We start from the raw sequence: 56186 nt of genomic DNA, 5'->3' as shown, positions 1-56186 counted from the left end.
GGGAACCGGCCTGATCGCCGGGTTGGCCATCGGCGTGGTCGGTGCCCTGATCATGCTGATCCATGCAGGCCTTCGGGCGGCGTCGCCGGATCGGGGTACGCCACCATGAGCGCGGGCTGGTCGTGCTCGACCGGCGCACGGTCGTGGCCGGGCGCTGGCGCGAGCTGCTGGTCAGTGAGCGGGAGTTCCCGCGGCGTACCAATCGGTGGAACGTGAGCGCCAACGGCAGCAGGATCGAGATCACCGACAACACGTGGTCGGACGTCACCCTCTATGACCAGCGCTGGCGGGAGCTGGACAAGCTGGTGCTCGACGACGGAGACCTGCTGCAGCGGATCCTCGCCGGGTACGCCCGGGTGGAGCTGAGTTGAAACCCTGCCCCGCTGCTCCGGGAGGCTCAGGGGGCCTCGCCGACGGGCACCTGCTGGGCCAGGTAGTTCTCGATGCCCACCCGCGCGATGGCGTCCAGCTGGCCCTCGAACCAGTCGGCGTGCCCCTCCTCGTCGCGGGCCATCTCCTCGAAGACGGCGGCGCTGGCGTGGTCGCCGAGCTCGTGGCACTCGTTGGCGGCGTCGTTGAACTGGTCGACCGCCTTGTATTCCCAGTCTCGGGAGAGTTCGAGCATCTCCTTGGGCTCCTCGCCCACCTGGAGCGGGTCGAGCTTCTGCAGGTTGGGGTGCCCGTCGAACAGCAGGATGCGCTCGATCAGCGCGTCCGCGTCCTTCATCTCGCCGATGGACAGCTCATAGAAGACCTTGCCCAGCTTGCCGAATCCGCGATTGTCGAGGATGCGCGCGGTCAGGAAATAGGAGTTGATCGCGGTGAGTTCGGTGGTCAGCGCTGCGTTCAGCAGCTCTACTACGCGGGGGCTACGCGGCTTCATCGGTCTCCTCGAGGCTGTGGTCCTGGGGGCCACAATAGCGCTCGAGGATCGCCCGGATGGACTCGTGACAGCCGCCGCAGCCGGTACCGGCCTCGGTCATCATCCCGACCTGCTCCACCGTCTGCGCACCACGGTGACAGCTGGCCGCTACCTCGCGGTCGCTCACCACTTCACAGTGACAGACGATCATGCAGGTAAGGCTAACCTGACCGACTCGGACTTGTGAACCCCTCGCTACAGATTGTTTCGTTTCCCACGCCCCCATCCCCCCCAACTTTGTCAGTGTCATGCCCCGCGTGAGGGCTCGCGCACCCACGCCCCCGGGGCTCCGGACCGGGTAAAACCGCTAAAGGGATTGGGGCGGGCGCCGCGGGGAGAGCGGGAGGAAGTCCGCATGACAACTGACAAAGTGCGTCCAAGGGGTGAGCCACACTTGGCGGGCGAATGCCCCCGCCCTATATTCGCATTGCCTATCGACCAATAGGGATGAGGAATATCCATGACAGCGGCTTCAGTGACGAACCCCCCGCAGACCGACGTGCGCGTACGCAAGGTGTCGGAGAGTCTCGGCGCGCTCGTCGAGGGCGTAGGCCTCAGCGGGGACCTGCCCGAGCCGACCGTGGCCGCCATCCGCGCCGCCCTGCTCGAGCACCGGGTGCTGTTCTTCCGGGGGCAGCAGCTCGACGACGAGAGCCACCGCGCCTTCACCGGTCGGCTCGGCCAGCTCACCCGGTCGCACCCGACCGTCGGCGGCCTCGACGATCACGGGGCCCTCACTCTGGACGCCCGCGACAGCAAGGCGAACGCGTGGCACACCGACATCACCTTCCTCGACCGGGTGCCCGCGATCAGTGTGCTCCGCCCGCTGGTACTTCCGCCCTACGGTGGGACGACCACCTGGGCAAATGCGGTGGAGGCGTACAAGCGTCTGAACCCGGGTCTGCAGGCGATGGCCGATCGACTCTGGGCGGTGCACACCAACCAGCACGACTATGCCCAGTTCCGCGGCCAGGTCGCCGACCCGCCCACCGACGCGCGCAGCCGGGCGTACCAGGACACGTTCAACTCCAGCCGGTTCGAGACCGAGCACCCGGTGGTGCACGTGCACCCCGAGACCGGCGAGCGCAGCCTGCTGCTCGGCGCGTTCGCCAGCCACCTGCTCGGGGTCTCCCGGGTCGACTCCGATGCGCTGATCGCGCTGCTGCAACGGCACGTGTCCCGGCTGGAGAACACCGTGCGCTGGGACTGGTCGCCCGGTGACGTGGCGATCTGGGACAACCGCGCCACCCAGCACTACGGGGTCGCCGACTATGGGGACGCCGACCGGGTGCTGCGCCGGATGACGGTGGCCGGAGAGGTGCCGGTCAGCGTCGACGGCCGCCGATCCGTGCCGCGCGTGGGCAGCTCTGCCGCCTTCGTCAACGCTGCGTGATACTTGTCCCAGTCGACCCAGCCCGATCCAGGAGCCCGAACCATGACCCTGCACCGCCGATCCTTCCTCGCCGTGGCCGCTGCCGCCGGAGCCGGGGCGCTGGCCGCCTGCGCCGGACCCGGATCGACCGCGCCCAAGGGCGGCGGCCAGCCCGCCGCCACCGGCAAGCCCGAGGGCAAGGTGTCGTTCGCACACTGGCGGGCCGAGGACCGGGCCACCTTCGACCAGCTCGGCAACGCGTTCGCCGCCGCCACCCCCGGCGTAACGGTCGCTCAGGACATCACCCCGTCCAACGACTATCAGTCCCAGGCGCTGAATCGCTTGCGTGGCAGCAAAATCGGCGACGTGTTCCCCACCTTCCGCGGCGCCCAGTTCGAGCAGTTCGTCAAGGCGGGGGTGTACGCCGACCTGACCGGGCAGGACGTGGTGCAGAACTACGAGCCCGCGCTGATCGAGGCCGGCCGCAAGGACGGCAAGCAGTGGGGCCTGCCCTATCAGGTTGTCTTCCCGATGCCGGTGGTCAACCTCGAGGCGCTGCAGAAGGCCGGGCTCAGCGAGGCCCCCGGTGACTGGGACGGATTCCTTTCCATGTTGGAGAAGCTGAAGGGCGCCGGCTTCACCCCGATTGCCTGGCCCGGCGCCGACATCGGCAACGCCGGCCAGCTGTTCAACTCGATGGTGATGAACAACCAGCCCAGTGACGACGCCTGCGCCCAGGTCGAGGCCGGCAAGCTGAAGGCCACCGACCCCTGGTTCGTGCAGACCCTGCGGCAATACGCCCAGCTGCGGCCGTACTTCCAGCCCAACGCCACCGGTACCGGCGCCGAGGCCGCCCAGCAGCTGTTCAGTTCCGGCAGGGCCGCGATGCTGGCCACCGGCAGCTATCAGATCGCCTCCGTGCGCTCGATGGGCGGCAAGTTCCCGGTCGACGTGCTCGCCCCGATCACCACCACCAAGGGCAAGGCGAAATATCAGGGCACCTACAACGCCACCTTCATCCTCGGGCTGAACACCGGCTCGGCCGTGCAACCGGCGGCCAAGGCGTGGCTCGCATTCCTTTCCGACAAAGCGAATGCGACGACGTATGCCAACGCGACGGTGCAGCACGTCACCGTGAAGGGGGTCGACTATCAGAACGCCGACCTCAAGCAGCTCGCCCCGTGGCTGCAGAAGAAGACGATGCTGGCGCCGCGCTTCCAGTTCCTCAACCTGGACGTGCGCAACGCGCTCGAGGGGGCGTGCATCTCGGTGGTCGGCGGCACCTCGCCCGAGCAGGCCGCGGAGAAGGCGCAACAGGTCGTCGCCGAGAAGATCAGGTGAGCCGACGCCGCTCCCCCGCCGATCCGCGGTGGACGATCCACCTGTTCTGGGTGCCGGCGATGGCGCTGTTCGTCTTTTTCTTCGCCATCCCCACCCTGCAGGCGCTGCAATATGCCGTCACCGACTGGGACGGCTATTCGGCGGACTTCAACGACGTCGGCGCGGACAACTTCACCCGGGTGCTGACCGGTGACAGCCTGTTCCGCAACGCGCTGATCAACAACCTCAAATTCCTGCTCGTGGTGGTGCTGCTGCAGACGCTGATGTCGCTGGTGCTGGCGTTGGCGCTGCTGCGCAACACCCGGGTGTCGGTGCTGCTGCGGGCGCTGTACTTCTTTCCGACGATCCTCTCCTCGGTGTCGGTCGCGTTCATCTGGAAGTTCGTCTACGACCCCAGCTTCGGGCTGGCCAACGGGGTGCTCGGCGGGCTCGCCGCCGTTCCGCGTCTGTTCGGGCTCAACGTGGCGGACCCGGCGGTGAACTATCTCGGCAACGACGCCGTGGCGATCTACTGGGTGGCGCTGGCGCAGTGCTGGGCGCACATCGGGCAGATGATGGTCGTCTTCGTGGCCGGTCTGCAGCAGGTGCCCAAGGAGTTCTACGAGGCCGCGGCGATCGACGGGGCGGGCGCGCTCAGCCGGTTCCGGCACATCACCGTGCCGCAGATCGTGCCCTCGCTGACCATCGTGGTGGCGTACACCACCATCCAGTCGTTCAAGGCCTTCGACCTGATCCTCGGCATGTCCGGGATCCCGCCGAAGCAGTCGCTGGACATCCTGTCGACGCGGATCTACACCAGTTACGCCAACTCCCAATACGGGTACGCCGCCGCCGAATCGCTGGTGTTCATGCTGCTGATCGCGCTGATCACGGTGCTGCAGCGCCGCGGACTGGCCGCGCTGGGCCGGGAGGGGCGGGGCTGATGCTGACACTCGGTCGCCGGACCCTGCTGCTGGTCTACACGCTGATCATCGTGGTGCCGTTGGCGGTGGTGCTGTTCGGGTCGGTGAAGACCCAGCAGGAGATGTTCGAGCACCCGTTCGCACCCACCCTCACCCCGCAGCTGGACGGTTATGCGACGGTGCTGGGCAGCGGCGGGCTCGGCCAGGCGCTGTTCAACAGCACCGTGATCACGGTCAGTTCGGTGCTCGCCACCCTGGTCATCGCCAGCCTGGCGGCGTACGCCCTGGCGCGCGTCCGCGGGTGGCTGGGGACCGCCGTGTACGCCCTGCTGATCCTCGGCATGGCGGTGCCGGCGCAGGCGAACATGATCCCGCAACGGGTGCTGTTCGAGGTGCTCGGGCTGCTGGACAGCCGGTTCGGGCTGGTGCTGATCAACGTCGTGGTCACGCTGCCGGTGGCGGTGTTCATCCTGACCGGGTTCATGCGCAGCCTGCCCGGTGAGCTGTTCGAGGCCGCGGCGATCGACGGGGCCGGTGACCTGCGGGTGTTCCGCTCGGTGGTGCTGCCGCTGTCGCTGCCCTCGCTGGCGGCCACGGCGATCTTCCTGTTCGTGATGCACTGGAACGATCTGCTGTACCCGCTGCTGTTCATCCAGTCGCCGGAGAAGAAGACGCTGCCGCTGGCCCTGCTCGGCTTTCAGGGCGAGTTCCTGACCAACTATCCGCTGCTGTTCTCCGGGGTCGTCGTCGCCTCCCTCCCGCTGGTGGTGGCGTACGTCTTCCTGCAGCGCTACTTCATCGAAGGGATGACCGCCGGCACCGGCAAGTAGCAACCCGACTTTGTCAGTTGTTATCCCCTTGTCAACCCTCCCCTCCCGCCTGGTCAGACAGGGGAAAACCGCCAAAGAGATTTCGCGGGGTGCCGCGGGGAGAACGGGCGTACGCCGCTGAGGGCATCGGGCGTTGTGGGGGGCGGAGCCCCTCACGGAGGGCATAACAACTGACAAAGTCGGAGGTCGGCGGGGGGAGAAGTTTGTCAGTGGTTATGCCGGGTGGGTGGTTCGTCCCGAGGCCCCGTGGGTCAGCGGCGGGCGTGTTCGAGGGCCCAGTAGCTGAGGATGATGTCGGCGCCGGCGCGGCGGATCGAGGTGAGGGTCTCGGAGATCGCGCGCTCCCGGTCGATCCAGCCGTTGGCGGCGGCGGCCTCGACCATGGCGTACTCGCCGGAGATGTTGTACGCCGCCACCGGCAGGTCGGTGTGTGCGCGGGCCGCGGCGATCACGTCGAGGTAGGCCAGGGCCGGCTTCACCATGATGATGTCCGCCCCCTCGGCCACGTCGAGCTCGATCTCGCGCAGCGCGTCGCGCAGGTTGGCCGGGTCCTGCTGGTACGTCCGCCGGTCACCACTCAGCGAGGAGTTCACCGCCTCACGGAACGGCCCATAGAACGCCGAGGCATATTTCGCGGCGTACGCCAGGATCACCGTGTCGCTGTGCCCGACCGCATCGAGCGCGGTCCGGATCACCCCGACCTGACCGTCCATCATCCCGCTCGGCCCGACCACGTGGGCCCCGGCCTCGGCGTGCAGCACGGCCATCTCGGCGTACGCCCGCAGGGTCGCGTCGTTGTCGACCAGCCCGGAGTCGGTGAGCACCCCGCAGTGCCCGTGGTCGGTGAACTCGTCGAGGCAGACGTCGCTCATCACCAGCAGCTCGTCACCCACCTCGGCGCGCACCTCGCGCAGCGCGACGGCGAGGATGCCGTCGGGGTCCAGCGCCCCCGACCCGCTTGCGTCCTTCTCTTCCGGCAGCCCGAACAGCATGATCCCGGCCAGGCCGGCGTCGGCACACTCGACCGCGGTCCGCCGCAGCGAGTCGATGGTGTGCTGAACCACCCCGGGCATCGAGGAGATCGCACGAGGCTCGCTCAGCCCCTCGGCGACGAACGCCGGGAGCACCAGCTGGCGCGGCTGCACCGAGGTCTCGGCGATCATCGACCGCAGCACCGGCAGCGACCGCAGCCGCCGCGGCCGCGACACCGGATAGCGCGCGGTCATCGGCTGCGCCTCCTCATCGGCGCCTCGTCATCGGCCGCGCCTCTTCATCGGCGACGGGCGGGCTTGCGCTCCGACGGCTTGCTGACGGTCTCACCTGCCGCGGTCAGCTGGTCGCGCCGCTCGGCAGCGAAGTTGGCGAGCGAGTCGGCCAGCTCCAGCGCGCCCGGGTTCGGCGCCATCACGTCGACCCGCAGCCCATGCTCCTCACAGGTCCGCGCGGTGGCCGGGCCGATCACCGCGATCACGGTGCCGGCGTGCGGCTTGCCGGCGATCCCGACCAGGTTGCGCACCGTCGAGGAGGAGGTGAACACGACCGCGTCGAACCGCCCGGTCTTGATCGCCTCGCGCACCTCGGCGGGCGGCGGGGCCGCGCGGACGGTGCGATAGGCGGTGACGTCCTCGACCTCCCAGCCGAGGGTCGCGAGCCCGGCGGACAGGGTCTCGGTGGCGATGTCGGCGCGCGGCAGGAACACCCGGTTGATCGGGTCGAGCAGCTCGTCATAGGGCGGCCACTCGGCGGCCAGCCCGGCCGCCGACTGTTCGCCGGCCGGCACCAGGTCGGGCTCGATCCCCCACGCCTGCAGAGCGCCGGCGGTCACCTTGCCGACGGCGGCCACCTTCAACCCGGACAGCGCGCGGGCGTCCAGCCCGTAGTCCTCGAGCCGCTCGCGGACCGCCTTGACCGCGTTCACCGAGGTGAACGCGACCCACTCATAGCGCCCCTCGACCAGGCCGCGGACGGCCTTCTCCATCTGCTGCGGGCTGCGCGGCGGCTCCACCGAGATGGTGGGCACCTCCTCGCTGTGCGCGCCGTAGGAACGCAGCCGGTTGGTCATCGGGCCGGCCTGGTCCTTGGTCCGCGGCACCAGCACCCGCCAGCCGAACAGCGGCTTCGTCTCATACCAGGACAGGTCCTCGCGCAGCTCGACCGCGGGGCCGACCATCAGATGTACCGGCTCCTCGGGATCCAGTTGCCGCACCTGCGGGTCGGTCACCGCCTCGGCCAACCCGGCCAGCGGGGTCGCGACGGTGCGCTGCTCGGTGGAACCGCCATAGAAGGTGATCAGGCACCCGTCGGTCTCGCTGCGTCCGGTCGCCAGCACGGCCGCGACGACGTCGGAGAGCAGCCCGGCCAGGGTGGAGACGACCAGTGTCCCGGTGGCCGCCCACTGCGCGGACTGGGCCTTGCTCACCCGGTCACCGGTGGAGACGAAGTGGGTGCCGCCGGCGTTGTGCAGCGGGATTCCGGCATATTCGGGGACCGCGGTCATCGCGGACACCCCGGGCACCACCTCGAAGTCGATGCCGCCACGGACGCAGGCGGCGGCCTCGTCGGCCACCTGACCGTCCAGGAACGGGTCGCCGGCGACCAGCCGCACCACGCGGCCGCCGCCGGCGGCAAGCTTCAGCACCTGCTTGGCGCGCTGGGCGGGCGGCAGCATCTTGCCGGAGGGCTGGTGCGGCAGCACGCTGACGGGTACGCCCTCGGCCACCTTCACCGACGGGTGCTCGAACAGTCCCTGCATCAGCTCGGTGTCGAGCAGCACCGCGCTCGCCTCACCGATCGCGGCGACCGCGCCGAGGGTGAGCAGATCGGGGTCGCCGGGACCGGTACCGACGAAGATGACTCGACCGCGCACGGCCGGCGCCGGCGGAGTGGCCGCGGCCGCGGCCGCAGCCCCGTTGGTCGACGCGCGCGCAGACCTCTTGCGAACCCCAGCTGTGCTCAACGTGATCAACTCGCGATCTGTGTTGTGGGTGGACCTCAAGTCAAGCGCGCAAGCGCCGCTTTGGCCAACTCTCGGCCGAATTCGACGCCCTGCTCCCCCGAGAACGGTCCACCGCCGAGGGTGCGCTCGAGGCGTACCACGTCGTCGGAAGTCGGCCCTGCGGAAGTGCTCACTAAGGTTCTCCCAATAACTGCCGAAAAGGTCAAATCCGCCGACCCGTCGGCGGACGGGGTGCGCCGCACCAGCACCCCAACCGGGGCCAGGCAACCGGCCTCCAGTTCGCGCAGGAACGCGCGTTCGACATCGACCGCCAACCGGGTCTCGGCGTCGTCCAGCCGGGCGATGAGCTCCGGTACGCCCGGCCGGGCGGCCGCGGCGATCTCGACCGCCAGCGCGCCCTGGGCGGCGGCCGGGGCGAGCACGTCGAGCTCGAGGAATTCGTGGGTGGGCAGGGAATCGACCAACCCCAGCCGGCGCAGGCCGGCCGCGGCGAGCACGGTGGCATCGACCGTGCCGCTGCTGACCAGCTCCAGCCGGGTGCCGACGTTGCCGCGGATCGGGCGGAACTCCAGCTGCAGCCCGCGCGCCCCGGCGTACGCCTGCAGTTGCGCCTGCCGTCGCGGGGAGCCCGTGCCGATCACCATGCCGTCGGCGAGTTCGGCCAGCCGGTGCCCGACCAGCACGTCGCGCGGGTCCTCCCGCGGCGGGACCGCGGCGATCACCAGCCCGGGGGCGGGAGCGGTCGGCAGGTCCTTCATCGAGTGCACCGCGACATCGACCGCACCGGAGCGCACCGCGTCGCGGACCGCCACGGCGAACACCCCGGTACCACCAATCTCGGTGAGGTGCCGACGGTCCACATCGCCGCGGGTGTCGATCCCGATCAGCTCGACCTCGGTGCCGAGGGCGCGCAGCCGCTCGCCCACCCATTCGGCCTGGGCCACCGCGAGCGGGGAGCGGCGGGCACCGATCCGGACGACGCCCGCAGCAGCCCCGCTCATCGAGGCTGGCTCACGATGTCGACCATCGCGGCGTCCAGGGCGAACAGTTCGCGCAGCGCGGCGGCATAGTCCGGCGAGTCGGGCAGTGCGGCGAGTTCCTTGACCCGCACCGTCGGCTGGTGCAGCAGCTTCTCCACCACCCGGCGTACCGTCTGCTCGATCTCGTGGCGCTCCTTCTCCCCCAGCCCGGGCATCCGGGCGTCCAGGCGGGCCAGCTCGGTCTGCATCACCTCGGTGGCCATGCTGCGCAGCGCGACCACGGTCGGGGCGACGGCGGCGGCCCGGCGCAGGCCGAGGAAGTCGCCGACCTCGCCGAGCACCAGCGCCTCGGCGTCGGCCAGGTCGGTCCCGGCGGAGGGGCTCTGGGCGAGGGTCTCCAGGCTGACCAGGGCCACCTCGGGCAGTTCGCCGACGGCGGGGTCGACGTCGGCCGGCAGGGCCAGGTCGAGCACCCCGCGGACCGCCCCGGCGATCAGCTGGCCGGGGGTGATCCGCAGGCCGCGGGCCCCGGTACAGGTGATCAGCACGTCGGTGTCGGCGATCGCCGCGTCCAGTTCGGTCAGCGGACGGGCGTGGCCGCCGACGGCCTCGGCGAGCTTCTCGGCGCGGGCGAGGGTCCGGTTCACGCAGACCACGCGGGCGCCGCGCTGGGCGACGGTGTGGGCGGCGAGGGCGGCCATCGACCCGGCACCCACCACGAGCACCCGGGCGCCGGCGAGGCCGACCCCGCTGCCCTCCAGTTCATCCAGTCCGGCCGAGACCACCGAGCGGCCGGCCGATCCGGCGCGGGTCTCGGTCTGCACCCGTTTGGCCACCCGCAGCCCCTGCTGGAACAGCGCGTTCAGCGCGGTCCCGGCGGTACCACCGCGTTGGGCCGAGGCGTACGCCTGCCGCATCTGCCCGAGGATCTGATGCTCCCCGGCGACCATCGAGTCGAGCCCGGAGGCGACCGAGAAGCAGTGGCTGACGGCGGCCTCGTCATAGAAGATCGAGCAGTTGTCCTGGACCAGTTCCACCTCGACCCCGGTGCTGGCGGCGAGCTGGTTGGTGGCGTCGGCCAGGGCACCGTGGAAACGCGACACCGAGGCGTACACCTCGAGCCGGTTGCAGGTGGACAGCACCACCGCCTCGTCGACGAACTCACCGCCGATCAGTTCGCGGCCCAGCGCCTCGGCGGAGTCGGTGTCGAGGGTCAGTCGGCCCAGCAGGTCCATCGGGGCCGTCTTGTGCGACAGGCTCACGACCAGGATGCTCAACTCGGATCCGTTCCTTCGACGTCAGGGAAGGGCGCCCGCTCACTCACCGGAGTGACCGTAGCCGCCGGGGACCAGCCCCTCGGCCGAGATCGCGTCGGCCAACGACATCTGCCGATGGTACGCCAGAATCTGCAGCTCGCTGCCAAGGTCAACCTTACGAACGGTCACCTGGGCCGGGACGGCGAGGTTGATCGGGGCGAAGTTGAGCAGGCACTTGATGCCCGCGTCGACCAGGGTGTCGGCGACCGGCTGGGCGTGCTCACCGGGAACCGTGAGCACCCCGATGGTGACCAGCGGATCGCGGACCACGCTGGCCAGATCGCTCAGGTGGTGGATCGGGAGGCCCTCGACCCGGCTGCCGACCAGGGCCGGGTCGACATCGAACAGGGCGCTCACCCGGAAGCCGCGGGAGGAGAACCCGGCGTGGTTGACCAGGGCGCGGCCCAGGTTTCCGACGCCGACGATGATCACCGGCCAGTGCTCGGCCGAGCCGATGTTCTGGTCCAGCTGGAAGCGCAGATAGGCGACGTCATAGCCGACCCCGCGGATGCCGTAGCTGCCGAGGTGGGAGAGGTCCTTGCGCAGCTGGGCCGGATTGACCCCGGCGGTGGCGGCGAGCTCGCCGGAAGAGACGGTGGCCACGCCGGCGCTGGCCAGGTTGTTGAGCACGCCCAGATAGGTGGCCAGCCGGCTCACCGTGGCCTCGGGGATCCCGCCGCGTCCGCGGGCCGGCTCCACCGGCAGCGACGAATCCTCGTCTGGCCTGTCTTGCCGATTGGACACCCGTCACCCGCTCCGCCGGCCGGACCCCTGCGGCCCGTTGCGGAATCCAGCCTAACCCACCCTTGTGAACCCGTGCACAAGGCCGAGCGGGCCGTTCAGCGGCCGGACAGCGCGTCCCGCAGTCGGCGCTCATCCACCCGCCAGAAGTCGTGCTGCTGCCCGTCCACGAAGGTGACCGGGACCTGGTCGGTGTAGGCCTCCCGCAGCTGCGGATCCTCGTCGATGTCGACGTCCTCCCACCCCACGCCGAGCTCGTCGCAGACCCGGGCCACGACCGCCAGCGCGTCGTCGCAGAGGTGGCAGCCCTCGCGGGTGAGCACCCGGACCCGGGCCTGGGTCATCGCTCCTCCTCGTCGGTGGTGTCGAGCAGGTCGCGCAGGGCACCGCGTCGGATCTTGCCGGTGGCCGAGCGCGGCAGCGACTTCAGCACGACCACCTCGGCCGGCAGTTTGTAGCGGGCCAGCCGCTGCTCGGCGTGCTCCATCACCTGGTCCACGCGCAGCAGGTCGCCGACCAGGAAGGCGACGATCCGCTCGCCGGTGTGCTCATCGGGTTGGCCGACGACGGCCGCGGCCTGGACGGAGGGGTGCTCGCAGAGCACGTCCTCGACCTCGCTGGGGAACACGTTGAACCCGGAGACGATGATCAGGTCACTGGCCCGGTCGACCAGGAACAGGTCCTCGCCGTCGAGATAGCCGACATCGCGGGTGTTGTACCAGCCGTCGGCATCGGGGGCGCTGTCGCCGTGCGGCCAATAGCCGGAGAACAGGTTGTCACCGCGGATGAAGATCTCCCCGGGCTCGTCCGGCCCGCCGCTGAGCGAGACGCCCTGGGCACCGATCCGCACCTCGACGCCGGGCAGCGCGCGGCCCACGTGGCCGGCTCCGCGCAGCTCGACACCGACCGTGTTGGCCACCCCGGGGGCGGCCTCGGTCAGCCCATAGCCCTGGTCCAGGCGTACCCCGGTGAGGCGCCGCCAGTGCTCCACCAGCACCGCGGGCAGCGGCGCCGCCCCGCTGGTGACCAGCCGGAGCCAGCCGCTGGCGGCGGTCAGCCCCTCGGCCTGGCTGAGCCGATAGAGCGCCGACGGGGTAAGCGGAAGGTGGCTCACCTGCTCGCGGTCGAGGATCTCGACCAGGGTGTCCGGCAGTCCGTCGACCAGCACCGTCCGGGCGCCGACGTGCACGGCGGCACCCAGCACGGCGTTGAGGCCATAGACGTGGAACAGCGGCAGCGCGCAGAGCACGATCGAGTCGGTGGTGCTGAGTCCCTGGGCGGTGCTGTTGCGGCAGTGGGCGAGCAGGGCGCGGTGGGACAGCATCGCCCCGCGCGGTTCGGCCGAGGTGCCGGCGGTGTAGATGATCGCCGCACAGGACTCCGGGTCGGTCAGCGGGGGCGTCCGCGAATCCCCCGCATGCTCGGCGAGTTCGGCCAGCTCGAGCTGGCGTACGCCGGGCAGTTCGACCGGGGTGCCGGCCGGGAGCAGCGCCAGCGAGGCACCGCAGTGCTCGGCCACCCGGGCCCACTCGGCGGGCGGCAGGTGCGGGTTCACCGGGACCGCGATGCAGCCCGAGCGCAGTGCCGCGAACCAGGCGGCGGCGAAGTCGATGGTGTTCTCCGCCGAGATCAACACCCGGCGACCACCCCAGGCGCCGAGGGCGTCGAGTGCGGCCGCCGAGGTGGTGACCTGCTGCTCGAGGTCGGCCCAGGAGATCTCCCGGCGATCCGGTTCGACCTGGACCAGGGCGATCGCGTCGGGGCGCTCGGCGGCGTGCTGACGGACCAGGTCCGAGAGCGTACGCGGAGACGATGGATCGGGCATGGGCCGAGTCTGGCACGCCGCTTCGGCGGTTCGGACGCTGGGGTCGCCTAGGCTGGCCGCATGACCGAGCCTGGCCCCGACGCCCGATCCGGGGCTGCCGCCTTCTTTGACCTGGACAACACAATGGTGCGCGGCACCTCGATGATCCAGTTGGGCAAGGGGTTGTACGCGCGCAAGTATTTCCGCGCCGGGATCATCCTGCGCGCGCTGTGGCTGGAGGCGTGGTTCCGGGCCACCGGGGCCGAGCACGAGGGCCACATCGTGGAGATCCGCGAGACGGTGCTGTCGATCATCGAGGGGCGGACCGTCCAGGAGCTGGCGGCGGACTCAGAGCAGATCTTCAACGACTCGATCGCCGGCCGGCTGTGGCCACAGGCGACCGCGTTGGCCGACAGCCACCTGAGCGCCGGTCGGCCGGTGTGGCTGGTCACCGCCGCCCCGATCGAGGTGGCGCGGGTGTGCGCGAAGCACCTGGGCCTGACCGGGGCGATCGGCACCGAGGCGGAGTCGGTCGAGGGGGTCTACACCGGTCGGCTGCACGGGCCGCTGATGCACGGCCCGGCCAAGGCGGATGCGGTACGCGCCCTGGCGCTGGAGCGCGGCTATGACCTGAGCCGCTGCTCGGCGTACTCGGATTCGTTCAACGACCTGCCGATGCTGAGTCTGGTCGGCGACCCGCACGTGGTGAACCCCGACGGGGACCTGCTGCGGCACGCCCGCGCCGCCAACTGGCCGGTGCACGATTTCCGCGGCCCCGGCCGCCGCCGCACCATCGTCGGCGCCGCGGTCGGCGGAGCCGTCCTCGGCGGTCTGGGAGTGGAGTTGGCGAGGCGCCTCGGTCTGGCGGGCCGCGCGCGAGCAGACCTCTAGAAGAACGTGTGGGGGCGGTCTTCCAAGAGGCGGTAGAGCCGGTTCTGGATGGTGATCCGGACCTGGTCGGTGATCTGGAAGACGGTCATCGGGTCCTCGGCGGCGCCGGGGGGCAGTTCGTCGGTGGTGAGCGCCTCACCGAACTCGATGATCCACTTCGACGGCAGCGGCACCATCCCGAGCACGCCCAGCAGGGGGAACAGCGGGGTCACCGGGAAATACGGCAGCCCGAGCGCCTTGGCCAGCGTGGGGGCGGTGGAGATCAGCGGGAAGATCTCCTCCGAGCCGACGATCGAGACCGGCACGATCGGCGCCCCGGCGCGTACCGCGGTGGAGACGAATCCGCCCCGGCCGAAGCGCTGCAGGCGATAGCGCTCGGCGTACAACTTGCCGAGGCCCTTGAACCCCTCGGGGAAGACCGACACCAGTTCGCCGGAGGTGAGCAGCCGTTCGGCGTCCTCGGGGCAGGCGACGGTGCAGCCGGTACGCCGGGCTACATCGTGCGAGATCGGGGTCTTGAAGACCAGGTCGGCGCCGAGCATCCGCGGGTGCCGGCCGACCTCGTCGTGCACGATCCCCTGCAGCACCAGGGCGTCCACCGGGAGCGCGCCGGCATGGTTGGCGACCAGCAGGGCCGGCCCCTCGGTGGGCACGTTCTCGATCCCGCGCACCTCGACGCGGAACCATTTCCGGGCCAGGAACCGGACCGCCGGCATGAACACCCGTTCGGTGAACTCGGGGTCGTAGCCGAACTGGTCCACCGCATAGTCGCCGGTCAGCCGATCCCGGGTGTAGGCGATCAGGTCCCCGAGCGAGTCCTGCCACTCCACGCCCAGCTGTTCACCGAGGGCGATCAGGGTGGCGATCGGGTCCGCGGCGAGCTCCTGCAACTGCTCGGTGGGCACCTCCCGGACGCGGTCGCGCAGGCTGAGCAGGCCCTCGGCGAGCTGGGCGATCAGGTCGGGGCGTTCGTCGTCGGTCATGACCCACCCCCGTGGCGTCGGCCGAGCAGGCGGTTGGCCAGGCTGAGCGCACCCTCGACCCGGGGCACGGTGAGCATTCCGGGGCGGGTCAGGGCGGCGAACTCCTCGACCGCCCGGCGCGAGCTGTAGTGCGGGTGGACGCCGGCGGTGTCGGTGAAGCGGGTGGTGTCCAGGGCACGGCCCCAGGTGATCGCGCGCAGTTCGTCGTTGGTGAACTCGACCAACCTGGTCCGTCGACCGAGGCCGAGCACCAGGCCGCTGCTGTCCCCGGGCACGCCGAGCCAGGGCCTGCCGAGCACGCCGAGCACCTGGGAGAGGGTGAGCACGTCGGGTGCGGCCACGTTGAACCGGCCGGGAACGTCGTGCAGGGTGACCGCCTCCAGCGCGGCGACGGCGTCGGCCGGGTGCAGGAACTGCAGCCGGGCGTCATAGCCCAGCGGTCGGGGTACGACGGGCAGGGACAGCCAGCGGGTGAGCGGGCTGTCCACCCCACCGCCGATCAGGTTGGCCGGACGCAGGATGGTGCGCACCACGTCGGGGCGGCGCACGCCCACCCCGTGCAGGTAGCCCTCGGCCTCCATCGCGTCACGGGCGAAGCCGCTGCGCGCCGGGTGCCGACCGACCATCTCCTCGGTGAACCGGGCGGGGTCCAGCGGGCCGGCGCCATAGACGGCGCCGGTGCTGAGCAGCACCACCTTGCGGACCGAGGGGGCCTTCTGGCAGCCGGCCAGCAGCTGCATGGTGCCGATGACGTTGGCCTCCTTGACCGCGGCGCGGCTGGAGCCCTCCGCGGACAGCCCGAGGTGCACCACTGTGTCGACCTGGTGTTCGGCGACCACGCGGGACAGCACCGGACTGCGGAGGTCTGCCCGGACGTACGCCACCCCGCCGAGCTCGTGGGTGGGGGCGGTGGCGTCGAGACCGATCACCTCGCGCTCGCCGGGGGCGGCCAGCGAGCGGGCGAATCGAGCACCCAGGTCACGCGACACCCCGGTGACCAGGACGACACGTGACATCGGCGGCTGCGGCCTACTTGCCGGCGCGGCGACGCTGGATACGCGTACGCTTCAGCAGCTTGCGGTGCTTCTTCTTCGCCATGCGCTTGCGGCGCTTCTTGATGACCGAACCCACAGGTGGTGCCTCTCGATGAAGAGTGATGGTGGTCCGACGGGTGCCGGACAACCATCACATCCTACTCGGCACCGCCCCCTTGCGGCAAAGCTCGCTCAGGCGGGCGGGCGCTCGGTCCGTCGGTCGGCGGTGGCCAGCCTCACGCCTCCCCGCGCTGCCGGGCGCGATAGGCGGCCACATTGGCCCGGTTCCCGCAGCCGGCGTCGCAGAACCGGCGGGAGCGGTTGCGGGAGAGGTCGACCAGCACGTTGTCGCAGTCCTCGGCGGCGCAGCGCTGCAGCCGGGAGAGCTCCTTGTCGCGGACCACGTCGACCATCGCCATGGCCAGCTCGACCACCAGCCGATCGGCCAGCGGGGCGTCGGTGCGGGCCGCGTGGATGTGCCAGTCGAAGCCGTCGTGGCGGGCCAGTTGCGGCAGCGCGCGGTAGCGCCGCAGGAAGTCGTTGGTCCGGCGTACCGCCTCGAACTCGTCGGTGATCCACAACTCCTCGAGCCGCGGCCGGATCCGGCGGACCTGGTCCAACTCCTCCGCTGTGCCCGCGAAGACACCGGAATAGCGCCAGCGATCGACGAAGTCGGCGAGCTCCTCGACGGTGGTCAACGTGTCGGGTTCGTGGGCGGTGTTGATCAGGTCCGCGGCGGCCTGCAGGGACACTTCGACGTCATGCTCAAAGATCACATTGACTCCTTACCCCAACCGTCCTAGTGTCACGAGTGAAACAACTTCTGACTCATGACAGCGAGTCGCCCCACGACAGGAGGTGCCAACGCCGATGACCATGTCCGAGACGGTACTCGAAACACCGACCGACCACGCCCCCACGCGACGCCCGGGCGGGTTGCTGATCGCCCTGCTCTCGGCGGCGGCCTTCAGCCTGTCCGGAGTGTTCGGGCACGCGCTGATGGCCGGCGGCTGGTCGCCGGGCGCGGTGGTGCTGGTCCGGCTGGCTCTGGCCACGGTCGTGCTGCTGCCACTGGCGCTGCGGGCGGCCGCCGGGCGCTGGCGCAAGGTGCTGGCGGCCTGGCCGGTGCTGCTGATCTATGGGGCGCTGGCGACGGCCGGGTGTCAGGTCTTCTATTTCTATGCGGTGCAGCGGCTGTCGGTCTCGGTGGCGCTGATGCTCGAGTATTCCTCGCCGGTGCTGATCGTGCTCGGCGCCTGGGCGATCACCCGCCGCCGTCCGGGGCCGTTGGCCCTGGCCGGCACGGCGACCGCGATGGCCGGGTTGGCGCTGGTGCTGAACGTCTTCCACGGCGTACGCCTGGACGCCCTGGGCGTGGTGTTCGGCCTGCTGGCCGCGGTGGGGTCGGCGGCGTACTTCGTGGTCGGCGCCCGGCTCGATGACGACCTGCCGCCGATCGTGCTGGCCACCGGCGGCCTCGGGATCGGCGCGGTGCTGCTGTGCGTGCTGGGCGGGGTCGGGCTGCTGCCGCTGGCCGTCCGCGGCGGGCAGGTACCATTCGCCGGGACCCAGGTGGGCTGGTGGCTGCCGCTGCTCGGAATCGCCGTCGTGTCGGGTTCCTTGGCGTACGCCACCGGGATCGCCGCGAGCCGGCGGCTGGGCTCGCGGATCGCCTCGCTGGTCGGGCTGTCCGAGGTGCTGTTCGCCTGCGTGATGGCGTGGCTGCTGGTCGGCGAGCGTCCCGGCCCGGGCCAGCTGGTCGGCGGCGCGGTGATCCTGCTCGGCGTCGTCCTGGTCAAGTGGGACGAGTTGCGCCAGTCCCGCGCCGTCGCCCCCTCAAGGGGTGTCGCTTCTGGTGTGCAGTCCTGACCACACCCCGTGGTCAAACCCCGTCCTGACCACACCGAGTGGTCAAAACCCGTCCTGACCACAAGGAGTGGTCAAGAGTGCACCCGGTGGGTGCAGTCTTGATCCCACCCAGCGATCAAGGCGCGCTTTGATTCGACTGGGAGATCAAGGCCGGGTTTGATCTCCCTGGGAGATCAGAGTGCACAGCCTGAAGCGCACCCTCAGGGGTGGAAACACCGGCGGGAGCGCGCGCGGCGGGGACCGTCGCGAAAGCGGTGGCTCGGTGGCTCAGCCGACGTCGAAGAATGAGCTCTTCAGATATTCGTTCACGGCCTTCTCCGGGACGCGGAAGCTGCGGCCGAAGCGTACGGCCTCCAACTCGCCACTGTGGATCAGCCGGTAGACCGACATCTTGGACACCCGCATGATCGTGGCCACCTCGGCCACGGTCAGGAACTTGACGGCCGACAGGCCACCAACGGCCGACAGGTTGGGCCGGTCCTTGGAATCGCTCATCTGCGCGCACCTCTCGCACGCATCGACCGCCGGCTTCCCCTCCGGCGTGTTGCACGTGCTGCAGGTGACAGTAGTGGTAAATGGGTCCGGTGAAAAGCCACTCCGGGATCCGACCGCACCAGCTCAGAAGTCCGGGTCGAGACCGAACTCGGGAAACACGGCCCGCCGGGTCGCGATGATGGCCTGATCCACCCGGGAGGAGGGGTTGTAACCCCAGCCGATCGGGTCGAATTCGATGTCGGCCCCGTCACCCATCCGAAGCGGGGCGCTCTCCCCCACCAGGTCCCGCCAGGCGGCCGGGGTCTCGGACTCCAACGGGATCGGAGCGCCCGCCACGACGCCGAGCAGATGCGCCCAGGCCCGCGGGACCACGGTGTCCACCGCATAACCGCCACCACCGGTGGCCACCCAACGCCCCCCGCAATAGCGATCCGCCAACTCGGCCACCATCAGATACGACGCCCGCTGCCCGTCCACCGACAGGCACAGGTCGGTCAGCGGGTCGTCGACGTGGGAGTCGCAACCGTGCTGACTGATCAGGATGTCGGCGCCGAAGGACTCCAGGATCGGCGGCACGATCGCGTCGAAGGCACGCAACCACCCGGCGTCGTCGATCCCCGGCGGCAGCGCCACGTTGACCGCCCGCCCCTCGGCCTCCCCCTTGCCGGTCTCGGAGGCGAAACCGGTGCCGGGGAAGAGGTGGATCGGCGACTCGTGCAGGCTGATCGTCAACACGTTCGGGTCGTCATAGAAGATCGACTGCACCCCGTCCCCGTGGTGAGCGTCGATGTCGAGATAGACGATCTTCTTCGCACCACCCTGCTGCTGCAGCCAGCGGATCGCCACGGCGCAATCGTTGTACACACAGAAACCGCTGGTGCCCGACGGCATCGCGTGGTGCAGCCCACCGGCGATGTTCACCGCACGACTGGCCTCCCCGCTCCACACCGCACGAGCGGCCACGACCGTCGCCGCGCAGATCTGCGAGGCCACCGCGTGCATGCCCACCACCAACGGATTGTCGGTGGTGCCGATCCCAAAGCGGGTGTGCACCCGGTCCGAGCGCACCGCCTCGAGATAGTCCTCGGTGTGCACCAGGCGGACCAACGCGTCGTCCCCGGGCGGGGGTTCGACCACCTCGAGCAGATCGAGCACGCCCAACTGCCGCGCCAGCTCGACCGCCAGGCGCACCCGGCCGGGACCCATCGGATGACCCTCACCGAAGTCGTAGCGGGTCAGCCCCTCCGAGTGCACCATCCGTGCCCGCATCTCAACCTCCGCCGCCCTCACCGTGCTTGTGCCGCCGACCCTACTGCCAGCGAGCGCTCGGCGTACCCCGTTCCACGGAGGGAGTCGCCCGGATCAGGGCTGCTCGTTCAACTGAACCAGCTGGATCAGGTTCCCACAGCTGTCATCGAGGATCGCCACGGTGTTCGGACCCATCTCGGTCGGCTCGGTGGTGAACCGGACCCCCTTGGCGGTCAGCTCGTCGTACGCCACGCGCACGTCGGGCACGGTGAAGAAGGTGTACGGCATCCCATCGGCGACCAGGGCCTGCTTGAACGTCCTGGCCGCCGGGTGCGCATCCGGTTCCAGCACGAGCTCGACGCCCTCGGGGTGCTCTGGGCTGACCACGGTCAGCCACCGGAACTCCCCCATCGGGATATCTCTCCGGGGCAGGAACCAAGCTTCTCGGTATAGAACGCGAGCGCCTTGTCCTGGTCGTCGACCATGATCGAGGTGACGGCGATCGTGGGCATGGATTGTCCTTTCAAGATCATTTCTCGGGTTCGAGCGGCCAGCGCCGCAGTGCGGTCCGCAGCGGCTCCGGATCCAGGTGGTGGATCTTCGTCCGCCCATTCATCCGCGTGGTGATGAGGCCCGCGTCCTCCAGCACGCCGAGGTGCTGCGAGATCGCCTGACGGCTTGAGGTAACACCATGATTCGTGGCCAGGCTCGCGCAGATCTCGAACAGCGTGAGGTCGTTCCGCGTGAACAACTCGTCCAGCACCAGGCGTCTCGTCTCGTCCGCGAGCGCATGGAACAGGTCGGCCATACCGACACAATAGGCAAGCATTCACTTGCATGTCAATGGGTCAGCGACCCCTACGAGCGCGTTCAACCACCCAACTCGACCGACCGGTCCCGCGCCGCGGTCAGCGCATCGCCGAAGGCGGCCCGCAGGCCGTGCTGCTCGAGCACGGCCAGTGCGGCGGCGGTGGTCCCACCCGGTGAGGTGACCTGTTCGCGCAGCAGGGTCGGGTGCTCCCCGTTCTCGGCGAGCAGGGTGGCGCTGCCGAGCAGCGTCTGGGTGACCAGTTCCCGGGCGGTGTCCCGGGGCAGCCCGAGGGTCACCGCGGCGTCGGTCATCGCCTCGGCGACCAGGAACAGGTACGCCGGCCCCGAGCCGGAGACCGCGGTGACCGCGTCCTGCAGCTTCTCCGGTACCTCGACCACCCGCCCGGTCCCGGCCAGCAGCTCGACCACCCGCGCCACCTGCTCGGCGCTCGCGTGCCGCCCGGCAGATGCCGCCGCCATCCCCTGCCCGATCCGGGCCGGGGTGTTCGGCATCACCCGCACCACCGGCGTACCGGCGGGCAGCACGTCCTCGACGGCCGCCGTCGACACACCGGCGCACAACGACACCACGAGCGCCCCCTCGGCGAGCTGGCCGGCCACCTCACCCAGCACCCCAGCGACGTCGGCAGGTTTGACCACCACCAGCACCACGTCGGCGCCGCGCACGGCCTCGGGCCCGGAGGCGGTGGCGACGCCGTGGCGTACGGTCAGTTCGGCGGCGCGTTCGGCGCGCTTCTCGGCGACCACCAGGTCGTCGGCGGCGTGGCCCGAGGCGAGCAGTCCGCTGAGCACGGCCTCACCCATCACCCCGCCACCGAGCAGTGCCACCCGCGTCATCGAAGCATCCTCACGCGGTCGCGCCGGCCGGACTCTTTCGCTGTGCCAGCACGACTTCCGCGATCTGCACCGCGTTCAGCGCGGCACCCTTGCGCAGGTTGTCGTTGGAGGCGAAGAACACCAGCCCCTTGCCGTTCGGCACCGACTGGTCGGCCCGGATACGACCGACGTACGCCGGGTCGGCACCGGCCGCGTCGCGCGGGGTGGGCACGTCCATCAGCTCGACCCCGGGGGCGGCGGCGAGCAGCTCGGTGGCCTGCTCCGTCGAGATCGGCCGGGCGAACTCGGCGTGCACCGCCAACGAGTGACCGGTGAACACCGGGACGCGCACACAGGTGCCGGAGACCAGCAACTCGGGCAGGTGCAGGATCTTGCGCGACTCGTTGCGCAGCTTCTGCTCCTCGTCGGTCTCACCGGAGCCGTCGTCGACCAGTGCACCGGCCAGCGGCAGCGCGTTGAACGCGATCGCCTTCACATAAGGGGCGGGGTCGCTCACCTCGTCCACCCGCCCGCGGAAGGTGAGACCGGTCAGGTCGTCGGTGGCCGCGACCTGGTCGGCGAACGCCTGCACCGCGGTCCCGCCGGAGCCGGAGACGGCCTGATAGGTGGCCACCCGCAGCCGCTCCAGCCCGGCCGCGTCGGTGAGCGGCTTGAGCACCGGCATGATCGCCATGGTGGTGCAGTTCGGGTTGGCGATGATCCCCTTCGGCGGCTCGACACAATCCTCGGGGTTCACCTCGGCGACCACCAGCGGCACCTCGGGATCCAATCGCCACCCCGAGGAGTTGTCGATCACGATCGCACCGGCGGCGGCGACCTTGGGGGCGTACTCCTTGGAGGCGGTTTTGCCGGCCGAGAACAGTGCGATGTCCAGCCCGGAGAAGTCGGCGGTCGCCATGTCCTCGACGGTGATCGGCTGACCCTTGAAGTCGATGGTCTTGCCCGCGGACCGGGCGGAGGCGAAGAACCGGATCTCATCGACCGGGAAGTCGCGCTCGACCAGCAGGTCGCGCATCACCCCGCCGACCTGGCCGGTGGCACCGAAGACTCCTACGCGCATGGGGTTTCACTCCAAGACTCATCACCGGGTACGCCTGCCGCCCCGGGTTGCTCCGGCCAAGCGTACGACGACCGACGTGGCTCAGACATAATCAAACCGTGAGTGAGACCCGGGATCTGGCGCGGTTCGCCTGGCTCGCGATCGCGGCCGCCATCGTCACGATCACGCTCAAGGCCGGGGCCTGGGCGCTGACCGGATCGGTCGGCCTGCTCTCCGATGCCGCCGAATCGGTGGTCAACCTGGTCGCAGCCGTGGTCGCCCTGGTCGCACTCAAGATCGCCGCCCGGCCGGCGAATCCGCGCTACCCGTTCGGGCGGACCAAGGCCGAATATCTCTCCGCCGCCGTCGAGGGCACGATGATCTTCATCGCCGCCGGGGTGATCTGCGTGACCGCGGTGGAACGCTTCATCAACCCGCGTCCCCTCGAGAACGTCGGCATCGGCCTGCTCGTCTCGGTGGTCGCCTCGGTGCTCAACGGGGTGGTCGGGGTGATCCTGATCCGCGCCGGCCGGAGGCACCGCTCGATCACCCTGACCGCGGACGGCAAGCATCTGATGACCGATGTGGTCACCTCCGCCGGGGTGCTGATCGGGGTCGGGCTGGTCTGGCTGACCGACTGGGACCGGCTCGATCCGATCGTCGCGTTCGCGGTCGGGGTGAACATCATCATCACCGGCACCAGGCTGATCACCGAGTCGATGTCCGGCCTGCTGGACGCCGCCCTGCCGAAGGCCGAGAGCGACGCGGTGATCGAGGTACTGCGGCGGCGCAGCAGCGACGAGGTCGCCTTCCACGGCCTGCAGACCCGGGTCGCCGGGCACCAGCGGTTCGCCAGCGTGCATGTGCTGGTACCGGGCGCCTGGAGCGTCCAACACGGCCACGATTTCGCCGAGGAGATCGAGAACGAATTGCGCACCACCGTCCCGGAGCTGACCGTCACCACCCATCTGGAACCGATCGAGGATCCGGCCTCCTGGGCCGACATCCCGGTCGGCGAGGTCCCCCTCGACGAGCCCTGAGCCGGGCGGGCGGCCTCCCGGTGTGATTCACGTCTCGATCAGCGACCGGGAGGATGGTCAGGCGTCTAATCGAACTGTAATGATAGGCCCGCCGCAGCCACTCTCGGACGGGACGACCCATCATGCGTGACCCTCACCGCCGCAACTCAGACCGCGTCCGCGCGATCCGGTCGCTGATCATTCTCATGCTCTCTGGCCTGCTCGCGCTCGGTGGCCTGGTGATCCCCTCGGGCCCGCACGCCGCCGCCGCGCCCGGCGATCTCGCGTTCGGGATCATCCGCTCCGATGCGGTCAGGAACCAGACGGTCGAGACCACTGGCGCCCCCGGCACCGTCGACAAGGGCATCCCCGGGGTCGCGGTCACCCTGCGCTGCAGCACACCGGTCGACAGCAACAACCCTATCGTCGCGTCCACGACGACCGGCGCCGACGGCTCCTACCGGTTCTCAGCGGCCACGGTCACGCCGATCATCGCCACCAGGTGCGCGCCCGGTTCGACGGTCTTCGTCGCGCTGGACGCCAACGGTGCGGCCGGCGATGTGCTGGCCGCCTACGACGGCATCACCCCGAACACCGCGAATGCGTTCGACGCCGTGGGCTCCGGCGGCGACAGCGCCCAGCGCGCCCAGACCGCGCCGTTCAACCCGGCCGCCGCCGCGACCACCCCGGTGGAGTTGAACGGCCTGCTGTGGCCGACCTGGAAGACCAATCTGGCGCTGGCCGCGGATCCCAACGGGTTCGGCGGCCAGGCCGTCTACACCGGCACCGCGCCCTTCGACCCCACGGGTGGACAGGCGGGCACCGACTCCGGTGCCAACAACGACATCGTCCGCTCCGGCGACACGGTCAGCTACAACTGGAACCTGACGGTGTCGGCCGAGCAGCCGCTGTCCAACACGGTGAAGTCGGTGGTCTTCGAGCAGGTGCTGACCCTGGCGCCGGGCGCCTCCGCCAACTTCTCCCGCATCCCGGCCGACTGCGTCGGCACCAGTCCCGCCAGTTCGATCGTGGCGCAGCCGTCGGGAACCGCGGTGCCGGCCGGCACCCCGCCGCCCGCCGGCACCACCAGCCTGACCCTCACCTGCAACCTCGGCCAGCTGGGCACCGATACCTCGGCGGTGCTGCTGCCGACCACCGTGCGGACCTTCTCCAGCAGCGCCAACGGCTCGACCTTCACCACCACGGCCCGCGCGTACGGCGTGGACGCCACCGGGTTGGCGACCGCCCAGCCGAGCCAGCCGGTCGACAACGGCCCGATCACGATCACCGCGGCACCGCGCTACGACCTCAGCAAGATCGGCTCGACCTACACCCGCTTCGGCACCCAGAACGTCAATGGGGTGCCCACCCAGGGCGTGTTCTTCCGTTACATCATGCAGGTCTCGACCGATCGCAGCACCGGCGTGGAGGCATTCACCCAACCGGTGACGATCACCGAGGACTTCTGGGGCACCAACCCGTTGCAGAACAACTCGGTGATGACCGGGTTGAAGTGGTACCTGGTCACCTGCGTCCCGAACGACGACGGCAATGTGGCCGGAGCGGTGCTGGGCAAGCGAGACGTCGCCGGACGCAGCGAGGTGCTGAAGGCTCGCTCCGTGATGGATTCCGGCACCTGCACCCCGAGCACCCGAGCTGCCGGAGACGATACGAGCCCCTACCAACTGACACTGAAGGGGATCGACACCTCGGGCCAGTGGTATCCGAGCAGGACCCTGCCGTCCACCGGCGGCTCCGACCTGTCGGCCGGGCCGTTCTATGTGGCGTCGTATCGGATGGAGGTCTTCGTCCCGCTGACCGAGGTCGACGGCACCGACGGCGATCCGACCAACCGGTCCGGTCGCTTCAACGCCAACAACCAGGTCACCGGTTTCGATCCCTCCAGCGTCACCGGCACCTCGAACTACGGCACCGGCAACGAGCCGGGCTTCTGCCCGGACCGCCCGGCGGGCGGCGCGTACGCCGCCTGTGATCGGATGCCGGCCACCAATGCGCGCAGCAACAACGTGGCCGGCCCCTCGGGGGTCACCATCAGCCCGGGCACCTTCGCCAAGTACTGGTACGACCAGGGCGCCGCCTGGACGTCGACGCTGGACAAACCCCTGCCACAGGCCGCGACCAGCCACGACGGGCAGGGCCAGGTCCAGCTGGGCGAGACGCACACCAGCATGATCGCGGTGAGCAACGGCGGCACGCCCTGGACCGCCACCGGCGCCTGCGACATCTTCGACAACACCACCATCCGGCTCGCCGAGCTGCGGAGCGGCGCGATGACCAACGCCAGCAGCTATCCGGCCGGGATGTACGCCTTCGTCCACAACTCCGCGCTCCCGTCCAATCAGGCGGGGCAGCAACCCAATCAGGCCAATTACATCGTCGAGTACGGGCATTTCGACTTCGGCAACGACACCGCGAACAACGGCGCCTACGACGCGACGACCGGGCGTTTCGGCGGGAGCTGGACCAACCAGGCGGCGGTGCGGTGCACCGACAACGCCACCACCTGGTACGCCGATCCCGGGCAGGTACCCGGTGGCATCGACGCGGTCAACGCGGTGCGGGTCCGCAGCAAGCCGGACGCCCCGGTCGTCGACCCCGGCAGCAACCTGCGCTTCTACTTCGCGTTCAAGCAGCGCGAGACCTTCCTCGGCGGGCCGAACAACGGCCAGCCGATCCCGGCGGGCACGGTGGTCGCCAACTACGGCCAGCCGATGACCAGCAACATCGGGCCGAACTGGAGCTGGAACTCGCGCAGCTTCATCCCCCAGCCGGACAACGGGGCGACCGATGGTGACCGCTACACCATCACCAGCTTCACCGCGAACCTGAAGAAGCGCTCGGTGGTCGTCGACGGCCAGGGCAGCGGCGCGGCCGACTACGGCAACACCGGTACCGCGATCGCCGGCGATCCGGTGATCTGGGAGGTCAGCACCTCCATCTCGGCCAACTCGGCAACGCCGGGACCGGTGCAGAACGTCGTGATCACCGACACGCTGCCCAGATACGTCACCTACGACGCGGCCAAGACCGCTTCGATCACCGGCGGTACGCCGGCCGACACCGCGGTCGTCAATGCCGACGGCACCACCACCCTGACCTGGAACCTCGGCACCTGGACACCGAACAAGCTGATGCCGCCGCGGCGGATCTACACCGTCACCGACTCCCTCGCCCCGAGCAACACCTCGGTCACCAACAAGGCGGAGATCCGCGCCGACGGCCTGATCTTCAACCCCGGTCAGCACAGTGACGACCACACCGTCGTGCTCGAACAGAGCGGCCGGTTGCAGTTGCGCAAGGACGTCGACCAGACCCTCGACCTGCAAGACGACAACCAGGCGTACGTCTTGAACGTCAAGAACTTCTCGGCGAACCTGTCGATCGCGAACCCGACCGTCATCGAGGTGTTCTCCTACAACGGTGACGCCACCAACCCGGCCGGTGCGAACCGCACCCCCGCATCGAAGTTCGTCGGCACCAACCAGATCACCGGCCCGGTCACCGCGACCGAGTTCACCGGTACCGGCACCTCACCCGGCACCGTCTACTACACCAAGGTCCCGGGCGCGCAGGTGTCCCAGGATCTCAACGACCCGACGAACGACAACACCAAGAACAACACCGCCGGCAGGGTCTGGTTCTCCGCCGATCGGTTCGGCGCGCTGGCCGGTGCGCCCGCCAACTTCAGTGAGGTGACCGCGTTCAAGTTCGTCGCGGACCGTGCGCTGGCCACCGGCACCGGCCCGGCCTCCGGCCTGAAACTCGGCTACACCCTCAAGCAGGGCGCCAACGGGCCGGGCAACCTCTACGCCGACCGGTTCACCGCGTTCTCCCCGACCCTGGTGAACGGCACCAAGTTCCAGGTGCTGACCTCGAACCAGACCACGGTGCGGGTGCTCGGCTTCTCGCTGGGTGATCTGATCTGGGTCGATCAGAACGCCGACGGCAAGCACACCGCCGGCACCGATCGCCCCGCCCCGGCCGGAGTTCCGGTGCAGGTGCACCGGGTCGATGGGACGACCGACACCGTCGTCGCCACCACGACCACCGACGCCAACGGCCGGTGGATCGTCAACGACCTGGCGCGCGGCGATTACTACGTCACGGTGCCCGCCTCGGCCTTCGCATCCGGGGGTGGGCTCTATCGGACCGAGCCGAGCCCGGTGAACTCGGTCGCCGACCCCAACACCGACAAGAACGAGGACGTGGACCACAACACCACCCCGTTCGCCGGTGGCATGCGGTCCTCGGGGCTGATCCATCTGGACGCCACCGTCAACGGCAGCACGATCACCGGTCAGGAGCCACTGGGGGACAACGTGGCCAACCTGCCGGTCTCCCCGCTGACCACCGACGCGTTCACCAACCTGACGCTGGACCTCGCGGTCCGCCCGGTACCCGGCTACACCTTCGCCAAGTCGGCGGCACCGGCCTCCGGCACCGCGGTCGCACCCGACGGGACGATCACCTACACCCTGCGCGGCACCAACACCGGTGGCGCCCCGCTGAACGTGACCATCGGCGACGACCTCGCCCAGGTGCTCGACAACGCCACCCTGGTGCCCGGCTCGGCGAAGGCGACGATCGACGGCGCCGCCGCCACCGCACCGGGGGTCAACGGCACCGCCTTGTCCTGGACCGGCGTACTGCAACCCGGCCAGGTGGCGGTGGTCACCTACCAGGTCAAGGTGAACACCTCCGCCAGCACCGCCCAGAAGCCCGGCACGGTGCTGAAGAACAACGCCACCTCCAGCGCCGTGGCGCCGTCGCGGCCCGACCTGCCGGCGTTCACCGGCTCCGGGCAGACCACTCACCCGGTCCCCGGATACCGGTTCACCAAGACCAGCGATCCGGCCACCGGCACCGCCGTCGGGCCGGGCAGAACCGTCACCTACACCCTGACCGGTGAGAACACCGGTGCCACCCCGCTGGACACCCGGATCACCGACGATCTGGCCGCGGTGCTGGACCAGGCCGCGATCACGACCGCGCCGCGGGCCACCATCGACGGAACCGACGCTGCCACCCAGCCCACGGTGACGGGCAACACGCTCAGCTGGCAGAGCGCGCTGCCCGCGGGTGCCACCGTGCGGATCAGCTACACGGTGACCCTGGATGCCCGCAATGCGGGCTCGCCGATCAACAACTCGGCCACCTCGACCGCCCAGCCACCCAACGGCCTGCCCCCGTTCAGCGGGACCGGCCGCACCGAGCACCCGACGCCGGCGTTCACCTTGGCCAAGTCGGCCACTCCGGAGTCCGGCCGGGCGGTGCAGCGCGGTGACACGATCACCTATCACGTGACCGGCACCAACACCGGCGGCACCGTGCTGGATCCGGTCACCGTCACCGACGATCTGTCAAAGGTGCTCTCCGATGCGACCCTCACCGGTACGCCCACGGCGAGCGTGAACGGCGCTCCCGCGCCCGCCCCGAGCCTCAGCGGCACCACGCTGACCTGGAGCGGGCCGCTGCCGGTCGGTGCGAAGGTCGAGCTGACCTACACCGTGACGGTGTCCGGTGCACCCCACGGCGTGGTGCTGCGGAACCGTGCCACCGCGACCGCCGTGCCACCGGCGGGCGCGGACCCGATCACACCCCCGCCGGTGGAGACCCAGCACCCGATCGCCGGGTTCACCCTGGCCAAGTCCAACACCCCGGGCGACGGCCGGGCCGTCCTCCCGGGTGATCAGATCACCTACACGCTGCTGGGCCGCAACACCGGCGCGACCACCCTGAACACCACCATCACCGACGACCTGTCGCAGGTGCTGAACCACGCCGGGCTGGTCGGCTCCCCCACCGTCACCGTCTCCGGGGTCGCACAGGTGCCACCGGCGACGGTGTCGGGCAACCGGCTGACCTGGTCCCATGACGCCCTCCCCGCCGGGGCCACCGTTCAGATCAGCTACACCGTGAAGGTGAACCCCGACGCCGCCGGAGCCACCCTGGTGAACCGTGCCGGTGCCACCGCGACACCGCCGGCCGGCGGCCCGATCCCGGTGGATGAGGTCAGCACCCGTAACCCGGTGGCCGGCTACACGTTCACCAAGACCGCCGATCCGGCGAGCGGCAGCCCGCTCAGCCCGGGCGACACCGTCCGCTACACCCTCACCGGCACCAACACCGGCGCCACCCGGCTCGACCCGGTCACGGTCACCGACCAGCTGGCCGGCATCCTCGACGACGCCGATCTCAGCGGCGCGCCGACCGCCACCATCGTGGACGCCGACGGGAACGAGGCCGGCAGTGCCGCGGCGCCGACCATCGCCGACGGAACGCTCAGTTGGACCGGCTCGCTGCAGCCGGGTCAGCGGGTCCGGATCAGCTACGCGGCCACGGTCAAGGCCGGCGCCAGGGGCGGCGTACTGCAGAATCAGGCGTCCTCGCAGGCGCAGGGCCCCGACGGGGTGTCGATCAGCCCGCCGCCAGTCCAGACCTCCCATCCGATCGCCGGATACGGTTTCGCCAAGACCTCCGACCCGGCCTCCGGAGCCACCGTGCTCCCCGGCCGGACGATCACCTACACCCTCACCGGCAGCAACAGCGGCAACGTCCCGCTGGCCACGGTGAACATCGCCGACGACCTGACCCAGGTGCTGAACGCGGCCTCACTCACCGGTACGCCGACGGTGAGGATCACCACACTGTCCGGTGCGGCGGTGACCGACCCCGCCGGTGCGGTGACCCGCGAGGGCGACCTGCTGAGCTGGTCCGGGGCGCTCGGCATCGACCGCAGGGTCGTCATCAGCTACACCGTGACGGTCGCCGACGACGCCGTCGGCAAGGTGCTGACCAACCGGGCCACCTCGACCGCGGTGCCGCAGGGCCTGCCCGAGACACCGGAACAGACCGGGACCGTCAGCCATCCGGTCGCCGGGCACGAACTGAGCAAGACCTCCGACCCGGCATCGGGCACCTCGGTCGCAGCGGGCCAGCAGATCGGCTACACGATCGTCGACCGCAACACCGGCGCGACCCCGCTGCAGGGGGTGCGGATCTCGGACAACCTCGCCGCGGTGCTCACCGGCGCCCGGATCAGCACCGCGCCGACCGCGCGGATCCTCGACGCCGCCGGTGCCGAGGTGCCGGGCGCCGCCCCGGTGGTCGACGGCACGGTCCTGACCTGGAACGGCGCGCTCGGCATCGGGCAGCGGGTCGAGATCCGTTACACGGTCACGGTGAACGACGACGGCGCCGGTCAGGTGCTCACCAATACCGCCACCTCGACGGCGACTCCGCCGGGCAGCGACCCGCTGCCGACCACCCCGCAGACCGTCACCCATCCGGTCGCTGGTTATCAGACCCCGCCACCCACCCAGCCGCCGGGGACCCAGCCACCGGGGACCCAGCCACCGGGGACCCAGCCACCGGCTCCGGGGAATCCGCCGACCGGTGCGCTGCCCGCCACCGGCGCACCGCCGATGGCCCTGCTGCTGCCGGCCCTGCTGATGCTGATCGCTGGTACCGGCCTGGTCTGGCGCGGCCGCCGGCGGCGCTGATCCACGGCGGCGCTGATCCACGGCGGCGCTGATCCACGGCGGCGCTGATCCACGGCGGCGCTGATCCGGGAGCGCCCGCCGCGGCCGGTTCAGTCCCCCCCGGGCAGATCGGCCGCGGCGAGTGCGGCGTCCACCTCGCCGCGGGTCGGGCCGTACGCCCCGGCACGGCTGACGGTGATCGCGGCGGTCGCGACGGCACGCTGCAGGGCCGGCCGCACGTCGGCCCAGCGGGCCACCGCGAGCCGCGCGGCGGCCGCCCGGGAGCCGACGAAATCGGCGTCCACCAGACCGGAGATCAGCCCGGCCATGAACGAGTCGCCGGCGCCGACGGTGTCGGCCACCGTGACCGGCAACTGATCCATCTGGATCAGCTCCCGCTCGGCGGTCAGCGCGGCGATCGCGCCCCACGGGCCGCGGGTCACCACCACCAGCTTGGGGCCCCGGCCGCGCCAGTCGTCGATCACCTGCTCCAGCGGCAGATCACCGTAGAGCCATTCGATGTCCTCATCGGAGGCCTTGACCACATCGGAGAGCCCGATCAGTTCCTCGATCCGGTCCCGGACCGCCGCGGGGCTCTCCATCAGCGCCGGGCGGATGTTCAGGTCGTAGGAGATCGTGCCGTGTTCCCGCACCACCCGGACCGCGGCCACCACCCCGGAGCCGCCCGGTTCCAGCGTGCACGCGAAGCTGCCGGTGTGCAGGTGCTGGTAGTCCCCTTCGGCGGGCAGGTCGTTGAGCTGCCACTCCAGGTCGAAGGTGTATTCGGCGTGCCCGTGCAGGTCCAGGGTCGCGTACGCCACCGGGGTGCGTTCGGCGTCCTCCGAGCCGGGCGCGAGCCGCGCCCCCGCCGCCGTCACCCACTCCCGGATCCGCGCACCGCGCTCATCGCGGGCGATCCAGGCCCGGATGGTGGAATCGTGATCGAGCCGACCCAGGCCGCAGGCCACGTTCATCGGGCTGCCGCCGACGTGCTCAAAGGTGCGACCGTGCTGGTCAACCACATCTATCAGTGCCTCGCCGACGCTGAGCAGCCGGGGTCTGTTCATCGAGCATCCTCCGTCACGCCGAGCTTTGCCTCCATCTCCTCGAGTGGGACGCCCTTGGTCTCCGGCATCACCTTGAGCACCCAGATCAACTGGCCGATCATCGCGATGAAGAAGATCAGGAAGGCCACACCGCCGCCCAGGGCGCCGATGATCGGCGGGAACGCGAACGAGGTGATCGCGGCGAACACCCAGTGGGTAAGGGATCCCAGCGACTGACCCCGGCCGCGGATCCGGTTCGGGAAGATCTCGGAGATGAACACCCAGATCACCGAACCCTGGCCGAAGGCATGCGCAGCGATGAAGACCATCAACCCGAGCAGCACCAGCACACTGGAGGTCGAGTTGAAGCCGATCCGCTCGTAGAAGAACATCACCGCCGACAGGAATCCCAACGACAGCAGGTATCCGATCGATCCGACGATCATCAGGCTGCGCCGCCCGATCCGGTCGATCACCGTCAGCGCGGCCATTGTCGCGACCAGGTTCATCGCGCCGACACCGACGCTCATCAAGAAGGCGGCGTTGGTGCTGGCACCGGCGGCCTCCATCACCCGCGGCGCGTAGTAGAGGATCGCGTTGATGCCCGACATCTGGTTGAAGAAAGCGATCGCGACCGCGAGCAGAATCACCTTGCGGTGGTTGGGAGCGAAGAAGGGCACCGAGGGGGCGTTCTTGGCCGCCTTCAGCGAGGCCGAGATCTCCGCGATCTGGGCGTCGGACTCCTCGGTGGTCATGCACAGTCGCTCCGAGGTAGCCCGCGCCTCGTCCTCGCGTCCGTTGGCCATCAGCCAGCGCGGGGTCTCCGGCACGGTGGCGAGCAGCAGCAGGAAGATGACCGAGGGCACGGACATTACCCCGAGCATCCACCGCCAAGCGTGGTCCCCGTCGAACAACGCGCGGATGATCGCGTTGGAGGCGTACGCCACCAGGATGCCGAGCACGATGTTGAACTGGACCAGCCCGACCAGCTTGCCGCGGTTCTTCGGCGGCGCCACCTCGGCGGTGTAGATCGGCGCACACACGGAGGAGGCGCCGACCCCGATGCCACCGAGGAAGCGGAAGACCTGCAGCACCCACACGTTGGGCGCCAGGGCGGAGCCGATCGCACCGACCAGATAGAGGATGCCGATCACGAAGAGCACCTTCTTGCGTCCATAGCGGTCGGCCGGCTGGCCGGTGACCATGGCGCCGAGAATGGTGCCGATCAGGGCCGTGGTGACGGTGAATCCGAGCATCCCGTCGGACAGCCCGAACACGTGCTGGATGGACTTCTCGGCGCCGGAGATGACGGCGGTGTCGAAGCCGAAGATCAAACCACCGACGGCTGCCACGATTGCGCTGCGGATCACGAGGGGCTTCATATCCACACGCTAAACCCAGACACCGCCTGCCGGAAGACCCACGCTGTCGACATTCGGTTGCAGGTGGGTCACGAGATCACAGCCAGGAGACTTTGCCGGCCACCGCGGCGTATCCGACGAAGGCGACCACGTCGAGCAGGGTGTGCGCCACCACCAGCGGCATGCATCGCTTCCAGCGCAGGAAAAGCAGGCCGAAGACGACCCCCATCACGAGGTTGCCGAGGAACCCGCCGAACCCCTGATAGAGGTGGTAGCCGCCCCGCACCACCGCCGAGGCGATCAGCACCCACCACCAGCCGCCCAGCCCACGTCCCCTGAGCCACCCATCACGTTCCCTGAGCGAGCGAGCAACGAGCGAGTTGAAGGGCAACTGCCGCAGCCGGAGGAACACATAACCCAGCATCAGCACCTCCTCCAGCACCCCGTTCATCGCCGCCGCGAGCAGATAGACCGGCACCGTCCACCAGTTCTCGGCGAGGTTGGCCGGGGCGACATTGGTGTTGATCCCGATCTGGCGGGCGAACAGATAGAACGCCAGCCCCGGGATGCCGATCGCGGCCGCGATCGCCAACCCACGCAGCAGATCCCGCCCCGGCTGGGTCAGGTCGAACCCGATCCGTCGGATGGCCGGCAACTCGACCCGGTCCCCCGGCCAGGCGGCCCGGCCCGGCAGCAGGCTGAGCAGGTACAGCGCCAGCAGCACCGGAACCAGCGGGAACGCGAGGTTGGCGAGCTGGTAGGCCAGATCGAGCCACGGCCGGTCCGGGGTGGCCGAGGAGTTCATCGTGGTGGTCTGCTGCGACAGCGGCTGTTGCCGTGTCAGCCGATCCGCGATCCGCAGCACCGAATAGATCGCCGACTCCCCCAGCGACACCCCGAGCACCAGCAGCACCTCGACCAGCGGGCGGGCCGGGCCGACCCGAGCCACCCGGGGGACCTGGCTGCTCACGGGGTGAAGGTCTCCACCACCGCCACGATCAGGAACCAGCCCACCACCAGCAGCGCGATCACCCCCATGGCCAGGGCGGCGACCCGAAACGGGCTCCTCGGCTTGTCCCCACGTGGTCTGTGTTCCATCGATCCCTCCTCGCCGCGCTCACTGCCCCGGGCCGGTGCCGGTCCCCGCGGTCCGCACCAGGCCACGCGGCAGCTCGGCCAGTCCGCTCGGCTCCTCGGCCAGCCGGCGCGCCAGATAGCCGGACCAGTCCTCACCGAACGACAGGTTGGTACGCACCAGCAGCCCGGCGGCGGTCAGCCGGCGACGGTCGACCGGGTGCATCCGGTGATCCAGCAGGAACTCCTGATCGCCGACCCCGCGGCCGTGTCGCCGCACCAGGTCGGCACCGATCGCCAGCAGCCGCGGGTCGTGGGTGGCCACCACCGGGGTGGCGGGCCCCTCCATCAGGGTGCGCAGGCAGCGCACATAGGCCAGGTCGACGGCGCCGGTGTCGGTGTGCGCGGCATCGGGCACCGGATGCACCGAAAGCCGCACCAGGCGTACCCGCATCCCCAGCTCGCTGAACCGTTGCGCCTCGAGCTCGGCCCGGTGCAGGTGGGCGGCCAGGGTCACCCCCAGCGACCCGAACTCGCGGTGCAGGTCGGCGGCCAGGTCAAGCCCCAGCCTGGCGCCGCGCGGGCCCTCCGGGTCGAGGTTGACCCGATGCCCCAGTTCGGCCGCCACGGTGCAGATCCCGGCCAGCTGGGCCCGCGCGGCCGCCCCCGGATCGGCATCGGCGGACAGCGCCGACAACCGCACCGACAGTTCGGTGCCCTCGACCCCGGCCTCGCTCAGCCCGGCCAGCAACCGCCGGTACCCCTCGGCGGCGGCCGCCACCTCCGACCCGGTCCGGGACCGGTGGCGCAGCGGTTCCAGGGCCACCAGTCGTTCGGTGTCGGCCAGGGCCCGGGCGATCGGCAGCGCCTCGTCGTTGCCGAGCCCCAGGTGTCGCCGCGCCAGCGCGTGGCCGGCCGGGGTGGCAGCGAGTAGCGCTGCCAGTCGACCGTTTCGGGCGGCGGTGCGCACCACGGACCCCAGCACGTCGCCTCCTAAGACGGGTCCGCCACCGCGGCCAGGTGGGTGCGGGCGAAGTTGAGCGACTCGATCAGGTCCTGCTCGCGCTGCCGGCGGCTGCCCGCCCCGCGGGTGTTCACCTCGAGCACCACGTCGCCGGTGAACTCGGTGCTTGCGGCCAGGTGCCGCAGCAGTTCGGCGGCGGGTTGCTCGCCCCGGCCGGGGACCAGGTGCTCGTCCTTGAACGAACCCTTCCCGTCGGTCAGGTGCACGTGCTCGAGCCGGCTCCCCCAGGAGCGGGCGAGTTCGAGGGAGTCCTGCCGGGCCGTCGCCGCGTGGGACAGGTCGAGGGTCAGGTGGTCATAGTCCAGTTCGCTGGGGTCCCAGCCGGGCAGGTACGCCTTGAGCTCACCCCGGGGCGTCCGCCACGGGTACATGTTCTCCACGCAGAAACGGATCCCGGTGGTCTCGGTGAGCCGGCGTACGCCCGCCACGAAGCCACCGGCATAGCGGCCCTGCCAGCGAAACGGCGGGTGCACCACGACGGTCGGGGCGCCGAGTTGCAGTGCGGCGCGGGCCGAGCGTTCCAGCTTCTCCCAGGGATCCGATCCCCACACGCGCGGCAACAGCAGCAGGGTGGGCGCGTGCACCGAGACGATGGGCAGCTGGTGGTGATCGCGCAGCCGCTCCACGGCGTCGACATCCATCGACACCTGGTCCAGCCCGACCATCAGCTCCACCCCGTCATAGCCGAGCCGGCCGGCCCACTCGAAGGCGGCAGCGGTCGACTCGGGATAGACCGAGGTGGTGCTCAGGGCGATCCGCGCGCCAGTGCTGCTGCTCATCGGGTTCAGCCTACTCAGTGCTGTGTCGACAGCTGGTGCCAGACCCGATCTACGCCGCAGGCTCAGCGGTCGGGTGCGGCCTGGCCGATCAGGTCATTGTGCAGCAGCCGCGACTTCAGCCCGTTGCCGTTGAAGTAGTCGAGGTGGTCGAGATGGTTGAGGATGATCCCCTCCCGCAGGGCCCACGGGCAGATCTGCAGGGTGTCCACCCCGGCCAGCTCCATCACCGATTCGGCCACCACCGCGCCCGCCAGCAGCTGCGGGGCCCGGCCGTGGGACACCCCGGGGAGGTCAGCGCGATCGGCCGGCTTCATGTCGGCGATCCGCTCGACCGCCTCCGACAGCGCCGCCAGCTCCAGGGTGCGCGGCACGAACGGACCCTCGGCGGCCGGGGCGGTGCCGGTGATCCGGCCGAGGGTGCGGAAGGTCTTCGAGGTGGCCACGGTCTGGTCGAAGGGTCCCCGGCGCAGCACTTCGCCGATCACCGCCCCGATCTCGGCGCGGGCGTGGCGACGCAGCTCCGTGACCTCCTTGGGCCCGAACCGTCGCGCCATCCGACCGGCGCCGACCGGCACCGAGAGGGCCACCTCCGGCTCCTCGTCCTCACCGGCCGCGATCTCCAGGGACCCGCCGCCGATGTCGAACACGCTCAGCGTTCCCGCCGACCAGCCATACCAGCGTCGGGCGGCCAGGAAGGTGGCCCGGGCCTCGTCGCGACCCGAAAGCACCCGCAGCGACACCCCGGTCTCCTTCTTCACCGCGGCGATGACGTCGTCGCAGTTGGAGGCCTCCCGCAGGGCGGAGGTGACGAACGGCAGCATCTCGGCGCAACCGGTGCGTTCGGCGAAGTCGCGGCAGGAGGCGACCATGTCGACCAGCTGCGCGATCCCCTCCTTGTTCATCGCGCCGTCGGAGGTGAGGTGTTCGGCCAGCCGCAGCTCCCGCTTGTGGGAGGCGGCCGGAATCGGGGCGCCGCCGACCCGGGCGTCCACCACCAGCAGATGCACCGTGTTCGAGCCGATGTCGAGAACGCCAAGTCGCACCCGCACATTGTGGCGCCTCGCAGGCGTACGCCCCAACTCGCCCGCCTGCTGGCGAATCCGCCCGCTCGCAGCGCGGTCTCCCGGGTAGTTCCGAGGAGTAGGGTGCACGCCGTGCCCGAGATCCTGCTCGACTTTCCCCGGTCCTATGTGGAGTTCGCCGACCCCGCCGATGCGGACCAGGTGTTCCGTTGCGACCTGACCTGGCTCACCTCGCGGTGGCAGTGCATCTTCGGCAACGGCTGCCGCGGGATCTATGCCGACCGTCCCGACGACGGTTGCTGCACCCTGGGCGCGCACTTCTCCGACGCCGACGACGAGGCGCGGGTGGCCAAGGCCGTGAAACGGCTCAAAAAGCCCTACTGGCAGCACAAGGCGGCCGCCCGCGACGGCGGCTGGGTCGAGGAGGAGGACGCCGGCGAGGGGGAGGCTCCGGCCCGCAAGACCCGGGTCGTGGACGGTGCCTGCATCTTCTTGAATCGGCCCGGATTCCCCGGCGGCGAGGGCTGCGCGCTGCACTCGCTGGCGCTTCGTGAGGGCCGGGATTTCGTGCAGACCAAGCCGGATGTGTGCTGGCAGCTGCCGTTGCGGCGGCAGTACCGGACGGTGACCCGCGCCGACGACTCGAGCTACACCGAGGTGACGATCGGTGAATACGTGCGGGCGGGTTGGGGGCCGGGCGGGCACGACCTGGACTGGTACTGCACCTCCAACACCGAGGCGCACACCGCCGACGAACCGGTCTATCGCGGCAACGCCGCCGAGTTGACCGAGCTGATGGGTCCGGCCGCATATGCCCTGCTGGTTGGGTTCTGCGAAGACTTCGAGGTTGCTGGTGGGCGGACCGGGCATCCCGCCAGCAGATCGCGGTGATCTGTCGCGTTCCTGCCCCGGAACCGGACCCGATTCGTTCGGTCGAGGGCACGGGGGCCACAATGGGCACCATGCACGTCGACCATCTCGTCTTCGCCGCCGGCCCGGAAGGCCTCCAGGCCACCGCTGAACGGCTCAGCAAGGTTCTCGGTGAGCAGTCCCGGGATGGCGGCTTCCATCCACGGTTCGGCACCCGGAACCGGTTGATCCCGCTGGCCGACGACCGCTATGTGGAGATCGTCGAGGTGCTGGAGCACCCGGTGGCCGAGAAGGCCCCGTTCGGGCAGGTGGTGCGGGCCCGCTCCGAGGCCGGTGGCGGCTGGCTGGGCTGGGTGCTGTCGGTGGATGACCTCGCCCCCTACGAGGAGCGGCTGGGCCGGGAGGCCGTGGACGGTTCCCGGCACTTTCCCGACGGGCGGCTGCTGGAGTGGAAGCAGATCGGTGTGAAGGGGTTGATGGCCGACCCGCAGGTGCCCTTCTTCCTGAAGTGGATCTCCGAGGAATCCGTACGCCCGAAGGCGTTGGACGGGCGGGTGGAGCTGATCCGCCTCGAGCTGGCCGGGGACAAGGCGCGGGTCGAGGAGTGGATCGGCGGGCGCTGCGAGGACCTGCTCGGCAACTTCGAGATCGAGTGGATCGCCCCCAACGGGCAGCCCGGGATCGTCGCCGCGCACTTCCGCACCGACTCCGGCAAGATCCGCGTCTGATGGCGGAGGCCCCCCGCGTCCGCCTCCGAGAGTGCATCGAGGCGCTGCCCGCCTATCGCCCCGGCCGTCCGGCCCGGCCCGGACCGGATGGCCGGGCGTACAAGCTGTCCAGCAACGAGAACCCGTTCCCGCCGCTGCCCGGCGTGCTGGAGGCGGTGCAGGCGTCCTGTGCGGAGATGAACCGCTATCCCGACGCCGGCAACCTCGGTGTCGGTGAGGCCGTGGCGGCGATGCTCGGCGGGGGTGTCAGCACCGAGCACCTCGCCTTCGGCACCGGTTCGGTGGCGGTGCTCTTCCACGCCCTGCAGGCGGTCTGCGATCCGGGCGACGAGGTCGTGTACGCCTGGCGCAGCTTCGAGGCGTACCCGATCGGGGTCCAGCTGACCGGCGCCCGCGGGGTACCGGTGCCGCTGCGCCCCGACACCACCCACGACCTGGCCGCGATGCGGGCCGCGATCGGCCCGCGGACCCGGGCGGTGCTGCTCTGCACCCCGAACAACCCGACCGGGCCGACGATCGAGCACGACGAGCTGGTTTCCTTCGTGGACAGCGTTCCCGCGGACGTGCTGGTGATCGTCGATGAGGCCTACGTCGAGTTCGTCACCGACCCGCGGGCAACCCGCGGGCTCGAGGTGTGGGCCGAACGGCCCAACGTGATGGTGCTGCGCACCTTCTCCAAGGCCTACGGACTTGCCGGCTTCCGGGTCGGGTACGCCGTCGCCCACGAACGGGTCGCCGCTGCACTGCGCGGGGCCTCGCTGCCGTTCGGCGTCTCGCTGCCGGCGCAGGCCGCGGTGGTGGCGTCGGTGCAGGCAGCGGGGCCGTTGCTGGAACGGGTTCGCGAGCTGGTCGCCGAGCGGGAGCGGGTGGTGGATTCCCTGCTGGAGCTGGGATTCCGGGTGCCGCAGAGCCAGGGCAACTTCTTCTGGTTGCCGGCTGGCGAACGTACCGGCGAGTGGGCCGAGCACTTCGCCAGCAACGGGGTCTCCGGGCGGGCGTACGCCGCCGGCGAACCCAGCGACGGGGTACGGATCAGCATCGGCACCCCCGAGGCCAACGACCGGGTGCTCGAGCTGGCACGCGCCCTCCCCCGCTGAACCGATGACCGAGCCTGTCGGTCCCGGCGCATAGCATCTGAGGCGTGGCAAAGGCATCGACGAAACCCGCGTACCACTGCACCGAGTGCGGTTGGACCTCGCTGCGCTGGGTCGGCCGCTGCGGGGAGTGCCAGACCTGGGGGTCGGTGGTCGAGCAGGGCGCACCAAAGGTCGCCGAGGTGCGCACGTCCGCGCCGACCACCCGGGCGGTGCCGATCGCCGAGGTCAGCGCCCGGGCCGCCGACCGCTCGCTGACCAGGGTCGCCGAGCTCGACCGGGTGCTCGGTGGCGGCCTGGTGCCGGGCGCGGTCGTGCTGCTGGCCGGTGAGCCCGGGGTGGGCAAGTCGACCCTGCTGCTGGAGGTCGCCGCGCGCTGGGCGCGCGCCGGGCGGCGTACGCTCTATGTGTCCGGCGAGGAGTCCGCGGCCCAGGTGCGGCTGCGCGCCGACCGGACCCGGGCACTGGCCGATGATCTCTACTTCGCCGCCGAATCCGACCTTGGGACGATCCTCGGCCACATCGAACAGTTGGACCCGTCGCTGATGGTGCTCGACTCGGTGCAGACCGTCAGCACCACCGAGGCCGACGGCTCCCCCGGTGGGGTGAGCCAGGTCCGCGAGACGACGGCCGCCCTGGTCCGGGTGGCCAAGCGGATCGGGATGGCCGTGGTGATCGTCGGCCACGTCACCAAGGACGGGGCGATCGCCGGACCGCGGACGATGGAGCACCTGGTCGACGTGGTGCTCAACTTCGAGGGCGACCGGCACTCCGGTTTCCGGATGGTGCGGGCGGCCAAGAACCGGTTCGGGCCGGCCGACGAGGTCGGCTGCTTCGAGATGGCCGGGGAGGGGATCGTCGAGGTGCCCGACCCGTCGGGGCTGTTCACCTCCTCCCACGCCGAGCCCGTCTCGGGCACGTGCGTCTCGGTGATCATGGAGGGCCGCCGGCCGCTGCTGGCCGAGGTGCAGGCGCTGGTGGTGCCCAACGTGCAGCAGAAGCCGCGGCTGATCACCCACGGCCTGGAGAACTCGCGGGTCACCATGCTCACCGCGGTGCTGCACCGACGCGCGCAGGTCAAGGTGCTCAACCACGACGTGTACGCCTCCACCGTCGGCGGCGCCCGGGTGCTGGACCCGGGGATCGACCTGGCCGTGGCGATCGCGATCGCCTCGGCGGCCCGCAACCAGACCGCGACCGGCCCATCCGACGACCGCCGGCTGGTCGCCATCGGCGAGGTGGGCCTGGCCGGGGAGCTGCGGCGGGTGCCGGGGCTGGATCGGCGGATCGCCGAGGCCGGCCGGCTCGGCTTCAACACCGCGATCGTGCCCACCGAACGGGGTGCCAGACCGAAACCGCGGGCGACCAGCGGGATGCGGGTGATCGAGGTGGCCACCCTGCGCGAGGCGCTGTTCCAGGCGCTCAACCAGAATGTGGTGAACGTCCGACGCGAGCCCGGCAACGCCCGCTGACCGGACCACAGTCGCCACCACAAAGCGGACCCTAGGATTGCCCGGACCGACCAGACGAGCCGACCCAGACGAGGAGACCCCGTGCCCGACACCCCCGCCCGGATCCGTCGCTATCGCGCCCTGATGGCGCCGGGCACCCCGCTTCGGGAGGGGCTGGAGCGGATCCTGCGCGGTCGTACCGGCGCCCTGGTGGTGCTCGGCACCAATCGCCAGGTGGAGGAGATGTCCACCGGCGGCTTTCGGATCGACGTGCCCTTCACCGCGACTGCGCTGCGCGAGCTCGCCAAGATGGATGGTGCGATCGTGCTGTCCGCGGACGCCGAGCAGATCGTCGCCGCCGGCGTACACCTGTCGCCGGATCCGACCCTGCCGACCGTCGAAACGGGGACCCGGCACCGGACCGCTGACCGGCTCGCCCAGCAGACCGGGCTGGCGGTGGTGACGGTGTCGGCGTCGATGAACACCATCCAGCTGTTCCTGCGGCACACCCGCACGCTGGTCGAGAACTCCGAGGCGATCCTCAGCCGCGCCCACCTGGCCCTGCAGACGCTGGAGCGATACAAGGAGCGGCTGCTGCAGGTGCTGAACCGGCTTTCCGGGATGGAGGTGCAGGATCAGGTCACCGTGCGCGACCTGGTCATCGTCGCCCAGCGGTTGGAGATGGTACGCCGACTCGCGGAGGAGACCGGTGGTTACGTCAACGAGCTGGGCACCGACGGTCGGCTGCTGGAGCTGCAGTTGCTGGAGGTGAACATCGGGTTGGCCGACCTGCCCGAACTGCTGGCCCAGGACTATCGCCCCGACGACAACGCCCCGTTCGGGTTCGACCACCTGCCCGAGCTGTCGGACGCCGAGCTGGTCGACGCCTCGGTGGTGGCCCGGGCGATCGGGTTCACCGATCACCTGGAGTCGCGGGTGTCGGCGCGCGGCTATCGGCAGCTGGCGAGCATCAACCGGTTGCCCGCCGCAGTGACGGCGCGACTGGTCGAGCAGTTCGGCAACCTGCAGCAGCTGTTCGGCGCGAGCAGCGCCGAACTGCAGCTGGTCGAGGGGGTCGGCGAGAGCCGCGCCCGGATGATCCGGGACAGCCTCACCCGGCTGGCCGAGGCGGCGTACACCAGCGACCCGCTGGGCTGAGCCTGTCGACGCCGGCTGAGCCTGTCGAAGCCTGCGGGCGGCTCAGCCCTGCAGCTGCATCACCAACTGGACCGGGCGGGCGCCCTGCACCTGCGCGGTGGCGACGTAGGTGCCCGAGTTCATCGGTTCGCTGCCCTTGCGGCACTGGCCGACCGAACGGTTGGACAACCACTCCTGCTGCCAGCTGAGGTCCCGATCGGGGTCGAGCAGGACCTTCTTGGGCGGCATCCCGATCACGCAGTCGAGGGTGGACCAGATCCGGTCGGTACCCGAATAGACCTTCAACTCGAAGGTGCGTTCGGTGACCTCGAGCCGGCAGCGGCGACCGGTGCCGTTGACGATGGAGACCCGGAACGACGTCGGCACGTGGGCTGTCACCTGACGCGGCCCGTCGACGGCGACCCGCAGTCCGGCCGGGTCGCACCACTCCGGCTCACCGGTCGTCGGCGCCGGCGCGGGTGGCGGCACGGGCGCGGGTGCCGGCGCCTGGAAGGTCGCGGGCGCCCGGCTCGGAGCGGGGGCGGGGGTTTGCGTGGGGGCGGGGGTCTGGGCCGGCGTGGCGGTGACGCTCGGCGTGACCGAACTGGTCGGTGTGGTCGGCGTGGTCGGTGCCTCGGGCTCCGGGGGTGATGCCGGGGCCGGGGCTGGGGCTGCCGGGGGCTCGGTCGCCGCGGCGGGTGGGGCGGCGGGCTCCTCGTTCCCCCTGGCCTGACTCAGCCCACTGACCATGAATCCGACGCCGACCAGCAGAGCCACCAGGACAGCCAGCACCGCTGCCCGGCGCAGCCAGTACGTCTGCGTACTCTCGGGGCCGATCGGATGCACAAGTCCGCCCATGGCACGGAGCGTAGTTTTCCCAACCCGTCAGACGGCGAAGGCTCGCCCAGCGGGTAACGGATTGATCAAGATCCACCCGGCCCTCCCCCTGCGGTGCCCGTCCCCGGCTGTGCACTCTTGATCTCCCCACGCGATCAAACCCCGCCTTGAGCTCCCACGCGATCAAAAGTGCATCGCGCGGAGCCACCAGCTGGCGGGCCAGCCACGCGGAGGTGGGGCGGCACTATTCTCGGGCGCATGCCCGAGCGCCTGGAGAACCGGCACGCCGAACTGGTGACGGCTGTCGTCGACTGGTTCGGCGAGCACGCCCGGGACCTGCCGTGGCGGCGGCCCGAGGCGGGGCCCTGGGGCGTACTCGTCAGTGAGTTCATGCTGCAGCAGACTCCGGTCTCGCGGGTGCTCGAGCCGTGGGCGCAGTGGCTGCAGCGCTGGCCCAGCCCGGCAACCCTGGCCGCTGACCCGCCGGGGGAGGCGGTGCGGATGTGGGGCCGCCTGGGTTACCCGCGTCGGGCCCTGCGCCTGCACGCCGCGGCCGTCGCGATCGTGGAGCGGCACGATGGGCAGATCCCCGCCGACCACGACGCGCTGCTGGCGCTGCCCGGAGTGGGCGCCTATACCGCTGCGGCCGTCTCGGCGTTCGCCTTCGGCGGCGACGAAGTCGTGCTGGACACCAACGTGCGCCGCGTGCTGGCCCGGGCGGTCGGCGGCGTCGAGTTCCAGGCGAACTCCCCGACCGCCGCCGAACGCCGGCTCGCGGCCGAGGTCTGGCCGCCCGAGGGTGCCGCCCGCTGGTCCGCCGCCGCGATGGAGCTCGGGGCACTGGTCTGTACCGCGGCCACCCCGCGCTGCGTGGACTGCCCGATCCTCGCCGACTGCGCCTGGGTCACCGCCGGACGCCCGCCCCACTCCGGCCCGCCCCGCCGCGGGCAGGCGTACGCCGGCACCGACCGGCAGGTGCGGGGCCGGCTGCTGGAGGTGCTGCGGGCCAGCGAGGAACCGGTGGCCGCCGCCCGCCTCGACCTGGTCTGGGACGACCCGGTGCAGCGCGACCGCGCACTGGCCTCGCTGCTGACCGACGGTCTGGTGGTCCGACGCGGCAAGGAATACGCGTTGCCCTGACCGAGCAGCTCAGCGCGGCGGCTCCGGGTCGGCGTACCCCTCGGTGAGCCGCTTCTGCAGGAACAGCACGTCGTGCCAGCGACCCAGTTTCCAGCCGGCCATCTCGGCGACACCGAGGTCGGTGAAGCCGAAGTGTCGGTGCAGCCCGATGCTGGCCTCGTTGGGCAGGGCGATCGAGGCGATCGCGACCACATAGCCGCGCTCGGTCAGTCGCTGCAGCAGGGCGGCGTACAACGCCTTTCCCGCCCCGGCACGCCGCAGCCCGCGCCGCAGATAGACGCTCACCTCGGTCGACCACTGCCAGGCGAACCGCCCGCGGAACGGCCCGGCGTAGGCGTGCCCGAGGATCTGCCCGTCCAGCTCGGCGACCAGGAAGGCGTGGGCCTGCTGGGCCGCCGCGATCCGTTCGGCCATCTCCTGCGGCGGGCAGGGGCGGTCCTCGAAGGTGATCGCGGTCTCGGTGGTGTAGGGGGCGTAGGTCGCGGCGATCGCCGCGGCGTCGCTCGCGCGGGCGTCCCGGATGTTCAGCTCAGGCACCGGGTCAATCTAGTGGCTGCGGAGGCTGCGTGGCGGCCGCTGGTAATCTGCGCAAGACCCCCGGGAGGGCCGATCCATGCCACGTTCGCCCAGCTGCGCACCCCGGACCGGACGACCCCGGTCCGGGACCGAGTTGCGCGCGTGAAGGTGGTGGTCGCGGCCATCGGCAGCCGAGGCGATGTGGCGCCGTTCGCGCACCTGGCCGGGCGCCTGGTGTCCGAGGGGCACGAGGCGACCCTGGTGACCCACGAGTCGCTCGCCACGTTGGCGGAGCCGGCACTGCCCGTCATCCCCGTACCGAGTGACCCGGCCTCGCTGATGGCCGGTCCGGCCGCGCACGCGGTGCGCCGGGTCGATCCGCGCAAGCTCAACCGGACCCGTGACCTGTTCGCGCAGTTCGTCCACTCCGCGATGGAACCGACCCGGGAGGCCCTGGCGGGTGCCGACGTGCTCGTCGCCTCGACCTTCGCCATCGCGGCGGTCGACGAGGCCATCCGGCAGGCGGTCCCGGTCGTCCGGGCGCACATGTGGCCGGAATACCCGGGCCTCGGCGGCCCGATGCCGCTGTTGCCCTACGGATGGCTCGTGCCCGCTCCCGCGCGGCGCCTCGCGCGGGGCGCGTTGCGCCGTGTCGAGCCCTATCTCGGCGGACTCGACGGGTGGTGGGAGCGTGGTCGACTGCACCTGGTCGCCCGACACCCGGTGGGGCTGACGACCGCGACCGCCGGCTCGCTGTACGCGTTCAGCCCGCTCATCCTCCCGAGCCCGCCCAAGGCGGGGATCGCCACGGGGTGGTGGACCGCCGCGGCCGGCCCGTCGACGTTGTCCACGGAGGTGTCCAGTGCATTGGCAGATGGTGGGGACTGGATCTACGCCGGGTTCGGTTCGATGCACCAGGGCGATCCGACCACGTGGCTGGAGCGGCTGGGCGCCGCCTGCGAGCGCGTCGGGGTACGCGCGGTCGTCCAGGTCGGCGGCGTCCGCGGCCGACCCCACCCGCGACTGCTGTGCGTCGGTGATGAGCCGCACGACGAGTTGCTGCGCCACGTACGCCTCGCCGTCCATCACGGTGGCGCCGGGACGACGGGCAGCGTCGTACGCGCCGGCGTCCCCTCCGTCGTGGTGCCCCACCTGGCCGATCAGTTCTATTGGGGTTGGCGCCTGCGCGCGTTGGGGGTGGCCACCGCTTCGAACCGCCGGGCCCTCGCGTCGACGCGTGTCCTGAGCAGGCTGATCGAGGAGGCTCTCGCCCCGGCCCCGGCCATCCGCGCGGCCCGGCTCGCCCACCGGGTCCGGGACGAGGACGGTTGCGGCCGCGCGGTCCGCCAGCTCGAGGGGTGGGTGGGCGGCCCGGGCCGCGGACCCACCCCGCGCTCCCGATGACCGCGCCCGCGCACCGCGCCGCGGGCGCCACCGCGGCCGGCGGAGCACCCGGTCCGCTGCGCCTGGCGGCCGTGCCGATGGTCGGCGTCACCATCCTCCTGCTCGCCGTGGCACCCCGCTACGGGCCGCACTGGGATGAGCTCTATTTCGGCATGCTGCCGCTGCGCTGGTGGTACGTCGATCAGCCACCCCTGACGGTCTGGTTGACCTGGGCCGCCACCCAGTTCAGCGCAGAGCTCTGGGTGCAGCGGCTCCCCGCCGTCGCCGCCGCCGCGGCCGGGGTCGTCGTGGCGGGCCTGTTCCCGCGGACCGTCGGCGCCGGGCCGAGCACCCAGCGGCTCGCGGCCTGGGCACACGGGTTCACCGTCTATCCGCTGATCATGGGCCACATCTTCACCACCGCGGCGCTGGACCTGCTCGCCTGGCAGGTGGTGATCCTGCTCGTGCTGCGGGCGAGCACCGGCCACCGGCACAGCCTCACGTGGGCCGGCGCCGTGGCCGGCATCGCCTGCTGGAACAAGCTGCTGATCGTGGTGCTGGTGGCGGCCCTCTTCATCGCCCTGCTGCTCACCGACCGGCGGCTGCTGCGGACCCGTCAGGCCCTCGCCGGCGGCTGCCTGTTCGGGGTGATCGCCACCCCCCAGGTCGCCGCGCAACTCGCACACGGGCTGCCCATGGTGCAGGTCTCGGCCGGGCTGGTGGCGCAGCAGGGGTCTCAGGTGCGCCTCATCCTGCTGCCCGCGCTGGCCCTGTTTCTCGGGCCGCCGCTGCTTCGGGTCTGGGTGAGCGGGCTGATCGATCCGTGGCGGGACGCCGGACGCCCGGCGCGCTTTCTGCTGCCGACGGTGCTGCTGCTGATCCTGTGGACGTTCACGTTTCCGTCCCAGCCCCACTATCCGGTCGCCGCGGCGCTGCCCGCCCTGGCACTGGGGTGGGCCAGCCCACGCCTTCGGGACCGCTGGAGTCTGCGCACCAGGCGTACCGTGATCGCCGCCAACTCCGCCGTGGCCTGCCTGCTCTGCCTACCGCTGGTGCCCTCCTCCGATCCTTGGCTGCCCGTCCTGTCGCGGCTCAACCCGACGATCCGCGACCAGGCCGGCTGGCGGGAGCGCGCCCAGCAGATCGAGGCCACCCGCGGCAGCGGTGAGGCCGTCCTCACCGACAACTACGCCCTGGCCGGCGCCGTGCACCGCTTCTCCCCGGGCGGACCGGATCGGGCTTCGGTGCACTCCGGCCACAACGCGCTCTGGGAGCTGGGGCCACCGCGCTCCGAGCGCGTACTGCTCGTCGGTCGACAGGCCGTGGCCCAACGGGCACTCTTCCGGTCGTGCACCCCTGCGGGGACGCTGCGAACCGCACCCGTGGTCCATCCGCAACTCGCCGAGGTGCCGATGCTGCACTGCACCGACCCGGTCGCCAGCTGGCCGACGCTCTGGCCGCGGTTCCGCCGGCTGAGCGGGTGACGATCCGCGCCCTCAACGCCCCCGCGCCCTCAACGCCCCCGTGACCCCAGCACCCGGGCGGCCTCCCACAGCAGGGCGAGCAGGAGGCAGCCGACGATGACCAACTCCCCCGCCCCGCGCGGCAGTGGGCTGACCGGCAGCCGGCTCTCGGCGCAGAGGACGAGGGCGGCACCACCGAGCACTCCTCGTCGCACCCGGCCCGGCCGCAGCCAGGGCGTCCCGGGGCGGATGCCGGACAGCAGCAGCCCGGCACCCGGCACCACGAGTGCCAGGACCACCCCTACGAGGTGGAGCGCCCCGTCATCGCCGGCGGGAAAGACCCCAGCGACGACCAGGCCCCCGCCCATCACGCCCACCCCGCCGGCCAGGACGCGTCCCCAGAGGGCGTGCAGGCACCCGGCGGCCGCGACCAGCAGCACTCCGGTGAGCATCAGCCCCGCGTTGAAGATTGCGAAACCGGGCGAGCAGATCCACCTGCCGCCGCGGGTGCGGCAGGAACCGTCCCCGAGGTCGCTGATCAGGTTCAGGTACCAGATGTAGGACGTTCCGCTCGTGCCGAGCGAGACCGCGACGGTGGCCGCGAAGCAGGCGAGCGCGATGATCACCGCCAGGGCCCCGAACCGAACGCGGCGGTCGACGTACGCGGTACGGGGGGTTGCTGGCCCCACCCGGTCACCACCCGCACGGGGTGGCTGTGGAGATTGGGCCGCGGGCACCTGTCAGTCCACCGGTTTCGGGCCGGCCGAGCGGGTGGCCCCGATCGAGGCGATCACCACGCACGCCATCGCGATCCACTCGATCACCCCGAGCCGCTCGCCGAGCAGCAGCAGCGCCGCGAGCGCCGCGGCGGCCGGTTCGAGGCTCATCAGGATGCCGAAGGTACGCGCCGGCATCCGGCGCAGCGCGGTCAGCTCCAGGCTGTAGGGGACCACGGAACTGAGCAGTCCGACCGCGGCCCCGATCAGCCAGACGTGGCCGTTGCAGAGGTCGGCGGCCCCGCCGTCGGCGAGCATCGGCACGCTGGCCAGGCCGGTCGCGATGGTGCTCGCCACGGCCAACCCGCTCACCCCCGACCAGCGCTGTCCCGTGCGACCCGACAGCAGGATGTACCCGGCCCAGGCGGCACCGGCCAGCACCGCCAGCCCGACCCCGATCCAGTCCAGCGTCACCGGCCCGAAGCCGAGCAGCAGCACCCCGACCGCGGCCAGTGCGGCCCAGATCAGGTCCCGGGCCCGCCGCGAGCCGAGCACCGCGACCGTCAGCGGTCCGAGGAACTCGATCGTGACGGCCAGCCCAAGCGGGATCCGCGCGAAGCTCTGATAGATCGCCCAGTTCATCAACGCCAGCACCGCTCCGAAACCGGCCACCACCACCCAGTCCGACCGGGTACGCCCGCGCAACCGGGGCCGCGCCAGAGCCAGCAGCACCACCGTCGAGGTGGCCAGCCGCAGCCACACCATGGTGCTCGGGCTGACTTGGCCGAACAGCCCCTTGGCGATGGCCGCGCCGACCTGCACCGAGACGATCGAGGCGAGCACCAGCAGCCAGGCCGGGACTCCCCGCTCGGCCCGATCGACGTCGGCCGCGATGTTCACGAGACCCGGCCCGTTGCGGGCGTACGCCGACGCAGCAGTTCCTCGGCGAGCAGCCCCACCGCCAGTGCCCCGGTCGCGGCCAGCACGGCGTCCCACCAGATCTGCATCAGGTCGGCCATCCGCGCCTCGGCGGGCCGGGCCGCGCGGTACCAGATCCGCACCTCGGTGCCCTTGGCCGGGGCCGGCTCGGTGGTCCACTGCTGATCCACCCGGCGATACTGGCCGTTGCTGTCGGCATACTCGATGGTGACCGTCCAGGCCGGTGGTCTGCGCGGTTGCCCGTCCGGGCCCGGCAGCGGCTGGACCTGCACCACCTCACCGGTCACCGCGTTGGTGCCCAGGTGGAAATAGAGGTTCTGCACCGCCAGCACCGTCGCGGTGATCCCCAGCCCGATCGCGACCACCACCAGCACCCGGCCCAGCAGCACCCTGGCCGGGTGGGCCGGGCGGACCGGGTCGGGCGCGATCGTCACCGGTGCAGGCTACCCCCCGAACGACCAGCGCCCCGCCCCTGATCAGGGACGGGGCGCTGTCGGCGACCTCCGGGGCGTACGCCTCAGCCGGCGTGCTTGTCCTCCTCGCCCTCGCTCGGGCCGGTCAGCTCGACCGGCACCTGGTCGGGGGCGGAGTCCTTGCTGGAGCCGGTGAAGGTGAACGGGTGCTCCTCGGCGTCGTCACCCTTGTTCACGTCGACCAGCACGATCTCGCCGGCCTTCACCTCGCCGAACAGGATCTTCTCGGCCAGGACGTCCTCGATGTCGCGCTGCAGCGCTCGACGCAGCGGCCGCGCACCGAGCACGGGGTCATAACCGCGCTTGGCGATCAGCTCCTTGGCCGGCTTGGTCAGCTCGATGCCCATGTCGCGGTCGGCCAGCCGACCCTCGATCTCGGCCACCATCAGGTCGACGACCTGCTCGATGTCCTCCGGCGTGAGCTGGTGGAAGACGACGATCTCGTCGATCCGGTTCAGGAACTCGGGGCGGAAGTGCTGCTTCAGCTCGTCCGCCACCTTCGCCTTCATCTTCTCGTAGGAGGACTCGGTGTCCCCGGCCTGGGAGAAGCCGAGGTTGACCGACTTGTTGATGTCGCGGGTACCGAGGTTGGTGGTCATCACGATGACGGTGTTCTTGAAGTCCACCACCCGGCCCTGGGCGTCGGTCAGCCGACCCTCGTCGAGGATCTGCAGCAGCGAGTTGAAGATGTCCGGGTGCGCCTTCTCGATCTCGTCGAACAGGATCACCGAGAACGGCTTGCGGCGCACCTTCTCGGTGAGCTGGCCACCCTCTTCATAGCCGACATAGCCGGGCGGGGAGCCGAACATCCGCGAGGCGGTGTGCTTCTCGGAATATTCGGACATGTCGAGGGTGATCAGGGCGTCCTCGTCACCGAACAGGAACTCGGTCAGCGCCTTGGTCAGCTCGGTCTTTCCGACACCCGAGGGGCCGGCGAAGATGAACGAACCACTGGGTCGCTTCGGGTCCTTCAGACCGGCCCGGGTACGCCGGATCGACCGCGACAGCGCCTTCACGGCGTCGTGCTGGCCGATGTAGCGCTTGCCGATCTCGTCCTCCATCTTGAGCAGTCGCGCGGACTCCTCCTCGGTGAGCTTGAACACCGGGATGCCGGTGGCCGAGCTGAGCACCTCGGCGATGGTCTCCTCGTCGACCTCGGCGATGGTGGAGTCATCGCCCTGCTTCCAGGCCTCCTCCTTCTCGGCGCGCCTGGCGAGCAGCTTCTTCTCGTCATCACGCAGCCCGGCGGCCCGCTCGAAGTCCTGGGCGTCGATCGCCGCCTCCTTCTCCAGGCGTACCGCCGCGATCTTCTCGTCGAACTCGCGCAGGTCCGGCGGGGCGGTCATCCGGCGGATCCGCAACCGGGCCCCGGCCTCGTCGATCAGGTCGATCGCCTTGTCGGGAAGGAAACGGTCCTGGATGTAGCGGTCGGCCATCTGCGCCGCGGCGGTGAGCGCCTCGTCGGTGATGGTGATCCGGTGGTGCGCCTCGTAGCGGTCCCGCAGCCCGCGCAGGATGTCGATCGTGTGCGCGATCGACGGCTCGCTGACCTGGATCGGCTGGAAGCGGCGCTCCAGCGCGGCGTCCTTCTCGATGTGCTTGCGGTATTCGTCGAGGGTGGTCGCACCGATCGTCTGCAGCTCGCCGCGGGCCAGCATCGGCTTCAGGATCGAGGCCGCGTCGATGGCTCCCTCGGCGGCACCCGCGCCGACCAGGGTGTGGATCTCGTCGATGAACAAGATGATGTCGCCGCGGGTGCGGATCTCCTTGAGCACCTTCTTCAACCGCTCCTCGAAGTCACCGCGATAGCGGGAACCGGCGACCAGCGCGCCCAGGTCGAGGGTGTAGATCTGCTTGTCCCGAAGGGTTTCCGGGACATCACCGCGCACCACGGCCTGCGACAGGCCCTCGACGACGGCGGTCTTGCCGACGCCGGGCTCGCCGATCAGCACCGGGTTGTTCTTGGTACGCCGGGACAGCACGGTCATCACGCGCTCGATCTCCGGCTCGCGGCCGATCACCGGGTCGAGCTTGTTCTCCCGGGCGGCCTGGGTCAGGTTGCGGCCGAACTGGTCCAGCACCGTGGAGCTGGCCGGGCCGCCCTGGCCGGGCTCGGTGGCCGCGCCGACGCCGGCCGGCTCGCCGCCCTTGTTGCCCTGGAAGCCAGAGAGCAGCTGCAGCACCTGGTTGCGTACCCGGTTGAGGTCGGCGCCCAGCTTGACCAGCACCTGGGCGGCGACGCCCTCGCCCTCGCGGATCAGGCCGAGCAGGATGTGCTCGGTGCCGATGTAGGAGTGGTTCAGCTGCAGCGCCTCGCGCAGCGACAGCTCCAGCACCTTCTTGGCGCGCGGGGTGAACGGGATGTGGCCGGTGGGCGACTGCTGCCCGTGGCCGATGATCTCCTCGACCTTCTCCCGGACGGCCTCCAGGGAGATGCCGAGGGACTCGAGAGCCTTGGCGGCGACGCCCTCGCCCTCGTGGATCAGGCCAAGCAGGATGTGCTCGGTGCCGATGTAGTTGTGGTTGAGCATCCGGGCCTCGTCCTGGGCCAGCACGACGACCCGTCGTGCCCGGTCGGTGAACCGCTCGAACATGTAGTACTCCTCGGCTTGTGTGTCCTTCAACTGTAGTCGTCACTCGGGTGTCACCAAGGTGTTTCACGAATGGCGATCCGGAGTTGAGCCCAGCGGACTCAACAACCTTCGCGGTTGCCGCGCTATTCCGCGCGTGGAGCGGGTTTCGCCGGGGGCGAACAGGCGGCTACGGGTACGCTGTCGCCGTGACCGACGCACAGACGACCCGACCGAACCCGCCCACTCTGACCCTGCTCAGGGTGTCCGCCGCCGTGACGGCCCTGGGCGCGGTGGTGCAGACCGGGCTCGGCATCGCGCTGGCCGTGGGCAGCACCGGCGGACTGCAGATCCACTCGGTGGTGGCGATGGTCACCCTGCTCGCCGCAGTGGTCGCCGGCGTCGCTGCCGGCCTGTGGTCCCGCCGGGGCGGGAATACCGGGCTGATGATGCACGCGCTCAGTGTGGCGGTGCTGGCGGTGGTCCAGTTCGGGCTCGGCGAGGCGCACGTGCGGACCGTGCACATCGTGCTCGGCGTGGTGTTCCTGGTCGCCGCCGTGGCGCTGGCGACGCTGGCGTACCGGAAGCCCTACGCCGCCAACCCCCACGGCGCGCTGAACGAGTCCACCCACCACCACGACGCCTGAGGTGGCCGCGGAGTCGGCGTCCGGCGAGGACGCCCAGTATCGATCGCCCGCCCGCCGGGCGTTGACCCTGGTCAAGGAGATCGCCATCGTGGTGATCGGCGCCATGGTCGTCTCCGCGCTGCTGCGGGCGTTCGTGTTCGAGCCGTTCACCATCCCCTCGGGTTCGATGGAGAACACCATGCAGGTGAACGACAAGGTGGTGGCGCAGAAGCTCACCACCTTCAAACGTGGTGACGTGATCGTGTTCCGCGACCCGGACAACTGGGTGCCCGGGCAGCGCGAGCAGCGCACCGGCATCGTCGGACGCGGCCTGGAGTTCATCGGGGTGCTGCCGAACTCCAGTGACGACTTCCTCACCAAGCGGGTGATCGGCACCCCCGGTGACAAGGTGAAGTGCTGCGACGTGCAGGGCCGGGTGAGCGTGAACGACCAGCCGCTGGACGAGACCTATCTGTACGCCGACAACAACGGCCGGGTGCTGCCCTCGGAGAAACCGTTCGAGGTGGTCGTGCCGATCGGCCGGGTGTTCGTGCTCGGGGACCATCGCAACGCCTCGGCCGACTCCCGGTGCCATCTGGCCGACGTGAACACCTCCGGCGGACCGCCGGGCGAATCGGCGTTCGTGCCGGAGGAGAACATCGTCGGCCCCGTGGGACTGATCGTGGCCCCCTTCGAGCGCTGGCAGCAGTTGCGGACACCAGCCACCTTCGACGAGGTGCCGGCACCCCAGCAGGACGCCCCGGAGCGGGCCCGGATCGTCACCTCGTACCGCTGCTGAGGGGCGGATTCGGGGGACCGGAGTTCACCCGCCGAGTTCGTCGAGCCGGGCCAGCAGCTGGGCCGCCTCGTGCTCGCGGTCTGCGAGCTCGATGGCCGTCAGGTCGGCCCGTTCGCCGGCCTCCCTCGACCGCTGCTCCAAGTGTGGTCGCTGGTCGGTGAGTCCCGACAGCTCGGCCTCGGCGGTCGCCAACTCCCGCCGCAGTTCCGCCACCCGGGCGGACGATTCGGCGGCGCGCTGGCCGAGGTCGGCCAGCTCCTGATCGGCTCGGACGCGGTCCCGTTCCGCCTGCTCGTGGGCGCTGCGGGCGTCGTTCAGGCGTAAATGCAGCCCATCCAGCTGCCGTTCCAGGCGACGGATCTGCCGGCTGCGCTCCTCCCCCGGCTCGGCGGACTCCGGATCGTGCGCGGGGTCCCGCCCCGCGGCGGGGGCGGGCGTACGCACGGGCCGCAACGGAATCACCTGGGCGAGCGGGGCAAACAGGTCGACCGGACCGAAACCGGCTGCCCGGACGGTGGCGACCATCGCCCCCGCGGCGATCCGCTCCCCCAGCTCCGGATCGGCCAGGGCCGCCTGCAGGGTCTCGTTGGCCTCGGTCAGGGCCGCCTGGGTGGGCTGCCAGCCGCGGCCAGCTGCGGCCCGGGCAGCGTTTCGGGTGGCTTCGTCGAGCACCTCTCGTCGGGTGGCGGTCAGGTCTCGCAGCGCCGTCGCATCGGCCGCCCGGTGCGCTTGGGCCAAGTCTTGTCCGAGCTCTCGCACACGCTGGACCGACTCGGAGAAATCGGCCGCCAGAACATTCAGCAGCCAGGCACCCCGACTGGGTTTGCGCAGTTTCCGGATCGCCGCGGCAGCGGCACGATCACCCGTTGCGGCTGTCGATTTGGCGATTTCCGCGCGGCCAGCGACGAAATGGTCGAGGTCGCCGCAGTAGAGCGCTCGCACCTCGGCCGCGACGTCCGATCCGATGGCGTCCGAGGCCATTGACTAATCGGTTCAGCTGTGCGCGCGCTCGTAGGCCTCGCGCACCTCGGAGGGCACACGGCCGCGGGCATTCACCGTCATGCCCTGTTCCGAGGCCCAGGCGCGGATGTCGGTCGCGGAGCCGCGCTGCGGGCGGGACTGACCACGCTTGCGACCGGCCACGCGGCGAGCATTTCCGAGCCACGGTCCGATCGCATTGCGGAATTTCGCCGCGTTCTTCTCGGACAGGTCGATCTCGTAATCCACGCCATCCACGGAAAAGCGGATGGTTTCATCGGCCTGGGAGCCGTCGATATCATCTTCAAGAACGACCTGTACGCGTTGCGCCACAATATTTCCTCTCAATGTTGCTTATGAGCCGCTTATTACGGCAGTTCAGACAATAGTCCGAACGGAGGGTCATTCACAAGCCGACGAAGAATTACGCCTTGTTCGTCTCGACACATTTCCCTGCTTATCGTCGAATGCGCTGTTTCGGCTCTATTCCGCAACCTTGGACGAGTGGCAGCACCCGCCCGGCCGGGCTCGGCTCATCGGGTGCCGGTCGCTGTCGGGGTCGGCTGCGGGCTGCTGGCCGGGGTGGCGCTGCGCATCACAGTCGGGGTTGGCGTCGGCGTCGGGGTTGGGGTTGGCGCCGGCCCACGGCGAGATCCACGGGTGCAGCGCCGTCAATGGCCAGATCGATATCGGTGAACAGGTCCAGGATCGACAGGACCTCCTTGTCGGGGAGGGCGACGCCGGCCCCGGCGTCGAGTTCCTCGGGGGAGAGACCTTCAGACAGGGCAGACATGTGCAAGCTCCTCCATGTCAGAGACGCGATCACACTGCGGCGGCGTGAGCGGGCAACAGCAAGGTTGGCAGGCCGTGCCAGATCGAAGCCTTCTCGGCTCCTGCTGCCTGGGGGTGGCCGGCGCGTGCGACAGGGAACTTGTGAAGTTTTTGTTCGACACGACCATTCCTATTGATCAGCGGGCCGCACCGGAAGGTTACGCAAATGAGATCTTCATTAGAGTTTGCCAAACCCGATCGTGCCGCGGTCCGGATGGTCGGCTGTGGCTTCGTTCGCTTGGTGGCGGGGTTTTTGCAGCGCTCCGTGGCGGTCTTGTTGCCGCGATCATGCAGGACTGGCTGCAGGTAGGTGTCGCGGTCTGAACCGAGAGGGGTGCGCCCGGTCGGGGCCGTTTGGATCGCTGCCGCTACGTCAGAGTCCGAAGGCTCCGCCGCTGACGAGGATCACGATGCCGA

Annotated in this window: 57 protein-coding genes; 21 read left to right on the top strand and 36 right to left on the bottom strand. The window is 70.4% G+C overall.

Annotated features, from left to right (window positions below; translation table 11 throughout):
• Positions 1 to 62: 62 nt before the first annotated feature.
• On the top strand, positions 63 to 371 hold the full coding sequence (locus CGZ93_RS07085; RefSeq protein WP_094363447.1) for a hypothetical protein: 309 nt from the start codon (positions 63 to 65) through the stop codon (positions 369 to 371).
• 26 nt (positions 372 to 397) lie between these two features.
• Here CGZ93_RS07085 and bfr read toward each other — a convergent pair whose 3' ends face one another.
• Together bfr and CGZ93_RS07075 are read right to left on the bottom strand one after the other, a co-directional pair.
• Complete coding sequence (gene bfr, locus CGZ93_RS07080; RefSeq protein WP_094363446.1) at positions 398 to 883, bottom strand: bacterioferritin; 486 nt, start codon at positions 881 to 883, stop codon at positions 398 to 400.
• A complete protein-coding gene (locus CGZ93_RS07075) occupies positions 870 to 1073 on the bottom strand; it encodes a (2Fe-2S)-binding protein (protein ID WP_141211120.1) in 204 nt (67 codons plus the stop codon). The genes bfr and CGZ93_RS07075 overlap by 14 nt, the downstream gene beginning before the upstream one ends.
• Positions 1074 to 1382: 309 nt before the next feature.
• Between CGZ93_RS07075 and CGZ93_RS07070 the strand changes: the two genes are divergently transcribed.
• From CGZ93_RS07070 to CGZ93_RS07055, 4 genes are read left to right on the top strand one after another with little or no spacing between them, the layout of a single operon-like run.
• Positions 1383 to 2315: a TauD/TfdA dioxygenase family protein gene (locus CGZ93_RS07070; RefSeq protein ID WP_094363444.1), complete on the top strand. Its 933-nt coding sequence runs from the start codon at positions 1383 to 1385 to the stop codon at positions 2313 to 2315.
• 42 nt (positions 2316 to 2357) lie between these two features.
• Positions 2358 to 3635: an ABC transporter substrate-binding protein gene (locus CGZ93_RS07065; RefSeq protein WP_094363443.1), complete on the top strand. Its 1278-nt coding sequence runs from the start codon at positions 2358 to 2360 to the stop codon at positions 3633 to 3635.
• A complete protein-coding gene (locus tag CGZ93_RS07060; RefSeq protein ID WP_229117270.1) occupies positions 3632 to 4558 on the top strand; it encodes a carbohydrate ABC transporter permease in 927 nt (308 codons plus the stop codon). Before CGZ93_RS07065 ends, CGZ93_RS07060 begins: the two co-directional genes overlap by 4 nt.
• Positions 4558 to 5367, top strand: coding sequence for a carbohydrate ABC transporter permease (locus CGZ93_RS07055; protein ID WP_229117269.1), 810 nt, complete (start codon positions 4558 to 4560; stop codon positions 5365 to 5367). The genes CGZ93_RS07060 and CGZ93_RS07055 overlap by 1 nt, the downstream gene beginning before the upstream one ends.
• A 251-nt stretch (positions 5368 to 5618) precedes the next feature.
• On the opposite strand, the gene hemB is transcribed toward CGZ93_RS07055, so the two are convergent.
• The 7 genes from hemB to CGZ93_RS07020 form a co-directional block, all read right to left on the bottom strand.
• Positions 5619 to 6593: a porphobilinogen synthase gene (gene hemB / locus CGZ93_RS07050; RefSeq protein ID WP_094363442.1), complete on the bottom strand. Its 975-nt coding sequence runs from the start codon at positions 6591 to 6593 to the stop codon at positions 5619 to 5621.
• A gap of 44 nt (positions 6594 to 6637) precedes the next feature.
• Positions 6638 to 8233, bottom strand: a complete 1596-nt coding sequence (locus CGZ93_RS07045) for a bifunctional uroporphyrinogen-III C-methyltransferase/uroporphyrinogen-III synthase (RefSeq protein WP_094363441.1) — start codon at positions 8231 to 8233, stop codon at positions 6638 to 6640.
• A gap of 125 nt (positions 8234 to 8358) precedes the next feature.
• The gene (hemC, locus tag CGZ93_RS07040; protein WP_094363440.1) at positions 8359 to 9324 is read right to left on the bottom strand and encodes a hydroxymethylbilane synthase; all 966 of its coding nucleotides are present in this window, start codon (positions 9322 to 9324) and stop codon (positions 8359 to 8361) included.
• Positions 9321 to 10580, bottom strand: coding sequence for a glutamyl-tRNA reductase (locus tag CGZ93_RS07035; protein ID WP_094363439.1), 1260 nt, complete (start codon positions 10578 to 10580; stop codon positions 9321 to 9323). Before CGZ93_RS07035 ends, hemC begins: the two co-directional genes overlap by 4 nt.
• 39 nt (positions 10581 to 10619) lie before the next feature.
• A complete protein-coding gene (locus CGZ93_RS07030) occupies positions 10620 to 11363 on the bottom strand; it encodes a redox-sensing transcriptional repressor Rex (RefSeq protein WP_229117268.1) in 744 nt (247 codons plus the stop codon).
• Positions 11364 to 11458: 95 nt separating this feature from the next.
• Positions 11459 to 11704 (bottom strand): glutaredoxin family protein, encoded by a 246-nt coding sequence (locus CGZ93_RS07025; RefSeq protein WP_094363438.1) that lies wholly within the window; start codon positions 11702 to 11704, stop codon positions 11459 to 11461.
• On the bottom strand, positions 11701 to 13185 hold the full coding sequence (locus tag CGZ93_RS07020) for a class I adenylate-forming enzyme family protein (RefSeq protein ID WP_094363437.1): 1485 nt from the start codon (positions 13183 to 13185) through the stop codon (positions 11701 to 11703). Before CGZ93_RS07020 ends, CGZ93_RS07025 begins: the two co-directional genes overlap by 4 nt.
• A gap of 60 nt (positions 13186 to 13245) precedes the next feature.
• Here CGZ93_RS07020 and CGZ93_RS07015 point away from each other — a divergent pair, with 60 nt between their 5' ends.
• Positions 13246 to 14055, top strand: a complete 810-nt coding sequence (locus tag CGZ93_RS07015) for an HAD family hydrolase (RefSeq protein ID WP_094363436.1) — start codon at positions 13246 to 13248, stop codon at positions 14053 to 14055.
• Here the strand turns inward: CGZ93_RS07015 and CGZ93_RS07010 are convergent.
• The 4 genes from CGZ93_RS07010 to CGZ93_RS06995 form a co-directional block, all read right to left on the bottom strand.
• On the bottom strand, positions 14052 to 15038 hold the full coding sequence (locus CGZ93_RS07010) for a lysophospholipid acyltransferase family protein (RefSeq protein ID WP_094363435.1): 987 nt from the start codon (positions 15036 to 15038) through the stop codon (positions 14052 to 14054). The genes CGZ93_RS07015 and CGZ93_RS07010 overlap by 4 nt on opposite strands.
• Complete coding sequence (locus CGZ93_RS07005; RefSeq protein ID WP_094363434.1) at positions 15035 to 16054, bottom strand: NAD-dependent epimerase/dehydratase family protein; 1020 nt, start codon at positions 16052 to 16054, stop codon at positions 15035 to 15037. Before CGZ93_RS07005 ends, CGZ93_RS07010 begins: the two co-directional genes overlap by 4 nt.
• A 13-nt stretch (positions 16055 to 16067) precedes the next feature.
• Entirely contained in the window at positions 16068 to 16169 is a 102-nt protein-coding gene (locus tag CGZ93_RS07000; protein ID WP_042842924.1) for a 30S ribosomal protein bS22, read from the bottom strand.
• A 139-nt stretch (positions 16170 to 16308) separates the two neighbouring features.
• Positions 16309 to 16848, bottom strand: coding sequence for a CGNR zinc finger domain-containing protein (locus CGZ93_RS06995; RefSeq protein WP_094363433.1), 540 nt, complete (start codon positions 16846 to 16848; stop codon positions 16309 to 16311).
• 94 nt (positions 16849 to 16942) lie between these two features.
• On the opposite strand from CGZ93_RS06995, the gene CGZ93_RS06990 reads away from it, so the two are divergent.
• Entirely contained in the window at positions 16943 to 17941 is a 999-nt protein-coding gene (locus CGZ93_RS06990; RefSeq protein WP_094363432.1) for an EamA family transporter, read from the top strand.
• A gap of 267 nt (positions 17942 to 18208) precedes the next feature.
• Here CGZ93_RS06990 and CGZ93_RS06985 read toward each other — a convergent pair whose 3' ends face one another.
• From CGZ93_RS06985 to CGZ93_RS06960, 7 genes are all read right to left on the bottom strand, one after another.
• Positions 18209 to 18436, bottom strand: a complete 228-nt coding sequence (locus CGZ93_RS06985) for a helix-turn-helix domain-containing protein (RefSeq protein WP_094363431.1) — start codon at positions 18434 to 18436, stop codon at positions 18209 to 18211.
• A 123-nt stretch (positions 18437 to 18559) separates the two neighbouring features.
• On the bottom strand, positions 18560 to 19705 hold the full coding sequence (locus CGZ93_RS06980; RefSeq protein WP_229117267.1) for an acetoin utilization protein AcuC: 1146 nt from the start codon (positions 19703 to 19705) through the stop codon (positions 18560 to 18562).
• Between the two features lie 93 nt (positions 19706 to 19798).
• Positions 19799 to 20095 carry a VOC family protein gene (locus tag CGZ93_RS06975; protein WP_267489721.1) on the bottom strand — a complete coding sequence of 99 codons (297 nt, stop codon included), beginning with the start codon at positions 20093 to 20095 and terminating at the stop codon, positions 19799 to 19801.
• Positions 20074 to 20196 (bottom strand): VOC family protein, encoded by a 123-nt coding sequence (locus CGZ93_RS19735; protein WP_267489720.1) that lies wholly within the window; start codon positions 20194 to 20196, stop codon positions 20074 to 20076. Before CGZ93_RS19735 ends, CGZ93_RS06975 begins: the two co-directional genes overlap by 22 nt.
• Before the next feature lie 17 nt (positions 20197 to 20213).
• Positions 20214 to 20492, bottom strand: a complete 279-nt coding sequence (locus CGZ93_RS06970) for an ArsR/SmtB family transcription factor (RefSeq protein ID WP_094363430.1) — start codon at positions 20490 to 20492, stop codon at positions 20214 to 20216.
• A gap of 62 nt (positions 20493 to 20554) precedes the next feature.
• Positions 20555 to 21352, bottom strand: coding sequence for a pyrroline-5-carboxylate reductase (gene proC, locus CGZ93_RS06965; RefSeq protein ID WP_094363429.1), 798 nt, complete (start codon positions 21350 to 21352; stop codon positions 20555 to 20557).
• Positions 21353 to 21362: 10 nt separating this feature from the next.
• Positions 21363 to 22412, bottom strand: a complete 1050-nt coding sequence (locus CGZ93_RS06960; protein WP_094363428.1) for an aspartate-semialdehyde dehydrogenase — start codon at positions 22410 to 22412, stop codon at positions 21363 to 21365.
• A gap of 98 nt (positions 22413 to 22510) precedes the next feature.
• Between CGZ93_RS06960 and CGZ93_RS06955 the strand changes: the two genes are divergently transcribed.
• Both CGZ93_RS06955 and CGZ93_RS06950 read left to right on the top strand, forming a co-directional pair.
• Positions 22511 to 23431: a cation diffusion facilitator family transporter gene (locus tag CGZ93_RS06955; RefSeq protein WP_094363427.1), complete on the top strand. Its 921-nt coding sequence runs from the start codon at positions 22511 to 22513 to the stop codon at positions 23429 to 23431.
• A 122-nt stretch (positions 23432 to 23553) separates the two neighbouring features.
• Positions 23554 to 30933: a beta strand repeat-containing protein gene (locus tag CGZ93_RS06950; protein ID WP_094363426.1), complete on the top strand. Its 7380-nt coding sequence runs from the start codon at positions 23554 to 23556 to the stop codon at positions 30931 to 30933.
• Positions 30934 to 31022: 89 nt separating this feature from the next.
• On the opposite strand, the gene CGZ93_RS06945 is transcribed toward CGZ93_RS06950, so the two are convergent.
• The 7 genes from CGZ93_RS06945 to CGZ93_RS06920 form a co-directional block, all read right to left on the bottom strand.
• Positions 31023 to 31979, bottom strand: coding sequence for a PfkB family carbohydrate kinase (locus CGZ93_RS06945; RefSeq protein ID WP_094363425.1), 957 nt, complete (start codon positions 31977 to 31979; stop codon positions 31023 to 31025).
• The gene (locus tag CGZ93_RS06940; protein ID WP_094363424.1) at positions 31976 to 33340 is read right to left on the bottom strand and encodes a sugar porter family MFS transporter; all 1365 of its coding nucleotides are present in this window, start codon (positions 33338 to 33340) and stop codon (positions 31976 to 31978) included. The genes CGZ93_RS06945 and CGZ93_RS06940 overlap by 4 nt, the downstream gene beginning before the upstream one ends.
• Before the next feature lie 76 nt (positions 33341 to 33416).
• Positions 33417 to 34289: a CPBP family intramembrane glutamic endopeptidase gene (locus CGZ93_RS06935; RefSeq protein ID WP_229117266.1), complete on the bottom strand. Its 873-nt coding sequence runs from the start codon at positions 34287 to 34289 to the stop codon at positions 33417 to 33419.
• Positions 34286 to 34417 carry a hypothetical protein gene (locus tag CGZ93_RS19730; RefSeq protein WP_267489719.1) on the bottom strand — a complete coding sequence of 44 codons (132 nt, stop codon included), beginning with the start codon at positions 34415 to 34417 and terminating at the stop codon, positions 34286 to 34288. The genes CGZ93_RS06935 and CGZ93_RS19730 overlap by 4 nt, the downstream gene beginning before the upstream one ends.
• A 19-nt stretch (positions 34418 to 34436) precedes the next feature.
• Complete coding sequence (locus tag CGZ93_RS06930) at positions 34437 to 35378, bottom strand: proline dehydrogenase family protein (RefSeq protein WP_094363423.1); 942 nt, start codon at positions 35376 to 35378, stop codon at positions 34437 to 34439.
• 8 nt (positions 35379 to 35386) lie between these two features.
• Complete coding sequence (locus tag CGZ93_RS06925) at positions 35387 to 36196, bottom strand: sugar phosphate isomerase/epimerase family protein (RefSeq protein WP_094363422.1); 810 nt, start codon at positions 36194 to 36196, stop codon at positions 35387 to 35389.
• 62 nt (positions 36197 to 36258) lie between these two features.
• Positions 36259 to 37239, bottom strand: coding sequence for a Ppx/GppA phosphatase family protein (locus tag CGZ93_RS06920; RefSeq protein ID WP_094363421.1), 981 nt, complete (start codon positions 37237 to 37239; stop codon positions 36259 to 36261).
• A gap of 111 nt (positions 37240 to 37350) precedes the next feature.
• On the opposite strand from CGZ93_RS06920, the gene CGZ93_RS06915 reads away from it, so the two are divergent.
• The 5 genes from CGZ93_RS06915 (at position 37351) to disA (ending at position 42519) form a co-directional block, all read left to right on the top strand.
• Positions 37351 to 38109: a hypothetical protein gene (locus CGZ93_RS06915; protein ID WP_094363486.1), complete on the top strand. Its 759-nt coding sequence runs from the start codon at positions 37351 to 37353 to the stop codon at positions 38107 to 38109.
• A gap of 71 nt (positions 38110 to 38180) precedes the next feature.
• Positions 38181 to 38816 (top strand): VOC family protein, encoded by a 636-nt coding sequence (locus tag CGZ93_RS06910; RefSeq protein WP_094363420.1) that lies wholly within the window; start codon positions 38181 to 38183, stop codon positions 38814 to 38816.
• The gene (locus tag CGZ93_RS06905) at positions 38816 to 39913 is read left to right on the top strand and encodes a histidinol-phosphate transaminase (protein ID WP_094363419.1); all 1098 of its coding nucleotides are present in this window, start codon (positions 38816 to 38818) and stop codon (positions 39911 to 39913) included. Before CGZ93_RS06910 ends, CGZ93_RS06905 begins: the two co-directional genes overlap by 1 nt.
• Before the next feature lie 44 nt (positions 39914 to 39957).
• Positions 39958 to 41382: a DNA repair protein RadA gene (gene radA / locus CGZ93_RS06900; RefSeq protein ID WP_094363418.1), complete on the top strand. Its 1425-nt coding sequence runs from the start codon at positions 39958 to 39960 to the stop codon at positions 41380 to 41382.
• 81 nt (positions 41383 to 41463) lie between these two features.
• A complete protein-coding gene (gene disA, locus CGZ93_RS06895; RefSeq protein ID WP_229117265.1) occupies positions 41464 to 42519 on the top strand; it encodes a DNA integrity scanning diadenylate cyclase DisA in 1056 nt (351 codons plus the stop codon).
• A 42-nt stretch (positions 42520 to 42561) separates the two neighbouring features.
• Here disA and CGZ93_RS19725 read toward each other — a convergent pair whose 3' ends face one another.
• On the bottom strand, positions 42562 to 43356 hold the full coding sequence (locus CGZ93_RS19725) for a hypothetical protein (protein ID WP_141211119.1): 795 nt from the start codon (positions 43354 to 43356) through the stop codon (positions 42562 to 42564).
• 237 nt (positions 43357 to 43593) lie between these two features.
• Here CGZ93_RS19725 and CGZ93_RS06880 point away from each other — a divergent pair, with 237 nt between their 5' ends.
• Positions 43594 to 44475: an HhH-GPD family protein gene (locus CGZ93_RS06880; protein WP_094363415.1), complete on the top strand. Its 882-nt coding sequence runs from the start codon at positions 43594 to 43596 to the stop codon at positions 44473 to 44475.
• A gap of 9 nt (positions 44476 to 44484) precedes the next feature.
• Here CGZ93_RS06880 and CGZ93_RS06875 read toward each other — a convergent pair whose 3' ends face one another.
• Complete coding sequence (locus tag CGZ93_RS06875) at positions 44485 to 45012, bottom strand: GNAT family N-acetyltransferase (protein WP_229117264.1); 528 nt, start codon at positions 45010 to 45012, stop codon at positions 44485 to 44487.
• Positions 45013 to 45153: 141 nt separating this feature from the next.
• Between CGZ93_RS06875 and CGZ93_RS06870 the strand changes: the two genes are divergently transcribed.
• On the top strand, positions 45154 to 46395 hold the full coding sequence (locus tag CGZ93_RS06870) for a glycosyltransferase (RefSeq protein WP_094363413.1): 1242 nt from the start codon (positions 45154 to 45156) through the stop codon (positions 46393 to 46395).
• Positions 46392 to 47858 (top strand): glycosyltransferase family 39 protein, encoded by a 1467-nt coding sequence (locus CGZ93_RS06865; protein ID WP_141211117.1) that lies wholly within the window; start codon positions 46392 to 46394, stop codon positions 47856 to 47858. Before CGZ93_RS06870 ends, CGZ93_RS06865 begins: the two co-directional genes overlap by 4 nt.
• A 29-nt stretch (positions 47859 to 47887) precedes the next feature.
• Here CGZ93_RS06865 and CGZ93_RS06860 read toward each other — a convergent pair whose 3' ends face one another.
• The 4 genes from CGZ93_RS06860 to CGZ93_RS06845 all read right to left on the bottom strand — a co-directional run bounded on the left by CGZ93_RS06860 (position 47888) and on the right by CGZ93_RS06845 (position 52559).
• Positions 47888 to 48526, bottom strand: coding sequence for a hypothetical protein (locus tag CGZ93_RS06860; protein ID WP_094363411.1), 639 nt, complete (start codon positions 48524 to 48526; stop codon positions 47888 to 47890).
• Between the two features lie 51 nt (positions 48527 to 48577).
• Entirely contained in the window at positions 48578 to 49453 is an 876-nt protein-coding gene (locus tag CGZ93_RS06855) for an EamA family transporter (RefSeq protein ID WP_176451664.1), read from the bottom strand.
• Complete coding sequence (locus tag CGZ93_RS06850; RefSeq protein WP_094363409.1) at positions 49450 to 49926, bottom strand: DUF3592 domain-containing protein; 477 nt, start codon at positions 49924 to 49926, stop codon at positions 49450 to 49452. Before CGZ93_RS06850 ends, CGZ93_RS06855 begins: the two co-directional genes overlap by 4 nt.
• 83 nt (positions 49927 to 50009) lie before the next feature.
• Positions 50010 to 52559 carry an ATP-dependent Clp protease ATP-binding subunit gene (locus tag CGZ93_RS06845; protein WP_094363408.1) on the bottom strand — a complete coding sequence of 850 codons (2550 nt, stop codon included), beginning with the start codon at positions 52557 to 52559 and terminating at the stop codon, positions 50010 to 50012.
• Between the two features lie 185 nt (positions 52560 to 52744).
• Between CGZ93_RS06845 and CGZ93_RS06840 the strand changes: the two genes are divergently transcribed.
• Positions 52745 to 53182, top strand: coding sequence for a hypothetical protein (locus tag CGZ93_RS06840; RefSeq protein WP_094363407.1), 438 nt, complete (start codon positions 52745 to 52747; stop codon positions 53180 to 53182).
• Between the two features lies 1 nt (position 53183).
• Positions 53184 to 53960 carry a signal peptidase I gene (gene lepB, locus CGZ93_RS06835; protein ID WP_094363406.1) on the top strand — a complete coding sequence of 259 codons (777 nt, stop codon included), beginning with the start codon at positions 53184 to 53186 and terminating at the stop codon, positions 53958 to 53960.
• Between the two features lie 24 nt (positions 53961 to 53984).
• Here lepB and CGZ93_RS06830 read toward each other — a convergent pair whose 3' ends face one another.
• Positions 53985 to 54698, bottom strand: coding sequence for a hypothetical protein (locus CGZ93_RS06830; protein WP_141211116.1), 714 nt, complete (start codon positions 54696 to 54698; stop codon positions 53985 to 53987).
• A 3-nt stretch (positions 54699 to 54701) separates the two neighbouring features.
• Here CGZ93_RS06830 and CGZ93_RS18335 point away from each other — a divergent pair, with 3 nt between their 5' ends.
• Positions 54702 to 54944, top strand: coding sequence for a hypothetical protein (locus CGZ93_RS18335; protein ID WP_141211115.1), 243 nt, complete (start codon positions 54702 to 54704; stop codon positions 54942 to 54944).
• 9 nt (positions 54945 to 54953) lie between these two features.
• Here the strand turns inward: CGZ93_RS18335 and CGZ93_RS06825 are convergent, their stop codons facing one another.
• Positions 54954 to 55271, bottom strand: a complete 318-nt coding sequence (locus CGZ93_RS06825; RefSeq protein WP_094363404.1) for a histone-like nucleoid-structuring protein Lsr2 — start codon at positions 55269 to 55271, stop codon at positions 54954 to 54956.
• Between the two features lie 262 nt (positions 55272 to 55533).
• A complete protein-coding gene (locus tag CGZ93_RS06820) occupies positions 55534 to 55731 on the bottom strand; it encodes a hypothetical protein (protein WP_176451663.1) in 198 nt (65 codons plus the stop codon).
• 44 nt (positions 55732 to 55775) lie between these two features.
• Between CGZ93_RS06820 and CGZ93_RS18325 the strand changes: the two genes are divergently transcribed.
• Complete coding sequence (locus tag CGZ93_RS18325; RefSeq protein WP_141211113.1) at positions 55776 to 56093, top strand: hypothetical protein; 318 nt, start codon at positions 55776 to 55778, stop codon at positions 56091 to 56093.
• Positions 56094 to 56186 lie beyond the last annotated feature (93 nt).

It is taken from the genome of Enemella dayhoffiae (assembly GCF_002250625.1).
Taxonomy (GTDB): Bacteria; Actinomycetota; Actinomycetes; order Propionibacteriales; family Propionibacteriaceae; genus Enemella; species Enemella dayhoffiae.
This window is presented reverse-complemented; position numbering and strand designations above follow the sequence as displayed.

What these genes read in the sequence shown, in the direction of transcription:
- CGZ93_RS07085 (WP_094363447.1), top strand. Translation starts at nt 63, where the DNA reads ATGCAGGCCTTCGGGCGGCGTCGCCGGATCGGGGTACGCCACCATGAG.
- bfr (WP_094363446.1), bottom strand. Translation starts at nt 883, where the DNA reads ATGAAGCCGCGTAGCCCCCGCGTAGTAGAGCTGCTGAACGCAGCGCTG.
- CGZ93_RS07075 (WP_141211120.1), bottom strand. Translation starts at nt 1,073, where the DNA reads ATGATCGTCTGTCACTGTGAAGTGGTGAGCGACCGCGAGGTAGCGGCC.
- CGZ93_RS07070 (WP_094363444.1), top strand. Translation starts at nt 1,383, where the DNA reads ATGACAGCGGCTTCAGTGACGAACCCCCCGCAGACCGACGTGCGCGTA.
- CGZ93_RS07065 (WP_094363443.1), top strand. Translation starts at nt 2,358, where the DNA reads ATGACCCTGCACCGCCGATCCTTCCTCGCCGTGGCCGCTGCCGCCGGA.
- CGZ93_RS07055 (WP_229117269.1), top strand. Translation starts at nt 4,558, where the DNA reads ATGCTGACACTCGGTCGCCGGACCCTGCTGCTGGTCTACACGCTGATC.
- hemB (WP_094363442.1), bottom strand. Translation starts at nt 6,593, where the DNA reads ATGACCGCGCGCTATCCGGTGTCGCGGCCGCGGCGGCTGCGGTCGCTG.
- hemC (WP_094363440.1), bottom strand. Translation starts at nt 9,324, where the DNA reads ATGAGCGGGGCTGCTGCGGGCGTCGTCCGGATCGGTGCCCGCCGCTCC.
- CGZ93_RS07025 (WP_094363438.1), bottom strand. Translation starts at nt 11,704, where the DNA reads ATGACCCAGGCCCGGGTCCGGGTGCTCACCCGCGAGGGCTGCCACCTC.
- CGZ93_RS07020 (WP_094363437.1), bottom strand. Translation starts at nt 13,185, where the DNA reads ATGCCCGATCCATCGTCTCCGCGTACGCTCTCGGACCTGGTCCGTCAG.
- CGZ93_RS07015 (WP_094363436.1), top strand. Translation starts at nt 13,246, where the DNA reads ATGACCGAGCCTGGCCCCGACGCCCGATCCGGGGCTGCCGCCTTCTTT.
- CGZ93_RS07010 (WP_094363435.1), bottom strand. Translation starts at nt 15,038, where the DNA reads ATGACCGACGACGAACGCCCCGACCTGATCGCCCAGCTCGCCGAGGGC.
- CGZ93_RS07005 (WP_094363434.1), bottom strand. Translation starts at nt 16,054, where the DNA reads ATGTCACGTGTCGTCCTGGTCACCGGGGTGTCGCGTGACCTGGGTGCT.
- CGZ93_RS06990 (WP_094363432.1), top strand. Translation starts at nt 16,943, where the DNA reads ATGACCATGTCCGAGACGGTACTCGAAACACCGACCGACCACGCCCCC.
- CGZ93_RS06985 (WP_094363431.1), bottom strand. Translation starts at nt 18,436, where the DNA reads ATGAGCGATTCCAAGGACCGGCCCAACCTGTCGGCCGTTGGTGGCCTG.
- CGZ93_RS06980 (WP_229117267.1), bottom strand. Translation starts at nt 19,705, where the DNA reads ATGCGGGCACGGATGGTGCACTCGGAGGGGCTGACCCGCTACGACTTC.
- CGZ93_RS06975 (WP_267489721.1), bottom strand. Translation starts at nt 20,095, where the DNA reads ATGGGGGAGTTCCGGTGGCTGACCGTGGTCAGCCCAGAGCACCCCGAG.
- CGZ93_RS19735 (WP_267489720.1), bottom strand. Translation starts at nt 20,196, where the DNA reads ATGCCCACGATCGCCGTCACCTCGATCATGGTCGACGACCAGGACAAG.
- CGZ93_RS06970 (WP_094363430.1), bottom strand. Translation starts at nt 20,492, where the DNA reads ATGGCCGACCTGTTCCATGCGCTCGCGGACGAGACGAGACGCCTGGTG.
- proC (WP_094363429.1), bottom strand. Translation starts at nt 21,352, where the DNA reads ATGACGCGGGTGGCACTGCTCGGTGGCGGGGTGATGGGTGAGGCCGTG.
- CGZ93_RS06960 (WP_094363428.1), bottom strand. Translation starts at nt 22,412, where the DNA reads ATGCGCGTAGGAGTCTTCGGTGCCACCGGCCAGGTCGGCGGGGTGATG.
- CGZ93_RS06950 (WP_094363426.1), top strand. Translation starts at nt 23,554, where the DNA reads ATGCGTGACCCTCACCGCCGCAACTCAGACCGCGTCCGCGCGATCCGG.
- CGZ93_RS06945 (WP_094363425.1), bottom strand. Translation starts at nt 31,979, where the DNA reads ATGAACAGACCCCGGCTGCTCAGCGTCGGCGAGGCACTGATAGATGTG.
- CGZ93_RS06940 (WP_094363424.1), bottom strand. Translation starts at nt 33,340, where the DNA reads ATGAAGCCCCTCGTGATCCGCAGCGCAATCGTGGCAGCCGTCGGTGGT.
- CGZ93_RS19730 (WP_267489719.1), bottom strand. Translation starts at nt 34,417, where the DNA reads ATGGAACACAGACCACGTGGGGACAAGCCGAGGAGCCCGTTTCGGGTC.
- CGZ93_RS06925 (WP_094363422.1), bottom strand. Translation starts at nt 36,196, where the DNA reads ATGAGCAGCAGCACTGGCGCGCGGATCGCCCTGAGCACCACCTCGGTC.
- CGZ93_RS06910 (WP_094363420.1), top strand. Translation starts at nt 38,181, where the DNA reads ATGCACGTCGACCATCTCGTCTTCGCCGCCGGCCCGGAAGGCCTCCAG.
- CGZ93_RS06905 (WP_094363419.1), top strand. Translation starts at nt 38,816, where the DNA reads ATGGCGGAGGCCCCCCGCGTCCGCCTCCGAGAGTGCATCGAGGCGCTG.
- CGZ93_RS19725 (WP_141211119.1), bottom strand. Translation starts at nt 43,356, where the DNA reads ATGGGCGGACTTGTGCATCCGATCGGCCCCGAGAGTACGCAGACGTAC.
- CGZ93_RS06880 (WP_094363415.1), top strand. Translation starts at nt 43,594, where the DNA reads ATGCCCGAGCGCCTGGAGAACCGGCACGCCGAACTGGTGACGGCTGTC.
- CGZ93_RS06865 (WP_141211117.1), top strand. Translation starts at nt 46,392, where the DNA reads ATGACCGCGCCCGCGCACCGCGCCGCGGGCGCCACCGCGGCCGGCGGA.
- CGZ93_RS06845 (WP_094363408.1), bottom strand. Translation starts at nt 52,559, where the DNA reads ATGTTCGAGCGGTTCACCGACCGGGCACGACGGGTCGTCGTGCTGGCC.
- CGZ93_RS06820 (WP_176451663.1), bottom strand. Translation starts at nt 55,731, where the DNA reads ATGTCTGCCCTGTCTGAAGGTCTCTCCCCCGAGGAACTCGACGCCGGG.